At 73.2% G+C, this 54,796-nt stretch carries 53 protein-coding genes and 3 pseudogenes (2 of these 56 only partly in view); 37 read left to right on the top strand and 19 right to left on the bottom strand.

Going from position 1 to position 54,796, the window contains the following annotated elements; genetic code table 11:
- Positions 1–480, top strand: partial view of a DUF1062 domain-containing protein gene (locus tag AGRA3207_RS01375; protein ID WP_231332722.1) — the 3' portion only. Its footprint begins 60 nt before the window's first position; 480 of the gene's 540 nt are visible here — the last part of the coding sequence; its start codon lies off the left edge, out of view; it ends in the stop codon at positions 478–480.
- A 61-nt stretch (positions 481–541) separates the two neighbouring features.
- Here AGRA3207_RS01375 and AGRA3207_RS01370 read toward each other — a convergent pair whose 3' ends face one another.
- Complete coding sequence (locus AGRA3207_RS01370; protein ID WP_231332721.1) at positions 542–1,315, bottom strand: methyltransferase domain-containing protein; 774 nt, start codon at positions 1,313–1,315, stop codon at positions 542–544.
- Between the two features lie 148 nt (positions 1,316–1,463).
- Here AGRA3207_RS01370 and AGRA3207_RS01365 point away from each other — a divergent pair, with 148 nt between their 5' ends.
- The 4 genes from AGRA3207_RS01365 (at position 1,464) to AGRA3207_RS01350 (ending at position 4,730) form a co-directional block, all read left to right on the top strand.
- On the top strand, positions 1,464–2,003 hold the full coding sequence (locus AGRA3207_RS01365; protein ID WP_231332720.1) for a toxin-antitoxin system HicB family antitoxin: 540 nt from the start codon (positions 1,464–1,466) through the stop codon (positions 2,001–2,003).
- A gap of 78 nt (positions 2,004–2,081) precedes the next feature.
- Positions 2,082–2,927 carry a DUF4097 family beta strand repeat-containing protein gene (locus tag AGRA3207_RS01360; protein WP_231332719.1) on the top strand — a complete coding sequence of 282 codons (846 nt, stop codon included), beginning with the start codon at positions 2,082–2,084 and terminating at the stop codon, positions 2,925–2,927.
- Positions 2,928–2,955: 28 nt separating this feature from the next.
- A complete protein-coding gene (locus AGRA3207_RS01355; RefSeq protein ID WP_231332718.1) occupies positions 2,956–3,930 on the top strand; it encodes an ATP-binding cassette domain-containing protein in 975 nt (324 codons plus the stop codon).
- Positions 3,927–4,730: an ABC transporter permease gene (locus AGRA3207_RS01350; RefSeq protein WP_231332717.1), complete on the top strand. Its 804-nt coding sequence runs from the start codon at positions 3,927–3,929 to the stop codon at positions 4,728–4,730. Before AGRA3207_RS01355 ends, AGRA3207_RS01350 begins: the two co-directional genes overlap by 4 nt.
- A gap of 48 nt (positions 4,731–4,778) precedes the next feature.
- Here AGRA3207_RS01350 and AGRA3207_RS01345 read toward each other — a convergent pair whose 3' ends face one another.
- Positions 4,779–5,450 (bottom strand): TetR/AcrR family transcriptional regulator, encoded by a 672-nt coding sequence (locus AGRA3207_RS01345; protein ID WP_231332716.1) that lies wholly within the window; start codon positions 5,448–5,450, stop codon positions 4,779–4,781.
- A 75-nt stretch (positions 5,451–5,525) separates the two neighbouring features.
- On the opposite strand from AGRA3207_RS01345, the gene AGRA3207_RS01340 reads away from it, so the two are divergent.
- Entirely contained in the window at positions 5,526–5,912 is a 387-nt protein-coding gene (locus AGRA3207_RS01340) for a RidA family protein (RefSeq protein WP_231332715.1), read from the top strand.
- 20 nt (positions 5,913–5,932) lie between these two features.
- On the opposite strand, the gene AGRA3207_RS01335 is transcribed toward AGRA3207_RS01340, so the two are convergent.
- Positions 5,933–6,298, bottom strand: a complete 366-nt coding sequence (locus AGRA3207_RS01335; RefSeq protein WP_231332714.1) for a DoxX family protein — start codon at positions 6,296–6,298, stop codon at positions 5,933–5,935.
- A 131-nt stretch (positions 6,299–6,429) separates the two neighbouring features.
- Here AGRA3207_RS01335 and AGRA3207_RS01330 point away from each other — a divergent pair, with 131 nt between their 5' ends.
- Entirely contained in the window at positions 6,430–6,804 is a 375-nt protein-coding gene (locus tag AGRA3207_RS01330) for a winged helix-turn-helix transcriptional regulator (protein WP_273699988.1), read from the top strand.
- Positions 6,805–6,876: 72 nt separating this feature from the next.
- Positions 6,877–10,110: an ATP-binding protein gene (locus AGRA3207_RS01325; protein WP_231332713.1), complete on the top strand. Its 3,234-nt coding sequence runs from the start codon at positions 6,877–6,879 to the stop codon at positions 10,108–10,110.
- Here the strand turns inward: AGRA3207_RS01325 and AGRA3207_RS01320 are convergent.
- From AGRA3207_RS01320 to AGRA3207_RS01310, 3 genes are all read right to left on the bottom strand, one after another.
- Positions 10,098–11,342: a serine hydrolase domain-containing protein gene (locus tag AGRA3207_RS01320; RefSeq protein WP_231332712.1), complete on the bottom strand. Its 1,245-nt coding sequence runs from the start codon at positions 11,340–11,342 to the stop codon at positions 10,098–10,100. The two genes, AGRA3207_RS01325 and AGRA3207_RS01320, sit on opposite strands and share 13 nt — an antisense overlap.
- A 217-nt stretch (positions 11,343–11,559) precedes the next feature.
- On the bottom strand, positions 11,560–12,825 hold the full coding sequence (locus AGRA3207_RS01315) for an MFS transporter (RefSeq protein WP_231332711.1): 1,266 nt from the start codon (positions 12,823–12,825) through the stop codon (positions 11,560–11,562).
- A 52-nt stretch (positions 12,826–12,877) separates the two neighbouring features.
- A complete protein-coding gene (locus AGRA3207_RS01310) occupies positions 12,878–13,660 on the bottom strand; it encodes a nucleoside phosphorylase (protein WP_231332710.1) in 783 nt (260 codons plus the stop codon).
- 124 nt (positions 13,661–13,784) lie between these two features.
- Here AGRA3207_RS01310 and AGRA3207_RS01305 point away from each other — a divergent pair, with 124 nt between their 5' ends.
- The 5 genes from AGRA3207_RS01305 to AGRA3207_RS01285 are packed head-to-tail and all read left to right on the top strand — an operon-like array spanning position 13,785 to position 19,411.
- Positions 13,785–14,531, top strand: a complete 747-nt coding sequence (locus tag AGRA3207_RS01305; RefSeq protein ID WP_231332709.1) for an FCD domain-containing protein — start codon at positions 13,785–13,787, stop codon at positions 14,529–14,531.
- Positions 14,532–14,588: 57 nt separating this feature from the next.
- The gene (locus tag AGRA3207_RS01300) at positions 14,589–15,656 is read left to right on the top strand and encodes an ABC transporter substrate-binding protein (protein ID WP_231332708.1); all 1,068 of its coding nucleotides are present in this window, start codon (positions 14,589–14,591) and stop codon (positions 15,654–15,656) included.
- A 26-nt stretch (positions 15,657–15,682) separates the two neighbouring features.
- On the top strand, positions 15,683–16,543 hold the full coding sequence (locus AGRA3207_RS01295) for an ABC transporter ATP-binding protein (RefSeq protein ID WP_231332707.1): 861 nt from the start codon (positions 15,683–15,685) through the stop codon (positions 16,541–16,543).
- Positions 16,540–18,153 carry an ABC transporter permease gene (locus AGRA3207_RS01290; protein ID WP_231332706.1) on the top strand — a complete coding sequence of 538 codons (1,614 nt, stop codon included), beginning with the start codon at positions 16,540–16,542 and terminating at the stop codon, positions 18,151–18,153. The genes AGRA3207_RS01295 and AGRA3207_RS01290 overlap by 4 nt, the downstream gene beginning before the upstream one ends.
- Before the next feature lie 52 nt (positions 18,154–18,205).
- The gene (locus tag AGRA3207_RS01285; RefSeq protein ID WP_231332705.1) at positions 18,206–19,411 is read left to right on the top strand and encodes an amidohydrolase; all 1,206 of its coding nucleotides are present in this window, start codon (positions 18,206–18,208) and stop codon (positions 19,409–19,411) included.
- A gap of 242 nt (positions 19,412–19,653) precedes the next feature.
- On the opposite strand, the gene AGRA3207_RS01280 is transcribed toward AGRA3207_RS01285, so the two are convergent.
- Positions 19,654–21,027: an LVIVD repeat-containing protein gene (locus AGRA3207_RS01280; protein WP_231332704.1), complete on the bottom strand. Its 1,374-nt coding sequence runs from the start codon at positions 21,025–21,027 to the stop codon at positions 19,654–19,656.
- Positions 21,028–21,268: 241 nt separating this feature from the next.
- Here AGRA3207_RS01280 and AGRA3207_RS01275 point away from each other — a divergent pair, with 241 nt between their 5' ends.
- Both AGRA3207_RS01275 and AGRA3207_RS01270 read left to right on the top strand, forming a co-directional pair.
- On the top strand, positions 21,269–21,904 hold the full coding sequence (locus AGRA3207_RS01275; protein ID WP_231332703.1) for a DUF305 domain-containing protein: 636 nt from the start codon (positions 21,269–21,271) through the stop codon (positions 21,902–21,904).
- A 109-nt stretch (positions 21,905–22,013) separates the two neighbouring features.
- Positions 22,014–22,601, top strand: a complete 588-nt coding sequence (locus tag AGRA3207_RS01270; protein WP_231332702.1) for a TetR/AcrR family transcriptional regulator — start codon at positions 22,014–22,016, stop codon at positions 22,599–22,601.
- Here the strand turns inward: AGRA3207_RS01270 and AGRA3207_RS01265 are convergent.
- The 4 genes from AGRA3207_RS01265 to AGRA3207_RS01250 all read right to left on the bottom strand — a co-directional run bounded on the left by AGRA3207_RS01265 (position 22,584) and on the right by AGRA3207_RS01250 (position 25,288).
- Positions 22,584–23,801 carry an MFS transporter gene (locus tag AGRA3207_RS01265; RefSeq protein ID WP_231332701.1) on the bottom strand — a complete coding sequence of 406 codons (1,218 nt, stop codon included), beginning with the start codon at positions 23,799–23,801 and terminating at the stop codon, positions 22,584–22,586. The genes AGRA3207_RS01270 and AGRA3207_RS01265 overlap by 18 nt on opposite strands.
- Before the next feature lie 177 nt (positions 23,802–23,978).
- Complete coding sequence (locus AGRA3207_RS01260; RefSeq protein ID WP_231332700.1) at positions 23,979–24,551, bottom strand: TIGR03086 family metal-binding protein; 573 nt, start codon at positions 24,549–24,551, stop codon at positions 23,979–23,981.
- Positions 24,538–25,020: an SRPBCC family protein gene (locus tag AGRA3207_RS01255; protein ID WP_231332699.1), complete on the bottom strand. Its 483-nt coding sequence runs from the start codon at positions 25,018–25,020 to the stop codon at positions 24,538–24,540. The genes AGRA3207_RS01260 and AGRA3207_RS01255 overlap by 14 nt, the downstream gene beginning before the upstream one ends.
- The gene (locus AGRA3207_RS01250) at positions 24,953–25,288 is read right to left on the bottom strand and encodes an ArsR/SmtB family transcription factor (RefSeq protein ID WP_338028294.1); all 336 of its coding nucleotides are present in this window, start codon (positions 25,286–25,288) and stop codon (positions 24,953–24,955) included. Before AGRA3207_RS01250 ends, AGRA3207_RS01255 begins: the two co-directional genes overlap by 68 nt.
- A gap of 201 nt (positions 25,289–25,489) precedes the next feature.
- Between AGRA3207_RS01250 and AGRA3207_RS01245 the strand changes: the two genes are divergently transcribed.
- Positions 25,490–25,975, top strand: a complete 486-nt coding sequence (locus AGRA3207_RS01245; protein WP_231332697.1) for an AAA family ATPase — start codon at positions 25,490–25,492, stop codon at positions 25,973–25,975.
- Between the two features lie 39 nt (positions 25,976–26,014).
- On the opposite strand, the gene AGRA3207_RS01240 is transcribed toward AGRA3207_RS01245, so the two are convergent.
- Entirely contained in the window at positions 26,015–26,923 is a 909-nt protein-coding gene (locus AGRA3207_RS01240) for an RNA polymerase sigma-70 factor (protein WP_231332696.1), read from the bottom strand.
- A 202-nt stretch (positions 26,924–27,125) separates the two neighbouring features.
- Here AGRA3207_RS01240 and AGRA3207_RS01235 point away from each other — a divergent pair, with 202 nt between their 5' ends.
- The gene (locus AGRA3207_RS01235; protein WP_231332695.1) at positions 27,126–27,611 is read left to right on the top strand and encodes a carboxymuconolactone decarboxylase family protein; all 486 of its coding nucleotides are present in this window, start codon (positions 27,126–27,128) and stop codon (positions 27,609–27,611) included.
- Positions 27,612–27,670: 59 nt separating this feature from the next.
- On the opposite strand, the pseudogene rpoB reads toward AGRA3207_RS01235, so the two are convergent.
- A pseudogene (gene rpoB, locus AGRA3207_RS01230) lies at positions 27,671–31,146 on the bottom strand (DNA-directed RNA polymerase subunit beta).
- Between the two features lie 353 nt (positions 31,147–31,499).
- Between rpoB and AGRA3207_RS01225 the strand changes: the two are divergent.
- The 6 genes and pseudogenes from AGRA3207_RS01225 (at position 31,500) to AGRA3207_RS40455 (ending at position 37,240) form a co-directional block, all read left to right on the top strand.
- Entirely contained in the window at positions 31,500–32,486 is a 987-nt protein-coding gene (locus tag AGRA3207_RS01225) for an AraC-like ligand-binding domain-containing protein (protein ID WP_231332694.1), read from the top strand.
- 138 nt (positions 32,487–32,624) lie between these two features.
- Complete coding sequence (gene mhpA / locus AGRA3207_RS01220; RefSeq protein ID WP_231332693.1) at positions 32,625–34,226, top strand: bifunctional 3-(3-hydroxy-phenyl)propionate/3-hydroxycinnamic acid hydroxylase MhpA; 1,602 nt, start codon at positions 32,625–32,627, stop codon at positions 34,224–34,226.
- Positions 34,223–35,311 (top strand): alpha/beta hydrolase, encoded by a 1,089-nt coding sequence (locus tag AGRA3207_RS01215; RefSeq protein ID WP_231332692.1) that lies wholly within the window; start codon positions 34,223–34,225, stop codon positions 35,309–35,311. Before mhpA ends, AGRA3207_RS01215 begins: the two co-directional genes overlap by 4 nt.
- Before the next feature lie 6 nt (positions 35,312–35,317).
- Positions 35,318–36,184 (top strand): dioxygenase family protein, encoded by an 867-nt coding sequence (locus AGRA3207_RS01210; protein ID WP_231332691.1) that lies wholly within the window; start codon positions 35,318–35,320, stop codon positions 36,182–36,184.
- Between the two features lie 29 nt (positions 36,185–36,213).
- Positions 36,214–36,588 (top strand): annotated as a pseudogene (locus AGRA3207_RS40170) (iron-containing alcohol dehydrogenase); the annotation flags it as partial.
- Between the two features lie 49 nt (positions 36,589–36,637).
- Entirely contained in the window at positions 36,638–37,240 is a 603-nt protein-coding gene (locus tag AGRA3207_RS40455) for a dehydroquinate synthase/iron-containing alcohol dehydrogenase family protein (RefSeq protein ID WP_338028293.1), read from the top strand.
- A 56-nt stretch (positions 37,241–37,296) separates the two neighbouring features.
- On the opposite strand, the gene AGRA3207_RS01195 is transcribed toward AGRA3207_RS40455, so the two are convergent.
- Positions 37,297–37,893, bottom strand: a complete 597-nt coding sequence (locus tag AGRA3207_RS01195; protein ID WP_231332689.1) for a TetR/AcrR family transcriptional regulator — start codon at positions 37,891–37,893, stop codon at positions 37,297–37,299.
- A gap of 69 nt (positions 37,894–37,962) precedes the next feature.
- Between AGRA3207_RS01195 and AGRA3207_RS01190 the strand changes: the two genes are divergently transcribed.
- Complete coding sequence (locus AGRA3207_RS01190) at positions 37,963–38,454, top strand: FBP domain-containing protein (protein ID WP_231332688.1); 492 nt, start codon at positions 37,963–37,965, stop codon at positions 38,452–38,454.
- On the opposite strand, the gene AGRA3207_RS01185 is transcribed toward AGRA3207_RS01190, so the two are convergent.
- Entirely contained in the window at positions 38,432–39,181 is a 750-nt protein-coding gene (locus tag AGRA3207_RS01185; protein WP_231332687.1) for a TioE family transcriptional regulator, read from the bottom strand. The genes AGRA3207_RS01190 and AGRA3207_RS01185 overlap by 23 nt on opposite strands.
- A gap of 58 nt (positions 39,182–39,239) precedes the next feature.
- On the opposite strand from AGRA3207_RS01185, the gene AGRA3207_RS01180 reads away from it, so the two are divergent.
- A complete protein-coding gene (locus AGRA3207_RS01180; protein ID WP_231332686.1) occupies positions 39,240–40,445 on the top strand; it encodes an erythromycin esterase family protein in 1,206 nt (401 codons plus the stop codon).
- Here the strand turns inward: AGRA3207_RS01180 and AGRA3207_RS01175 are convergent.
- Positions 40,442–41,695: a TetR/AcrR family transcriptional regulator gene (locus tag AGRA3207_RS01175; RefSeq protein WP_231332685.1), complete on the bottom strand. Its 1,254-nt coding sequence runs from the start codon at positions 41,693–41,695 to the stop codon at positions 40,442–40,444. The genes AGRA3207_RS01180 and AGRA3207_RS01175 overlap by 4 nt on opposite strands.
- 120 nt (positions 41,696–41,815) lie before the next feature.
- Here AGRA3207_RS01175 and AGRA3207_RS01170 point away from each other — a divergent pair, with 120 nt between their 5' ends.
- Both AGRA3207_RS01170 and AGRA3207_RS01165 read left to right on the top strand, forming a co-directional pair.
- Positions 41,816–42,955: an FAD-dependent oxidoreductase gene (locus AGRA3207_RS01170; protein WP_231332684.1), complete on the top strand. Its 1,140-nt coding sequence runs from the start codon at positions 41,816–41,818 to the stop codon at positions 42,953–42,955.
- 74 nt (positions 42,956–43,029) lie between these two features.
- Positions 43,030–43,593, top strand: a complete 564-nt coding sequence (locus AGRA3207_RS01165) for an NADPH-dependent FMN reductase (RefSeq protein ID WP_231332683.1) — start codon at positions 43,030–43,032, stop codon at positions 43,591–43,593.
- Between the two features lie 86 nt (positions 43,594–43,679).
- Here AGRA3207_RS01165 and AGRA3207_RS01160 read toward each other — a convergent pair whose 3' ends face one another.
- A complete protein-coding gene (locus AGRA3207_RS01160) occupies positions 43,680–44,201 on the bottom strand; it encodes a DUF4240 domain-containing protein (protein ID WP_231332682.1) in 522 nt (173 codons plus the stop codon).
- Positions 44,202–44,413: 212 nt separating this feature from the next.
- Between AGRA3207_RS01160 and AGRA3207_RS01155 the strand changes: the two genes are divergently transcribed.
- On the top strand, positions 44,414–44,998 hold the full coding sequence (locus AGRA3207_RS01155; RefSeq protein ID WP_231332681.1) for a TetR/AcrR family transcriptional regulator: 585 nt from the start codon (positions 44,414–44,416) through the stop codon (positions 44,996–44,998).
- Positions 44,999–45,007: 9 nt separating this feature from the next.
- Here AGRA3207_RS01155 and AGRA3207_RS01150 read toward each other — a convergent pair whose 3' ends face one another.
- Complete coding sequence (locus tag AGRA3207_RS01150; protein WP_231332680.1) at positions 45,008–45,607, bottom strand: TetR/AcrR family transcriptional regulator; 600 nt, start codon at positions 45,605–45,607, stop codon at positions 45,008–45,010.
- 118 nt (positions 45,608–45,725) lie between these two features.
- Between AGRA3207_RS01150 and AGRA3207_RS01145 the strand changes: the two genes are divergently transcribed.
- The 3 genes and pseudogenes from AGRA3207_RS01145 (at position 45,726) to AGRA3207_RS01135 (ending at position 48,811) form a co-directional block, all read left to right on the top strand.
- Positions 45,726–46,622: a Vgb family protein gene (locus AGRA3207_RS01145; RefSeq protein WP_231332679.1), complete on the top strand. Its 897-nt coding sequence runs from the start codon at positions 45,726–45,728 to the stop codon at positions 46,620–46,622.
- A gap of 292 nt (positions 46,623–46,914) precedes the next feature.
- Positions 46,915–47,703 (top strand): RNA ligase family protein, encoded by a 789-nt coding sequence (locus tag AGRA3207_RS01140; RefSeq protein WP_231332678.1) that lies wholly within the window; start codon positions 46,915–46,917, stop codon positions 47,701–47,703.
- Positions 47,687–48,811, top strand: a pseudogene (locus AGRA3207_RS01135) (AAA family ATPase). Before AGRA3207_RS01140 ends, AGRA3207_RS01135 begins: the two are co-directional and overlap by 17 nt.
- A 62-nt stretch (positions 48,812–48,873) precedes the next feature.
- On the opposite strand, the gene AGRA3207_RS01130 reads toward AGRA3207_RS01135, so the two are convergent.
- Positions 48,874–49,494 carry a hypothetical protein gene (locus AGRA3207_RS01130; RefSeq protein ID WP_231332677.1) on the bottom strand — a complete coding sequence of 207 codons (621 nt, stop codon included), beginning with the start codon at positions 49,492–49,494 and terminating at the stop codon, positions 48,874–48,876.
- Between the two features lie 128 nt (positions 49,495–49,622).
- Between AGRA3207_RS01130 and AGRA3207_RS01125 the strand changes: the two genes are divergently transcribed.
- The 6 genes from AGRA3207_RS01125 to AGRA3207_RS01100 all read left to right on the top strand — a co-directional run.
- The gene (locus AGRA3207_RS01125) at positions 49,623–51,812 is read left to right on the top strand and encodes a sensor histidine kinase (RefSeq protein WP_231332676.1); all 2,190 of its coding nucleotides are present in this window, start codon (positions 49,623–49,625) and stop codon (positions 51,810–51,812) included.
- On the top strand, positions 51,809–52,513 hold the full coding sequence (locus tag AGRA3207_RS01120; protein WP_338028251.1) for a response regulator transcription factor: 705 nt from the start codon (positions 51,809–51,811) through the stop codon (positions 52,511–52,513). Before AGRA3207_RS01125 ends, AGRA3207_RS01120 begins: the two co-directional genes overlap by 4 nt.
- 88 nt (positions 52,514–52,601) lie before the next feature.
- Positions 52,602–53,081, top strand: a complete 480-nt coding sequence (locus AGRA3207_RS01115) for a phage holin family protein (RefSeq protein ID WP_231332675.1) — start codon at positions 52,602–52,604, stop codon at positions 53,079–53,081.
- Complete coding sequence (locus AGRA3207_RS01110; RefSeq protein ID WP_231332674.1) at positions 53,078–53,683, top strand: DUF3618 domain-containing protein; 606 nt, start codon at positions 53,078–53,080, stop codon at positions 53,681–53,683. The genes AGRA3207_RS01115 and AGRA3207_RS01110 overlap by 4 nt, the downstream gene beginning before the upstream one ends.
- Positions 53,684–53,702: 19 nt before the next feature.
- Positions 53,703–54,761 carry a YihY/virulence factor BrkB family protein gene (locus AGRA3207_RS01105; protein ID WP_231332673.1) on the top strand — a complete coding sequence of 353 codons (1,059 nt, stop codon included), beginning with the start codon at positions 53,703–53,705 and terminating at the stop codon, positions 54,759–54,761.
- A 9-nt stretch (positions 54,762–54,770) separates the two neighbouring features.
- A protein-coding gene (locus AGRA3207_RS01100) for a GNAT family N-acetyltransferase (protein WP_231332672.1) crosses the window boundary here: on the top strand, positions 54,771–54,796 show its 5' portion. The gene runs 535 nt beyond the window's last position; only the first 26 of its 561 coding nucleotides appear in the window; it begins with the start codon at positions 54,771–54,773; its stop codon lies off the right edge, out of view.

Here is a 54,796-nt window from a genome sequence, read left to right as displayed (position 1 = left end):
TGCCGCTCGGGGTCGGCGACCGTCGGCGAGGGCAGGTTCCGCGTCAACGCCAACGGCAAACTGCTGGACGTGTGGCTGCTGGTCCGCTGCCTGTCGTGCGATCGGACGGCCAAGCTCACGGTGCACGAGCGGGTGCCGGCCGGGTCCTTCGACCCGGCCGAGCTCCACGGGTACCGCGTCAACGATCCGGATCTGGTGGCGTCCAGGCTGCTGGATCCGCTGCTCGCCCGGCGCAACCGCTTCACGCTGGACTGGACGGGGGCCTGGCGCCTCGACGCCCCGTCGGCCCGGCTCGACGAGGCGTGGCCGGTCAAGGTCGAGGTCGTCTTCGAGGATCCGGTACCGGTGCGCCCCGAGCGGCTCATCGCGTCCGGCCTCGGCCTCAGCAGGAACGAGGTCCGGCGCCGGGTCAAGTGCGACATTCCGCTGCGACGTCGCACCAGCGCCGGGTTCGCCTTCACCGTGATGGCCGCGGGCTAGCGGGGGCCGTGGCGGGCCGCCCGGCCCGCCACGGCCTGGGCGACGACCTCACGGACGAGGGTCACCGGCGCGTCGCCGCGGTCAGGAACATCGGGAGGGCGAAGAACAGGCGTCCGCGTCGGCCGCGGTCGTGCTGCTCGGCGATCCAGGCCCCGGCCTGCGCTTCGCTGATCGCCCCGGCGGAGCGCGCCTTCTCGGCGAGGTCGGTCAGCGCGGGCACCATCGTCGCGTCGGTGAAGACCAGGGTGCGGGTCTCGACGGTGACGTCGGTGAATTCCGCGTCCAAGAGGAGGTTGCGGCTGCGGCGGACGACGCGGGGTGTGGGGACGAGGTCGGCGCGCGCGTGCACGATGGTGCGGGTGAGCGCTGCGTCGTCGGCGTCGATGACGAAGGTGTCCCAGTCCTGTCCGAGCAGGACGATGCGTCCGCCGGGGGCGAGCACCCGCCGCGCCTCGTCGACCGCGCGGGCGGGGTCGTCCAGGACGTGGAACACCTTCTCGGCCCGGTAGCCGCTCAGCGCGCCGTCGGGGAAGGGCAGGTCGTAGGCACCGGCCACGCGGAAGTCCGCGGCGGGCCGGCGCCGGACGGCGACGTCGATCATCCGCTCGTCGGGGTCGATGCCGATCACCCGCGCGCCCCGTTCGGCCATCTCGGCGGCCGCCCGGCCGGGTCCGCATCCGACGTCGGCGACCTTCATGCCGGGTTCGACGCCGAGCAGCTCGTAGGAACGCGCACGCAGTTCCACCGCCCCGGGGATGGAGTCCGCGATGTCGAGCAGACGGATGAGCGCGTCGGTGTCGCCGCTGGTACGGCCCGTCGTCTGATTCGTGTCCATGTCCGGGATCCTGCGGCTTCAAGTGCACTTGAAGTCAAGTGCCCCCTTCCTGCCGATGACGTCCGATGGCGCCACATGACGTCAACTGATGCCAAGTGACGTCACTTTGGCGCTTGACGTGACGTCGTCTTGGCGTCATAGTTGGGGCATGGATCTGATGCCGTACGTGGAGAACCTCCGCCGCGAGCTCGCCGTCGCCGCCGAGGCGGGCGGCCCGGACGCCCGCGCGCTGGCCGAGCGCCTCACCGGCGCGCTGGAGTCGGCCGCCAGGCTGACCCTGCTGGAGGCGTTGTCGGCGGCGGCGGACGAGATCACCCGTGATCTCGCGCCGGGCTCGGTCGACGTGCGGCTGCGCGGCGGCGACCCGGCGTTCGTGGTGACGCCGCCGCAGACGGGGCACACGCTGGGAGGCGTGCCCGCCGGCGGAGCCGAGTCCGCGCCGGAGACCCCGGCGCCCGCCACCGCCCCCCCGTCCGCGGAGGAGGGCGGCACCGCGCGGATGACCCTGCGGTTGCCCGAGCACCTCAAGGCGCGTGTGGAGGAGGCGGCCGGGCGGCAGGGGATCTCCGTCAACGCCTGGCTGGTCCGCGCCGTCTCCGCCGCGTTCGACCCCGGCGCCGGGAGCGGGCCCGCCGACCGGCCGCACCAGTCCCCGAGCGGACGCAGCTACACCGGCTGGGTGCGTTAGCGCAGCCCGGCACCACCGATCTCATCGCCCGGTCCCAAGGCCGGGATTCACCACCGGACCCATGAGGAGGGCTCCGCCATGCCTGCTTACGACTCCCCCGAACCCATCACCGCCGACATCCAGATCTACATCGGCCAGGTCCGCATCTACGCCGGCGACCGCGCCGACACCGTGGTGGAGGTGCGCCCGAGCGACCCGTCCAACGAGGCGAGCGTGCAGGCCGCCGAGCGGACGATCGTCGAGTTCTCCGGCGGGCGGCTGCTGGTCAAGGGGCCCAAGCCCAAGGCCCTCGGATACCTGCTGCCCTGGCGCGGCTCCATCGAGGTGGTCATCGGGTTGCCGGCCGGATCCCGTGTCGAGGCCGACTGCGCGGCGGACGTCATCGCCACCGGGCCGCTCGGTCAGGCCGTCCTGCACAGCTCGAACGGCGACCTGCGCCTGGAGGAGACCGGTTCCCTGGAGGCCAAGGCGTCCATTGGCGACATCTCGGTCGACCGGGTGACCGGGCCCGCCGAGGCGACCGCGGCCACCGGGACGATCCGGATCGGCGGCATCGGCGGTCCCGGCTCGCTGAAGACCTCCACCGGCGCCATCACCCTCGGCGACGTCGCCGGTGACCTGCAGCTGAAGACCGCCACCGGCGACATCACCGTCGACCGTGTGACGGCCGACCTCACCGCCAAGTGCGCGCACGGCCGGATCCGGATCCACGCGGCGGTGAGCGGCGCCCTCCACCTGGAGAACGGCTACGGGAAGGTCGGCGTCGGCATCGCCGAGGGCACGGCCGCGTGGCTCGATCTGCACTCCAAGAACGGCGTGGTGCGCAACGCCCTGACCGCCGCCGAGGGCCCCGAGACCGCCGAGAGGGTCGTCGAGGTGCACGTGCACACCAATTACGGCGACATCGACATCCACCGGTCCTGACCTCCCGAACACCAGCTAGGAGCCCCCCATGAGCGACGCGATCACGGCCGAGGGACTGGTCAAGAGGTACGGCGAGGTGACCGCCCTGGACGGGCTGGGCTTCGCAGTCCCGCAAGGGACGGTGCTGGCCCTGCTCGGCCCGAACGGCGCCGGGAAGACCACGACCGTGCGCGTGCTGACCACGCTGCTGCGCCCGGACGGCGGCCGCGCCACCGTCGCCGGATGCGACGTCGTGCGCGACGCCCGGCGCCTGCGCGGGCACATCGGGCTGTCGGGCCAGTACGCCGCCGTCGACGAGCACCTCACCGGCGCCGAGAACCTGGAGATGGTCGGGCGGCTCTACCACCTGGGCGCCAAGCGCAGCAAGGCCCGCGCCCGCGAGCTGCTCGAACGCTTCGACCTCACCGACGCCGCGGACCGTCCGGTGAAGGGCTACTCCGGCGGCATGCGCCGCCGCATCGACCTCGCCGGCGCGCTGGTCGCCGACCCGCCGGTCCTGTTCCTGGACGAACCCACCACGGGCCTGGACCCCCGCGCACGCGCGGCGCTCTGGGACACCATCTCCGAACTCGTCGCGGGCGGCAGCACACTGCTGCTGACCACCCAGTACATGGAGGAGGCCGACCGCCTCGCCGACCAGATCATGGTGGTCGACCACGGCCGCGCCATCGCCCGCGGCACCGCCGACGAGCTTAAGGACCAGGTCGGCGGCAACCGCATCGAGCTGACCGTGACCGACGCCGCCGAGCTGGAGACCGCACGGCAGGCCCTCGCCTGGGTCGCCGTCGGCGCCATACGGACCGCACCGGAGTCGCTCCGGATCACCGTCCCGGTCACCGACGGTCCCGAGTCGCTCCGCCAGGTCCTCGGCCGGCTGGCCGGCACCGGGGTCCGGGTGCGGGACGCCGGGCTGCGGCGGCCCACCCTCGACGACGTGTACCTCACCCTGACCGGGCACCAGGCGTCCGGCACCGACCCGCACGCCCGGGAGGCCACCCGATGAACGCGCTCACCATGCCCCTCGCCGACGGCTGGACCATCGCCAGGCGCAACACCCTCAAGATCAGGCGGTCACCGGACCTGCTCGGCTCCGCGATCATGTTCCCGATCGTGTTCGTGCTGATGTTCGCCTACGTCTTCGGCAGCGTCATCGAGGTCCCGGGGATGCCGTACCGGGAGTTCCTGCTGCCCGGCATCTTCGTCCAGGCCGTGATCATGGGCGCGCAGATCACCGGGTACACCCTGACCCTGGACCTGCAGAAGGGCATCTTCGACCGGTTCCGCTCGCTGCCGATGGCCCCGTCCGGGGTGCTGATCGGCCAGACCGTCGGCGACCTGCTGATGAACCTCGCCAGCCTGGTCGTCATGGCGGTGATGGGACTGATCGTCGGCTGGCGGGTGCACACCTCGCCCTACGAGGCCGTCCTCGGGTTCGGGTTGCTGCTGCTGTTCGCCTACGCGTTCTCCTGGTTCACGGCGACCGTCGCGTTGGCCCTGCGCACCCCGGAGAGCTTCAACAACATCGCCACCATGGTCTCCTTCCCGCTGATGTTCATCTCCAACGCCTACCTCGACAGTTCCCGGCTGCCCACGCCGCTGCGCGTCGTCGCCGAATGGAACCCCGTCTCCACCTTCACCCAGGCCGCACGTGAACTCTTCGGCAACACCAGCTCCGCGATGAAGACCTCGGACGCGTGGCCCGTCCAGCACGCCGTCCCGGCGTCGCTGCTCTGGATCGCCATCATCCTGGTCGTGTTCGTCCCGTTGGCGACCCGCCTCTACAAGAGGGCGGTCAGCAACTGACCACCGGCACAACGCCAAAGGCGCCCCCGCCGAACCGGAGGGGCGCCTTCAGCGTTCGGGAGAACGGCGCGAAACCGCTGTAGGCGCGCCGTCGCCGGCCGGTTCTGCGGGGAACGACCGCCTCCAGCCCCGCTCCACCGACGCGCGGCACCTGTCCGGCCGATCCCCCTCGCCGACGAACAGCGCGGTCAGCATCGGCACGCCGTGGTCGAGCGTCTCGCAGGGCAGGGGACCGTTGGCGACGAGCGAGACGAGCCCATGGCCGATCACCCAGCTCTGGATCGCCAGTTGCAGCGGGTCGGCGTCCGCGCGCAAACGCCCGGAGTCCGCGCCCCGCCGGACGGCCTGGACCAGGTACTCCAGGGTGGCGTCCGCGGCCTTGAGGTCTTCGAGGTCGAAGGTCGCGTCGAACATGACCCGGTACAGATCGGGATGGTCCAGGGCGTTCCCGACGTAGGCGGCGACGAGGGCGGCCAGGTCCCGGACGGGGTCCGCGGAGACGCTCAGCTCGGCGAACCTCGCGGCGAGGCGGGTGAAGCCCTCCTGCCGCAGCGCCTTCCACATCCCGTCCATGCCGCCGAAGTGGGTGTAGACGGCCATCGTCGAGACTCCGGTGCCCGCCACCAGGGAGCGCAGCGTGATGGGCTCGCGGAGGCGGAGCATGTGCGCGGCCCGCTCGATGAGCAGCGTGCGGACCGCGGGGTCCCTCGTCCTTGCCACGGCACCAGAATACATAGCATAGCAATGCTATGGTCAGTGAATCCGAGGTTTCGGCCTCTACCACGAGGAGTCAGCATGGCCATCACCCTGGTGAACCCGGCAGGACTGCCGCAGGTCGACCTCTACCGGCAGGTCTCGGTCGCCACGGGATCGAGGCTGGCCTTCGTCGCCGGCCAGGTCGCCCACGGCGGCGGAGATTTCGCCGCGCAGGTCGAGCAGTGCTATCTCAACATCGCGACCGCCCTCGCCGAGGTCGGCGGTTCCTTCGAGAACGTGGTGAAGCTGACCGTCTACGTCGTCGACTGGACCCCCGACAAGATGCCCCTGTTCATGGAGGGCCTCGCCCGGGCCGCCGCGACGCTGGGCGTCACCCCCGTCCCGCCGCTGACGGGGGTGGGCGTCGTCGCGCTCGCCGACCCCGGCCACCTTGTCGAGATCGAGGCCACCGCCGTCCTCGACTGAGCCGGGCCGGGACGGCGGCTTCACAGCCAGGTGGTGCCGAGCCAGACCGCGGCCGCGGCGGCGGCCAGGAGGACGATGTTGAGCCCGATCATCCGGGCCTCGCCGCGGCTCAGGTGGACCGTGATGCCGCCGATCTGGATCAGGACGAGCCCGCCCGCCGCCGCGACGGCCAGCCAGGCGGCGATCCCCGTCAGCGGCGGGAGGATCAGGCCGGCCGCGCCGAGGATCTCCAGCACTCCGATCACCCGCACGAGCGGCATGGGGACGGTGTCCACCCAGCCCATCATCGGCCGGAGCCGCTCCTGGCTCTGGACGGCCTTCTTGCCGCCCGCGAACAGGTAGAAGGCGGCCAGGAGCGCCGCGACGACCCAGTAGGAAATCTCCATGGAAGGACACCTCGGAGGCTGGTGACGTGGCTCTGGCCACGATGGTTACGAGTCGTAAGCAGCCCCATGATGCGTCATTATTGGAAGCCTTACAAAAGGCACAAGCATGTGCGTTACTGACAGGGACCGCCATGTCGGAGTACGAGCACACCTGCATGATCCGGGGCGACGGAGGGCGGACGATCCGCGCCATCCTCGACCGCATCTGCAACAAGTGGACGCTGCTGATCGTGGCGACGCTCGATCAGGGCAGCCTGCGCTTCACCGACCTGCACAAGCAGATCCCCGGGATCTCCCAGCGCATGCTCACCCTGACACTCCGGAACCTCGAACGCGACGGCCTGGTCTCCCGGACGGTGTTCGCCGAGGTCCCGCCCAGGGTCGAGTACGAACTGACCCCCACCGGCAAGAGCCTGATCCCCCCGGCCTTGACCCTCGCCGGCTGGGCCATGGAACACGTCCCGCACATCGAGGCCAGCAGAGAGGCGTACCAGAACCGAGCCTGAGGTGGGCGGCCGGTCAGGACCGCCAGGAAGGTGTTTCTCAGGTGCGCGCGGTCATCTGCCAGACTCCTGACCATGGCGGACGCGACCGAGCCGGGCGGCGCCTGTACGGAGGTGCGGATCGGCGTCCTCGGTCCCCTGGCGCTGGACACCGTGACCGGTCCGGCGCGTGCCGGGGGTGCGCGGCTGCGGGCGCTGCTGGCCCGTCTGGCGCTGGACGCCGGGCGCGACGTTGCGACCGCGACCCTGGTCGAGGCGCTGTGGGACGGGGCGGCACCCGACGCCCCGCTGCACGCCCTGCAATCGCTGGTGTCCCGGTTGCGGCGCGTCCTCGGCCACCCGGGGCTCGTCACGTCCGGCCCGGCCGGGTACCGGCTGGCCGTCGCGCCGGACGCGGTCGACGCCGTCCGGTTCGAGCGGCTGGCGCGCGAGGGACGGCGCGCTCACGCGGAGTCGCGTCCCGCCGAGGCCGTCGCCGCTCTGCGTGAGGCCCTGGATCTGTGGCGCGGGCCCGCCCTGGCGGATGTGCGCCAGGCGCCGTTCTCCGCCGCCGAGGCCGAACGGCTTGAGCGGGTCCGCCTGACCGCGCTGGAGGACCGGATCGAGGCGGAACTGGCGCTGGGCGCCGGCCCCGGCCTGGTCGCCGAGCTCGAGTCGCTGACGGCCGCGCACCCGCTGCGCGAACGGCTGCACGCCCAGCTGGTCCGCGCGCTGGCGCTGGACGGACGGGGCGCCGAGGCGCTGGCCGCCTACGAGCGGATCCGCGGCCACTTGGCGGACGAGTTCGGCGCCGATCCCGGGTCGCATCTCCACGAGGCCCACATGACGGTCCTGCGGGGTGAAGCCACCCGGGTCCACCGGTCGCGCGGCAACCTCGACGTCCCGCTCACCAGTTTCGTGGGCCGTGACGGTGACGTCCGACGCGTGGTCGGCCTGCTCGGGCGCTCGCGGCTGGTCACCCTGGTCGGGGCCGGAGGGTCGGGCAAGACACGGCTCGCCGGCACCGTCGGCCGGCGGCTCGCGCCGTCCGGCGGGGTGTGGTTCGTCCCGCTGGCCCCGGTCGGCGCGGACGACGTGCCCCGTGTGGTGCTCGATCTACTGCGGGCGCGGGACGAGGGCGGGCCCGGGCCGGTCGCGCCGGAGGCGGTGCCCGGCCGCCTGGCCGAGGTGATCGCGGACGACGACCTGGTCCTGGTGCTGGACAACTGCGAGCACGTGATCGAGGCCGCCGCGCTGCTCGCCGGGTTCCTGCTCGGCCGGTGCCCGCGGCTGCGGGTGCTGGCCACCAGCCGCGAGCCCCTGCGGATCGACGGCGAGACCCTGCACCCCGTGCCGCCCCTGGAGGTTCCCGGGCCGGACGCGACGGCGGAGCGGGCCCGCGCCTGCGCGGCGGTCCGGTTGTTCCACGACCGGGCGGCGGCGGTGCGGCCGGGTTTCGCCCTGGAAGGCGGCGCGCTGACGGCGGTGGTCGAGATCTGCCGCCGCCTGGACGGCCTGCCGCTGGCGATCGAGCTGGCCGCGGCGCGGCTGCGCAGCCTGCCGGCCGAGGCGGTCGCGGCGCGGCTGGACGACCGGTTCGGGCTGCTCACCGGCGGCAGCCGCACCGCGCTGCCGCGGCACCGGACCCTGGCCGCCGCGGTGGCCTGGAGCTGGGACCTGCTGGACGGCGGGGAGCGGGGGCTGCTGGAACGGCTGTCGGTGGTGCGCGGCGCCTTCGCCGAGGACGCGGCGGAGGCGATCGGGCTGCCGGGCGACGTCCGCCCGGGCGACGTCCGGGAGACGCTGGCGGCGCTGGTCGACAAGTCCCTGCTGCACCCGGCGGAGTCCGCCGACCCGACCGAGCCGCGCTACCGCGTGCTGGAGACGATCCGGGAGTACGGCCTGGAGCGGCTGGCCCGGCGCGGCGAGCTCGCCGACGCCCGCGGGCGGCACGCCGGGTTCTTCCTGCGGCTGGCCGAGGGCGCGGACCCGTGCCTGCGCACGTCCGGCCAGCTGCGCTGCCTGGCGCGCCTGTCCGCGGAACGGGACGACCTGTCGGCCGCGATCCGCTGGGCGGCCGAGAACGGCGACGCGGGTTCGGCGGTCCGGTTCGGTGTCGCGCTCGGCTGGTACTGGTTCCTGCGGGACTTCCCGCCGGAGTCGCTCGACCTGCTCGGGCGGGTGCTCCAGGTCCGCGGGGCGAGCGAGCTGCCGGGGTATCCGCTGGTGGTCGCCGCGCATGCGCTCGCCACCACCGAGGCCGCCGGGCCGCACGAGGCGGAGGCGGCGTTCGGGCGGATGAGGGCGGCGCTGGCCGACGCCGGACCCGGCACGCACCCGATCCTGGAGATGGCCCGCCTGGCGCTCGCCATCAGCCCGGGAGGTGTCCGGGCGGAGGCCGGTCGGCCCGCTCTCCCGGGCGGGCGGGCCGATCCGTGGAGCCGGTCGCTGGCCCTGCTGACGCGCGGCGTCGTGACCATGAACGCCGGGGCCGCCGCCGAGGCCGCGGATCTGCTGTCGCAGGCGCTGGACGGCTTCGAGGAGACCGGCGAGCGGTGGGGTCTGGCGACCACGCTGAGCACCCTGAACTCGGCGCTCTCCCGGTCCGGCGAATCCGAGGGGGCGCCCGCCCTGGCCGAGCGCGCGACCCGGTACTTCCGCGAGCTCGGCATGCCCGAGCACACCATGGAGAACGAGGTGGCGGCGGCGCTGCACCGGGCCCGGACGGGCGACGTGGACGGCGGGCGGCGGCGCCTGGCGGAACTGCTCGACCAGGCCGGGCGGAGCGGCTCGGCGGAGTCGCGCACCCAGATACGCCTGGGCTCGGCGCGGCTGGAGTGGTGGGCAGGGCGGCCCGAAACCGCCCGCGAGCACGCCCTCGCCGGGGTGGCCGGGGCACCTGCCGGCAGGTCGACCACGCCGCTGATGACCGCGTTGCTGCTGGGCGTCCTCGCGCAGGTGGACGCCGCGGGCGGACACCCGGACGAGGCGGCGCACCGCCTCGACCACGAGGCGGTGCGCCTGATGCTGACCTGGAACACGCCGGTCGCGGCGGCGATCGCGGTCGCGGCCAGCGCGATCGAGCTGGGCCGTGACCGGCCGGAACGGGCGGGACGGCTGCTCGGGGCCGCGGACGTGCTGCGCGGCCGGCCCGACCCGGGCGACCCCGATGTGCGGGAGATCACGCGGCGGGTCACGGCCGCGCTCGGCGCCGCCGGACTCGCGGCCGTGCAGGGCGCGGGGGCGGCGATGTCGCGGGCGGAGGCCGAGGGCCTGGTTTCCGCGGCCGTCACCGCGCCCGGGACCGGCCGCGCCGGTCAGCCCGCCTGAGCCGCCGGCACGGGCTTGCCGAACATGGTGCAGGTCACGGCGTTCTGGAGCGCGTGGGCGGCCTCGGCGATCTTCGGGTCGGCCTCGAACTCGGCCCAGAACTCCGTCGCGATGAGGACGGTCGCGGTGCGTCCGCCCGCGCGGTCGGTGAGGGTGGTGGTCAGGTAGCCGGGCACGCCGCCGTCATGGCCCCAGAAGGTGCCGCACGGGCCGGTGCCGGTCTGGATGCCCAGCCCGTAGCCGGGCCCGTCCGGATGCTCCGCGTCCACCGGGACCGTGGTGCGCAGCTGCGCCAGCTGCGCGGCGGGCAGCAGCTTGCCGGACATCAGCGCCGTGTAGAAGCGGGACCAGTCCTGCGTGGTGGACACGACCGCTCCGGCCGCCCCTCCCCATGCGAGGTCGTTGCCGGAGACGTCCACGTGACCGTGGTGGCGTGGCCCGGCGAAGTCCCTGAACCCGGCGGGAACCTCCGCCGGCATGTGGTCGGCGTCGGGCTCGTAGCCACGGGCGTAGGGTCCGCGCCAGGCGGAGCCGACGGGATAGTAGGTGTGGTGGAGGCGGAGCGGCCGCGCGATCCGGTCCCGCACCAGATCGGCCAGGCGTGCCCCGGTGACCTTCTCCAGGACGGCGCCGATGGCGGCGTAGCCGGTGTTGCTGTAGGACCATCTCGTGCCCGGCGCGAACAGCGGATCGTGCTTGACGCCCAGGGCGAGCAGTTCCGCCTGGGTCCAGCGCCGCCGGTCCTTGCCGAGGATCGATGGCCGGATCGCGGGGTCCTCGGTGTAGTCGAACAGGCCGCTGGTGTGGTTCAGCAGCATGCGCAACGTGATCGCCTCGCCGCCGGGCACCTGGCCCGGCAGCCACTTCTCCACCGGATCGCCCAGGGCGAGCCTGCCTTCGGCGGCCAGTTGCAGCACGAGCGTGGCGATCATCGGCTTGGTGTTGGAGCCCATCCGGAACTCGTCCCCCGCCTGGAGCGGGTGGTCCCGTCTGGTCCAGGCGGCCTGCTCGGCGATCTCGACCGGCCGTCCGGCGCCGTCGTCGACCCGCACGATCACGCCGGGCGCACCGGCGTCCACGAGGTTCCGTGCCAGCCGTAGCAGCTGGGCACGCTGCGTCCCGGCCCCCGCCCGCGCCGCCTGCGGCGTGGCCGAGGCGGGTGGCGCGGTGGCCGCGGCCAGGCCGACGGCCAGTGCCGAGGCCGTGAGGCTGCGCAGCAGACGTGACCGCACGGCGCGATCGGACGATGGTTCACGAGGGGACATGGACCCGTGGCCTCCGGGTGCTAGGTGACGCGGACGGCACCCACCTTCCGGCCCCCCGCTCACAGACCGCACACAGCGCGCTGTCAGCCGCCCGTCCCGCCTCGCCCGTCCCGCCTCGCCCGTCCTGTGAAGCCGGACGTGCTGGACCGGGGCCGGCCGCCTCCGCATCGGCCGCCGGCCCCGGTCATCGGCCTGGTCCCTCGCCCCGCTCGCCCACGAAACGCGGCTTGCCGGCGCTGAAGGACAGGACCGCCTGGATGACGCAGATCGCCACGAGGAGCGTCACCGGTGTCGACCAGGACCCGGTGGCGTCCCGGAGGACGCCGACGGCGAACGGGCCGAACGCGGCGAGGAGGTAGCCGACGCTCTGCGCCATCGCCGACAGCGTGGCCGTGTCCGCCGCGGTGCGGGTCCGCATGCTGAACAGCGCCAGGGTGAGCGGGAACACGCCGCCGCCGATGCCGATGAGCGCCGCCCAGAGCCACGGCACCCACTCCGGATGCAGCAGGAGCCCCATCAGGCCGATGATCTGCAGGACGGTCATCCCCGCGCCGAGCACCCCCTGCCGCCGCATGCGCGCCGCCAGGACCGGGACGGCGAAGTACACCGGCACGCCCACCAGCAGCGCGACGGCCAGGAGCGTGCCGGCCTCCCCCGGCGCGAAGCCGGCGTCGATGTAGATGGTCGGCAGCCAGGCCATCACGACGAAGGCGAGCACCGACTGCGTCGCGAAGAGCAGGGTGACCGCCCACGCGACCGGGCTGCGCATCATGGCCGTCACCAGGACGCGCGTCTCGGACGGGGTGGCGGTCCGGCGCATCCGCGGCAGCCAGACCAGCAGGGTGACGGCGGCGAGCACGGACCAGACGGCGAGCCCGCCCCGCCAGCCGCCCGCCACCTCGCCGGCCGGCACGGTCGCGGCGGCGCCGATCGCCGCGCCGGCCGACATCGCGGCGCTGTAGGCGCCGGTGACCTCGCCGATGCGGGCCGGGAACTCGATCTTGACGATCACCGGGATCAGCACGTTGCCCGCCGCGATGCCGGCGCAGGCGACGAACGTCCCGGCGAGGAGCGTGACCTCCCCGCCGGTGACGCGCACCAGCAGCCCGACCAGCAGCAGCACGAGCGCCAGGCCGAGCCCGGCGTTCGCGCCCGCGCGCCGGATGAGCCAGGGCATCGCCAGGGCGACGCCGCCGAAGCACACGACCGGCAGCGTCGCCGCGGTCGCCGCCGTGAGGGTGGACATCCCGAGGTCGGCGCGGGCCTGGTCGAGCACCGCGCCCATGCTCGTCACCGCGACGCGGAGGTTCATGGCGACCAGGACGACGGCGACCAGCACCGCCGTCCGCCGCCGTCCGCGCGGATGTCCCGCCCGGGTGGCCGTGTCGTCCGGACCTGGACGGTCGGACGAGCCCCCGTCGGCCTCCAGGGGAGAGCGGTTGGTCGTCACGTCGCGCGCCCCCGCGTGCCCTGGAGATACCGGGCGTATCCGTCGTCCGCGATCACGCCCCGACGGCCGATGGCGCGGCCGCGCCGGACCGCGTGCCCGTCGCGACGAGCGTGCGCACCGCGTCGACGGCGGTGGCGAAGAGCGGCTCGATGGAGGGCGCGGGGCCGTTGTCGATCGCGTCCTGGCTCCACATCAGCACGACGCTGCCCGTCCGCACCTTCAGCACGGTGCCGACGACGAACACGGCCGCGGACTCCATCTCCGAGCAGACGGCCCCGCCGCGGCGCCAAGTCTCGAAGCGCTCCTTCAGCGTGGCCGCCATCGGCATGCGGTCGGTCTCGGTCTCGCCGTAGTACGAGTCCTTGGTGTGCGCGGTCCCGCACCGGAACGGCACGCCCGCGCGCTCGGCGGCCTCCCGCAGCGCGAGCACCACCTCGATGTCGGCGATCGCCGGGAACTCGACCGGCAGGTACTGCTTGGTGGTGCCCTCGTCGCGGATCGCGGACGTGAGGACGGCCAGCTCGCCGTTGACGACGTCGGGCAGCATCGAGCCCGACGCGCCGACCCGGATCATCGTCTCGACCCCGAGCGCCGCCAGCTCCTCCACGGCCAGGGCCGTCGACGGCGCGCCCACGCCGGTGGAGGTGACGATGACCCTCTCGCCGCCCAGCGTGCCCCGCCAGGTCTCGAACTCGCGGTTGCGCGCCACGAACTCCGGGTCGTCCAGGAGCGCGGCGATCGGGGCGACGTGCTCGGGGCAGTTCGGCAGTAGGGCGTACCGGCCCACGTCCTCGGCGCGAAGGTGCAGGTGGTGGGCCAGGTTCTCGCTGCTCATCGGCTTCCTTCCATCCGTCAATTGCGAACATACAGTGTCATATCCAGTCCACGTTCGTCACTATTGACATACGTGGACAAGACACCTACGGTTCCGGCAATGGCCCTGGTGACGAGGAGGTACCGTGCGGCACACGCCGGCGATGGAGACCGCTCTCCTGGCGTTCATGAGCGTCCACGAGGGCCCGGTGGGGGCGCGGGCAGCGGCCCGCCACCTGCGGGATCGCGGCTTCGATGTCAGCGAGTCGACCGTCAGCCGCCTCCTCACCGGTCTCGACGAGCGCGCCCTCACCCAGTCGCTGGGGAAGAAGGGGCGGATCCTCACCGAGGAGGGCACCCGTGTCGCGGCCAACCAGCAGCTGGACAGCCAGCGGGCGTCGTCGTTCGCCGACGCCCTCAACCTGCGCGACGTCCACGACCTGCTCGACCACCTCGCCAGCCGGCGGGGGATCGAGCGGGAGGCCGCACGGGCCGCCGCGCTGCGGGCGCGCCCCGAGGAACTGACCCGGCTGCGCGCGATGGTCCAGACGGGAGGCGAGGCGCGCTGGCGGGAACGGCTCGCCTTCCACAAGACGATCGGCGACGCCTCGCACAACAAGCAGATCCAGGCGATCACCACGACGCTGTTCGACGAGCGTCTGGATCTCCTGGAACGCCTGCTCATCATGATCGGGATCAAGCAGGATGCACTGATCCGGTGGGACCAGGAGCACCGCGACATCGTCGCCAGCATCTCCGACCGGGACGCGGACGGCGCCGAGCGGCTCATGGTCGTGCATCTGGACGGAATGATCCGTGAGACGGAGCACTTCGCCAACAGCGGGAACGCTCACGTCATCCACACGCTGCTCGCGGAAATCGATCTCGCGTAGAGCGCTAGCCCTTTTTTCACCACAGCGATCACGACGACGACTCTTTCGGGAGCACGAATGAACCACATCTCCACGCCGCCCGGTCTGGGCCGGCGCTCCTTCCTGCGGTACGCCGGCACGGGCGCGGCCGTGGTGGCCGCAGGCTCGGCCGTCCCCCTGCTGACCGGATGCGGCACCAACGAGGCCGGCGGTTCCGGCGGCTCCGGATCCAAGGGCGGCAAGTTCGCGGTGAAGCTCGCGTGGATCCCGAACGCCGAGTACGCGGGCATCTTCGTCGCCGCCGAGGACGGGCTCTACACCAAGCAGGGCCTCACCGTGGACGTCCAGCCGGGCGGCCCGAACTCCGCGGTCGTCCCGCTGGTCACGACGGACCGCGTCAACATCGGCATCGAGGCGATCCCGGAGAACGTCGCCACCGCCGTCGCCCGCGGCGCGAAGCTGAAGATCGTCGGCGCCGGGCTGCAGAAGAGCCCCGAGTCCTGGATCTCCCTCGCCGACCAGCCGGTCAAGAGCCCGAAGGAGATCGAGGGCAAAAAGCTCGGCATCACGCTGGCAGGGAAGAACACCGCACTGGTGTTCATGAAGCGCAACGGCGTCGACGTCAGCAAGGTCAAGCTGGTGCCGATCCAGTTCGACCCCGCGCCGCTCGCCGCCCGTGAGGTGGACGCGATCTGGGGCTTCGCGTCGAACCAGCCCGTGTCGCTGGCGCTGCGCGGGATCAAGACCCACGTCATGCCACTGGCCGACTTCGGCTTCAACCGGATGCAGAGCGTCTTCTTCGCCTCGGAGAAGACGCTGAAGGACGCCGCGGCCCGTGAGAACGCCCGCAAGTTCCTGGCGGCCAGCCGCCAGGGCTGGGAGGCGGCACTGCGCGACCAGCAGCACGGCGCGGACGTGATCATGAAGAAGTACGGCGCCAAGCTCGGCCTGAAGCTCGACGAGCAGGCCAAGTCGCTGGCCGCCATCGCGCCCTTCGTCACCGGGGACGGGAAGGCCTCCGCCGCCGGGTCCAAGGGCCTGTTCTGGATGTCCGACGCGCTGGTCGAGGAGACGATCACGAGCCTCTCCAGCATTGGGATCAAGCTCGACAAGTCGCTGTTCACCAACGAGCTGCTCGGGGGATGAGCCGCGCCATGCCGGAGGAGAGAAGATTGCTGGAAACCGCGACGACGGACGCCGCCCCGGGGGACGCGGGCGCCTCCGAAGGAATCCGCACGAGCGGCCTGAAGAAGGTCTTCGCCGCCAAGGGGTCGTCGGTCGAGGCGCTGCGCGAGTTCACCTTCGCATCCCGCCGCGGCGAGTTCGTCGGCCTGCTGGGCCCGTCCGGGTGCGGCAAGTCGACCGTCCTGCGCGTGCTGGCCGACCTGGAGACCCCCACGGCGGGGGAGGTCACGGTGCACGGCCGCACCCCGCGCGAGCTGCGCGAGGGCAACGGCGTCGGCATCGCCTTCCAGGACGCCGGGCTGCTGCCGTGGCGGAGCGTGGAGGCCAACATCCGCCTTCCGCTGGAGGTGGCCGGCCGCCGCGACCCCGAGGGGGTCGCCGAGCTGATCCGGCTCGTCGGCCTCAAGGGGTTCGAGAAGGCCCGGCCCTCGCAGCTGTCCGGAGGCATGCGCCAGCGGGTGTCGCTGGCGCGGTCACTGGTCACCCACCCCGAGCTGCTGCTGCTCGACGAGCCGTTCGGGGCGCTGGACGACCTGACCCGGCAGCGGCTCAACTTCGAGCTGCAGCGGATCTGGGCCGAGCGGGGCACGACCACGGTGCTGGTCACCCACGGCATCGCCGAGGCCGTGCTGCTCTCGGACACCGTGGTGCTGATGTCACCGCGGCCTGGAACGATCCTGGACGTGGTCGACGTCGACCTGCCCAGGCCGCGCACGCCCGAGATCCTGCAGGACAGCGCCTTCCACGCGCTCTGCGACGAGCTGTCGGAGAAACTGTTCAGCGGGATCGGAAACGGGGGCGGGAACGGGAACGGCGGGAACGGACGCGGGGACGGGGCCGCCCAGTGAGCGCCGTCTCCCTCCCCCGTGCCGCCGCGCACCTGCGGACCGCGGTGCCGCCGCTGCTGACCGTGGTGGTCCTGGGGCTCGCGTGGCAGGTCATGTCGCTCAGCGGGTTCGGGTCGCTCGTGCCGTCGCCGGGTGAGGTCCTCGGGCAGATGCGCGATGACCTGTCCTACTACGGGCCGAACGTGTCGGTCACGATGTCGTCGGCGCTGCAGGGCTACATCTGGGGCAACGGCATCGCGATCGCCCTGGCGCTGTGCACGCTGCCGTTCCCGCGCGTCCAGGCCCTGTTCGAGCGGGTCGCGGTCGGCGCGATCGCGCTGCCGCTCATCGCCGTCGCGCCGCTGCTGGCGATCGCCTTCCGCGGCAACGTCCCGAGCGTGATCCTCGCCGCGCAGGCCGTGGTCTTCACCACGCTGGTCGCCGCGATCCTCGGCCTCAACAGCGTGGACAAGACCTCGGTCGACGTGGTCCGCGCCTCCGGCGGCTCGGAGTGGACGGTGATCCGCAAGGTCCGGCTGCCCGCGGCGATCCCGAGCTTCGTCGCCGGCCTGCAGGTCGCCGCGCCCAGCGCCATCCTCGGCGCGATCATCGGGGAGTACATGGGCGGTGAGCAGGGACTGGGCGTCGCCATGGTCCAGGCGCAGGGCGCCTTCGACATCCCCCGCGCCTGGGGCCTGGCGATCGTGACCTCGCTGCTCGCCGCCGTGGCGTTCCTGGCCCTGCCGCTGATCGTCCGGCTGGCCCTGCCGTGGACGCGCTCGATGGACACCGTCCTCGGCGCGCGGGCGGAGCGGCTCGGGCGGCGCGACCCGCGGCTGGCCGCCCGCATCCGGCGCGCGTCCTTCGCGACGGTGGGGACCGTGGGCGGCGTCGTCCTGTGCTGGTGGCTGCTCACCCTGGTCGTCCCGGGCGGCACCGCGGTGGCCCGCGGCCCGTTCGACGTCGGACCCTACTTCGTGTCCGGCGACACCCAGCTGGTGACCGCGTCCGGTGACGCCGAGGACCCGCTGCCGTACATGTTCTCCTCGCTGCTGCAGACCATCGGCGACGCCGGGCTCGGCTTCTTCGTCGGGCTCGTCCTCGCCGTGGCGATGGCCGTGGTCGCCTACGAGTTCCCGGTGATCGAGCGGGTGCTCATGCCGATCTCGATCGCCCTCCGGTCGATCCCGATCGTCGCCGCGATGCCGCTGCTGGCGCTCATGTTCGGGCGGGGCATCGTCGCCGTGACGGTGCTGATCGCGGTCATGACGTTCTTCCCGATCCTGGTGAACGTCCTGCTCGCGATGAGGGCCGTCCCGCGCAGCGCCACCGACCTGCTCACCGCCGTCGGTGCCCGGCGCAGGCACCGCATCGCCAAGCTGCTCATCCCGTACGCGCTGCCGGCGCTGCTGGCCTCGATCAAGATCGCGCTGCCGCTGTCCATCGGCGCGGCCATGGTCGCGGAGTGGCTCGCCACCGGCTACGGGCTGGGCGCGTCGATGACCGTCGCCGCGACGCTGTCGGACTACAACTTCGTCTGGGGCGGGGTCGCCATCGTGCTGCTGGCCTCGCTCATGGCCTACCGCCTGGCCGGCGCGCTGGAGGACACCGCTCTCAGCCGCCTCGAATGACCGGGGCACGACCTTTCATGACCGAACATCGGGAAGCACGAGAAAGCGAATCATGTCGAGAATCATCCTGTCCAACGTCCGGCTGAACGGCGTCGGGGACCCGCAGGTCATCGTCGTCGCCGACGGAAAGATCGAGTCCGTGGGCGCGCAGGCGCCGGCCGACCTCGGGCCCGCCGACCACGTGGAGGACTGTGGCGGGCAGATCGTCCTGCCGGGCTTCGCCGACGGCCACGCCCACGCCGACAAGAGCCTGTGGGGCGAGCCCTGGATCCGGCGGACGTCCGAGCCGATCACCATGGAGCAGATGTTCGACGACATGCTGCAGCAGTGGGCGGAGACCACCACCCCGGTCACCACCCGGGCCCGCGCCTTCCTCGACAAGTGCGTCGCCTACGGCTCGACGTCCATCCGGACCTTCACCGACGTCGCCCCGGAGATCGGCCTGGACGGCATCCACGGCCTGCTCCAGGTCCGCGAGGAGATGGCCGACCTCACCGACCTGCAGATCGTCGCGTTCCCCCAGCTCGGCATCCTGCGCAAGCCCGGCACCGCCGAGCTGCTGGACCAGGCCCTGCGCGAGGGCGCGGACGCGGTCGGCGGCCTCGACCCCGCCGGCGTCGACGGCGACGCCGCCCGCCAGCTCGACATCGTCTTCGACCTGGCCGAGAAGTACCAGGTGCCCGTGGACTTCCACGCCCACGAGTCCGGCGAGCTGGGCATCTGGCTCATCGAGCGGATCTCCGAGCGCGTCAAGGCACTCGGCATGCAGGGCAAGGTCAGTCTGTGCGACGTGTTCAGCCTCGCCGACCCCACGCCCGCCCAGTTCGACCGCCTGGCGACCCTGCTCGCCGAAGCCGACATCGCCGTCACCGTCGGCGTGCACGGCCTCCTCCCCGTCCCGGACGTCAAGGCCCTGCACGCGCGCGGCGTGCGGATGTGCCTGGGCTCCGACTCCGCCCGCAGCCGCTGGTCGCCCTGGGGCGAAGGCGACATCCTCGCCAGGGCGCAGTTCATGGCCTACAAGTGCTACTGGCGCATGGACGACGACCTGGAGTTCGCCGCGACCCTGGCCACCACGCTGGGCCGTGACGTCCTCGGCGTCCCCCGGTCCGACCTGCGGGCCGGAGACGCCGCCGACCTCGTCGTCCTCCCGGGAGAGACGATCGGCGAGCTCGTCGTGGAACCGCCGCAGCGCACGCTCGTCATGAAGCGCGGGAGGATCGTCGCCCGCGCGGGCGCCCTGGTGACCGGCGCCTGACCGGACTCCGGCGCGGGCGGCCTCGCTCTGCGTCCCCGGCTCCGCCGCGCCGCCCACGGGTGGCGCGGCGGAGCCATGTCAGCCGTCGAGCAGCCGCCACGTGGTGAGGGCGAGCCTGCCGGCCTCGGTGAGGCGGCAGGTCCTTCGGCGGCACCTCCTTCGGCGGCACCGGCGGCGATCCGATGAGCGGTCCCCGGCCCCGCACGTTCGGCTGTGCGGGGCCGGGGACGCGTTCGTCCGGGTCAGTCGTCGAAGTAGTTCGGCTGCGACTGGGCGTTGAGCACGTCGAGCCTGACGCGCTTGGCCTTGTCGGTGATCGGGTCCCGGAGGTCCAGGACGTCCAGACCCCTCTGGATGTCGTTGGAGTAGATGTAGCCGTTGTAGTAGTACGTCGACCACGTTCCGGCGAGGGTGTCCAGGTTGTTCGACCACGGGCCGCGGTCGAACCAGGCGAGCTCCCGGGGGTGCGCCGAGTCGGTGAAGTCCATGACCGAGATGCCGCCCTGGTACCAGGACTGCACCATGATGTCCTTGCCCTTCACCGGGATCAGCGAGCCGTTGTGGGCCACGCAGTTCTCGGTGTCGGTGTTGTGCCGGGGGATCTTGTAGTAGCTGCGGAACTTCAGCTTCCGGTGATCGCCGTGGCCGACGATGTCGTAGATGGCGTTGGCGCCCTTCTCCGGCCCGATCACCGCGTTGCAGGTCGCCGCGGAACCGCCGCCCAGCTCGTCGGTGAAGACGATCTTGTCGGCGTCGTTGCTGAACGTCGCGGAGTGCCAGAACGCGAAGTTCTCGTCGTCGCGGACGCTCGCGATGGTGCGCGGCTTGAGCGGGTCGGAGATGTCGAACAGCACGCCGTCGCCCATGCAGGCCCCGGCCATCAGGTCCTCGTCCGGGTAGGACGTCAGGTCGTGGCAGCCCGAGGTGGCCCTGGTCTGGCCGGGCCACGGGGTGTCCGGCGGGTCGCCGGGGTTGCCGCCGTCGGGGAACAGCACCGGCTCGGCCACCACGCTCGCCGCGGCCGGGTTCCGCAGCGGCACCTTGACGATCGAGATGAGGTCGTGCGGAGGCAGGCAGTCGGGGTAGGTGCCGTCCGGGGAGTAGGACGAGACGTAGATGTAGGCGGTGCCCCGCCTGCCTGGCACGAGGGTGTTGGTGTGGGAGCCGCACTTGGTCTCGACGGCCTTGACGTAGCGCGGGTTGCGGACGTCGGAGATGTCGAAGATCTTGATGCCCTCCCACGCCGACTTCTCCGTGGCGGGCTTGGGCACGGCCTGGCACGAGTCGTCGCTCATCGAGCGGTCCGTCGACAGGAACAGCAGGTCACCGTCGACCGACACGTCGTTCTGGGAGCCGGGGCAGTGCACCACCGTGACGACCTTCGGGGTCGCGGGACGGCTGATGTCGTAGATCGTGAAGCCCTCGTAGTTCCCGCCGAAGGCGTACCGGCCCTTGAAGGCCCAGTCCGAGCCGTACGCGGCGGTTGCGGCGAGCGGTCCCTGCTTGGGGATGTTCGCCAGATGGTGCATGTTCGCGGACATGGTGGGCTCGTCCTGGCCCGGCGCGGCCCCGGCGGAGGCCGCCGGGACGAGGGCGGCCGAGGCGCCCAGTATCATGCCCGCGAGGGTGATCAAGAGGGTCCTGTGTCTGGATCTTCGCCTGGGATCTGGCGCCACCCCTGACTCCTTCGTCTGTACGGCCCCCGTGAACAGGTCCTGACGTTCACGGAGTATGGAGTGTTTTGGGGTTGATGTGTAGGTCTGGGTGCTTATGTAAGCATCTTGAGATCAAAGACCCTTTTAAGACACCCCGCTCTGCGGATACGGTCCGGGTGGCCGGCCAGACGTGGGAGGTTCGATGCGGCACCGGATCGCGGTGGCGGGGGTGGCGGTCGCGATGGCCGCCGGCGGCCTTGCGGGGTGCGGCGGCGATGACGGCCACCGGGCCGCGCCGTCGAGGACGGTGCTGGTCCCGGGCCGTCCGGGCGAGCCGAACAAGACCCGGGTCGAGGGCCCGCGCAAGGCCGCGCCCCCTACCGCCGCCGAGGTCGCGTTCGTGCAGATGATGATCCCGCACCACGCGCAGGCCCTGGAGATGTCCGCGCTGGCCCCGTCCCGGGCGTCCGACAGGCGTGTACGGGCGCTGGCCTCCCGCATCGGCGCCGCGCAGAAGGTCGAGATCGCGGTGATGCGGTCGTGGCTGCAGCAGCACTCCGAGGCGATCCTGAAGGCGCACGGCCGTGATCACCGCGCGCACGCCGGCATGCCGGGGATGGCCACGAAGGAGCAGCTCGGACGGTTGCGCGACGCGCGTGCCGCCGCTTTCGACAAGCTCTACCTGACACTGATGATCACTCACCACCAGGGCGCGCTCACCATGGTCCGGAACGTCCTCGACCGGGGCACCGACGTCGCCGTCCAGGAGATGGCCCGCGACGTCCAGTCCACGCAGACGGCCGAGATCGGGCGCATGAAGGGCCTGCTGGCGGGCTGACGGCGGACCCGGGCGCTGCGATCTGCCATCATGAGGAAACGGGACGCCGTCCCGAATCAGGAGCGCGGGATGATGTCCCCGGCGACGATCCGCGGAGCGGGAGGGCGGCGTGGTGGGCGAGACCGACGGGGGGCGCGCCCCCCGGCCGAAGAGGGCGGACGCGCGGCGCAACGAGGAGGTGCTGCTGGAGGCCGCGGCGGCGGTCTTCGTCGCCTCGGGCGTGGAGGCGCCGATCCGTGACATCGCGGCCGAGGCGGGTGTGGGGACGGCGACGATCTACCGGCACTTCCCGACCCGGGCCGATCTCATCGTCGCCGTCTACCGGCACCAGGTGGAGGCGCTCGCCCAGGCCGGACCGGATCTCCTCGCCTCCGCCGGGACGCCCTACGCCGCGCTCGAACGCTGGATCGACCGGTTCGTCGACTTCGTGGTCACCAAGCACGGGCTCGCGGCCGTGCTGCAGTCCGACGACCCCTCCTTCGGGCCCCTGCACTCCTACTTCCTGGAGCGGCTCGTGCCCGTGTGCGCCAGGCTGCTCGACGCCGCGGCCGAGTCCGGCGAGATCCGTTCCGACGTGGACGCCTACGAGCTCATGCGCGGCGTCGGAGGGCTCTGCATCGGCGCCGGCGGCACACCCGGCTACGACGCGCGGCGGCTGGTCGGGATCCTCATCGCGGGCCTACGCCGATCGTCCTGATCCCCCGGGACCGTCTCCCGGCGCCGCCTTCAACCGCGGACCGGAGGGCAGGAGCAGACCGGCCAGGGGCGGGAGTGCGATCAGGAGGGCGAGGGCGGCGTAACCGCAGGTGAGGGTGGCGGCGGCCGCAACGGAGGCGACGAGCAGCGGACCGCCGGCGTCGCCGAATTCGCGGCCGAGCTCGGCGGCGCCCATGGTCTGGCCCATGCGTCCGGCGGGGGTGCGGGCGGCCAGGGCGGCGAACCCGAGCGGGGTGACGAGGCCGGTCCCGGCACCGATCAGCATCGCCGCCGCCAGGATGCCGGGCAGCCCGGGCAGCGTCGCGGCGGCCAGGCCCGCGGCGGTGGTGAGCAGGCCCGCCAGGATGCCGGTCCGGGTGGTCAGGCGCCCGTCGTCCAGGGCGCGTCCGGCGCGGGGCTGGACGACGGCGGCGCAGGCGGCCAGGACGGAGACCGCGGCCCCGGTGGCGATCGCGCCGAGGCCGGCGGCGCGGCCGGACACCGGCAGGAACCCCACCCCGGCCGACAGCGCCGCCGTCGCCGCCGCCAGCGCGGAGGTCGGCGCGAGGAACGCCGGATCGGCCAGGCGCCGGGCCAGGCCGAGGACGGTCTGCCGGGTCCTCGGCAGCGGCGGCACCGCTGGGACGGCCAGCGCCGCCCACACCGCGACCGCCGCGCCCAGCACCGCGAGGACCGTGAACAGCAGCCGCAGGCCGCCCGCCCACACCAGCAAGCCGCCCAGCAGCGGCCCGAGGGTGTAGCCGATCGACTTGTAGAAGCCGTACCCGCCGAACGCGCGGCCGAGCCTCGCCGACGGGTTCAGCCGGGCCACCAGGGCGGAGGCCGACGGGGAGAACGCCGACGCGGCCGCGCCCTGCCCGAGCCGGGCGGCCCACAGCCAGCCGGGACCGTCCGCCACGGCGTACACCGCGGAGGCGAGCGCGAACGCGACCAGCCCGCCGAGCAGGACCGGGCGCGCCCCGATCCGGTCGGCGATGCCGCCGAAGAGGGGTTTGAGCAGCACCTCCGCGCCGTCGTACAGGGCGAGCAGGCCGCCCAGCACCAGCAGGGAGGTGACGGCGTCGCCGGAGGATCCGAGGCTGGCGGCGATGCCGTGGGCGCCGAACGCGGTCGTGAACCCCGCCGCGTACAGCGGCCACATCCGCCGCGGCGGCGCCGCGTCCTCGGACCGGCCGGTCATCGGCCGTCCCGTCTTCGGGGCATCGCGTGCGGCGCGGCGCACTCCGGCGGCCGCCCGGCTCGACAGGTCAGCTCGGCCGCCCGGACGTCAGACACGGAACCGAACGTAGCAGCCCTCACAAGGGCCTGTGCGGGCGTGATCGCCTACATCGGCTCCCCTACCTCGACACCACCCTGTTCACCGCCCCGACCAGAACGGATCCCTGCCGATGAACCCCATGAGCCTGGTCTGGACGTCCGCGTCGGCGGGGACCTCCACCCGGGCGCCGTACTGGCCGGACGAGCGCAGGACGTCCTCCATCTGCTCCATCGCACCGAGGATCTGAGCGCAGAAGTCGGGGTCCAGCCGATCGTCCTGGCCGGTGGCCCGGGAGAGGTCCCAGGTGTGCATGAACACGTCCGAGGTGTAGAACCGGTCGATCGCGGTGTCCAAGGGCACCCGGCCGATGTGCGGGTTCGTGAGTTCACGATGCGGCGTCTTCGGATCGTCCAGGACCGCTTGAACGCCCTCGCAGTGGACCTGCCAGGCGGTGACCGGGTCCTCGTCCACCGACGGCCCCTGGGGCAGTTCGACGTCCGCGCCGGAGGCGAGGAAGGCGCGGAGCCATTCGGTCAGGTGACGCACGACGTCGCGTGCGGCCCAGTCGTCGACGGGGGACGGCGCGTCCCAGGACCGGGTGCCGCGGACCCGCTCGGTGAACAGCGCCGCGACCTCGCGGTGCCGCTCGGCGGGAAGCTCAGACAGTGCCATCGGCGAGCATCCTTTCCAGCTTCGCGTAACCCTGGTTGACGCCGACCTCCATGCCGCTGCGCAGCCACGCGTCGCGGCTCTCGAAGCTGTCGACGAGCGACTGCGCCCGCAGGCGGGTGCGGCCCTCGCCGAGGTCCTCGAACCACAGCGTCTCCAGCGCGACCCCGTCGGGATCGCCTTCGAACGTGAAGGTCTGCACGATGCGGTCCGGCCGTATCTCGTGGAAGCAGCCGTGGAACGCGTACTCCGTGCCGTCGTGCTCCGCGACGTACCGCCAGCTGCCGCCGGTGGAGGCGTCCCAGCGTTCGATCCGGGTGGACAGGGCGTCGGGCCCCACCCACTGGGCGAACAGCTCGGGGTCGGTGTGCGCGCGCAGCAGCTGCGCGGGCGTCGCCGTGAAGTCACGGGTCATCCGGATGATCGGCAGCTTCGGATCGGCCTCGATGACCGCCTCCGTGATCTTCTCCATGTTCGTCTCCCTCCATTGTCGCCAGGACGGCGTCAAGGCGCCGGTAGCGCTGCTCGACGCGGCTCCGGTGGCGTTCGATCCAGACGTCCAGCAGGTCGAGGGCCTGGACCTCCAGGCGCACCGACCGGGGCTGAGGCCCCGGCGGCCGTGTGACGAGCCCGGCGTCCTCGAGCACCCGCAGATGCTTGTAGACGGCCTGCAGCGACATCCGGTACGGCTCGGCCAGCTGGCTCACGGTCGCGTCCCCCTCCGAGAGCCGAGCCACCATGTCGCGCCGGGTCGGATCCGCGAGGGCGGCGAAGACTCGGGACAGGGCGTCCGTGTCCATTCTTCCCCTGTTTCAACTTGTCGGTTGAAACAACCGTACGCCGCCGCCTCCGACTTTGTCAACCTCAAGGTTGAAAGCGCTGCATAACAAGCCTTCTTGCCCCACTGCGGCGGGCCGGTCGAGCACCCTTACGATGGGCACGTGACGGTGATCTTTGTGACGGGGATGTCCGGCACGGGCAAATCGTCCGCGCTCGGCGAACTGGGGCGGCGGGGCTACCGGACGGTGGACACCGACGTCGGGGGCTGGATCGGCGACCTCCCGCGCGACGATGGCGGCGGCCTGGAACGGCAATGGCGCGAAGACCGGGTCGACGCCCTGCTCACCGAGCACGAGACCTCGGGTGAGCCTCTGTTCATCGCGGGCACGGTCTGGAACCAGCGCGCCTTCTATCCCCGGTTCGACGAGATCGTCCTGCTCAGCGCTCCCCTGGACGTGATGTTCGACCGCATCGCCGGCCGCGGCACCAACCCCTTCGGCAAGACCGGCGAGGAGCGGGCGCGGATCGTGGCCGACACCGCGGAGATCGAGCCGCTGCTCCGGGCGTCGGCCACGGTCGAGATCGACACCCGCGCCCCTCTCAGCGAGGTCGTGCGCCGCCTGGCAGCCCTGGCCGGGTCGCCGTGACCGTCTCCGCGGCGTCGTCCGGGTGTGTCTGCGCGGCGGTCAGCGGCGCAGGGCGGTCACCTGCTCCATGTGCGACAGCTTCTCGGGGTTGCGCACGGCGTACAGGCCGGTGATGAGGCCGCCGTCGATGCGCACGGCGATGACGGTGTCGGTCTCGTCGCCGAGCCGGAGGATCAGTGCCGGGTGGCCGTTGACGTGCGCCGGCCGCAGCGTGATGGCCGTGTTGATCCCGCTCAGCGCGCGGGCGACCTTGCCGGCACCCGCGATGGGCGCGCGCGCGGCGCGGACGACGCCGCCGCCGTCGGTCAGCAGGACGACGTCCGGCGCGAGCATGTCGAGCAGGTTCTGGAGGTCGCCCGTCTCGACCGCCCGCTGGAACGCGTGGAGCGCGTCCCGGGTCTCGGCCGCGGAGACGACCTCGCGCGGCCGCCGCTCGGCGACGTGCGCCCGCGCCCGGTGGGCGATCTGGCGGACGGCCGCCGGGTTCTTGCCGACGGCCTCGGCGATCTCGCCGTACTCCAGGGCGAACACCTCGCGGAGCACGAACACCGCCCGCTCGGTCGGGGTGAGCGTCTCCAGCACCAGCAGCATCGCCATCGACACGCTGTCGGCCAGCTCGACGTCCTCCGCCACGTCGGGGCTGGTCAGCAGCGGTTCGGGGAGCCAGGGCCCGACGTAGGACTCCTTGCGGCGGCCGAGCGTGCGCAGCCGGGTCAGCGCCTGGCGGGTGGTGATCCGGACCAGGTAGGCGCGGTGGTCCCGTACCGTGCCGAGGTCGACGCCCGCCCACCGGAGCCAGGTCTCCTGCAGGACGTCCTCGGCGTCGGCGGCCGAGCCGAGCATCTCGTAGGCGACGGTGAAGAGCAGGTTGCGGTGGGCGACGAACACCTCGGTGGCGGAGTCCATCCGGCCGCCACATGCCTCCTGGCCCGTTGTCCTCTCCGTCATCGCCCGCTCTCCCGCCTGTCCGCCGTCCGGCACATCACGGGCATAGGACGCCGGCCGCGGCGGCGCTGTGACATCGGCGGCCGGTGGCGCACGTCACAGGGCCGCGGTGTCACGGGGAGCCGGGTCGCCGGCATCTCCATGGTCGTCAGGACGCCGCGCGGACGAGCCGCGCGGTCGCCGTCCCGGGAGTGAGGACGACATCATGGAACCTCGGATCGATCTGCCGGCCAACGGGCTCGGCGCCAAGATCGGCAAGCGGATCTACAACGTCGGCGTGGCGATCCGGCAGTCGCCGCTGCCTCAGCCCACGCAGGAGCTGGTGATGCTGCGCGCCAGCCAGATCAACGGCTGCGGCCACTGCGTCGACTTCCACGCCAAGGAGGCGGCGGCCGCCGGTGAGACCGCGGTCCGGCTCGCCCTGGTCGCCGCCTGGCGGGAGTCCACCGTGTTCACCGAGGCCGAGCGGGCCGCGCTGGCGCTCGCCGAGGAGGGGACCCGCCTGGCCGACGCGCACACCGGTGTGTCCGACCGGACCTGGGACGAGGTGCGCCGCCACTACGACGACGACCAGACGGTCGCGCTGGTCTCCCTGGTCGCCTTGGTGAACGCGGCCAACCGGCTCGGGGTGATCGTGCGGAACCCGGGTGGCTCCTACGAGCCGGGCATGTTCGCCGGCATGGCGGGCTGACCGCCGGGCGGCACGGCCCGGGACCATCGGTCCCGGGCCGTGCCGGCGCGTGTTCCGGGTCAGATGTCGTCGATGTTCATCGCCCCTTCGTTGGGGCGCCGGGACAGGTCGATGCCGAGCTCCTCCGCGGCGCGGAAGACGTCCTCGTCGGTGTCGCGCATCTCGATGGACATGCCGTCGCTGGAGAGGACCTCGACGTTGAGGCACAGCGACTGCATCTCCTTGATGAGCACCTTGAAGGACTCGGGAATGCCGGGCTCGGGGATGTTCTCGCCCTTGACGATGGCCTCGTAGACCTTCACGCGGCCAAGGACGTCGTCGGACTTGATGGTCAGCAGCTCCTGCAGGGCGTAGGCGGCGCCGTAGGCCTCCAGCGCCCAGACCTCCATCTCACCGAAGCGCTGGCCGCCGAACTGGGCCTTACCGCCGAGCGGCTGCTGGGTGATCATGGAGTACGGGCCGGTCGAGCGGGCGTGGATCTTGTCGTCGACCAGGTGGTGCAGCTTGAGGATGTAGAGGTAGCCGACCGAGATCGGATAGGGGTAGGGCTCGCCGGACCGGCCGTCGAAGAGCCGGGCCTTGCCGCTGGGCATCACCGTCCGGTCGCCGTCGCGGTTGGCGAGCGTGCTGTCCAGAAGCCCGATGATCTCCTGTTCACTGGCGCCGTCGAAGACCGGGGTGGCGACGTTGGTGCGCGGCGCGACGCGGTCGAAGCCCTTCTCGCGCAGCCGCTCGGCCCACTCCTCCCCCACGCCGCTGATGTCCCAGCCCTGTGCGGCGATCCATCCGAGGTGGGTCTCCAGGACCTGGCCGACGTTCATGCGGCCGGGCACGCCCAGCGGGTTGAGCACGATGTCGACCGGGGTGCCGTCTTCGAGGAAGGGCATGTCCTCCACCGGCAGGACCTTGGAGATGACGCCCTTGTTGCCGTGCCGGCCCGCGAGCTTGTCCCCATCGGTGATCTTGCGCTTTTGCGCCACGTACACCCGGACCAGCTCGTTGACCCCCGGCGGCAGCTCATCACCCTCGTCCCGGGAGAACACCCGCACCCCGATGACCTTGCCCTGCTCACCGTGGGGCACCTTCAGCGAGGTGTCGCGCACCTCCCGCGCCTTCTCACCGAAGATCGCCCGCAGCAGCCGCTCCTCGGGCGTCAGCTCGGTCTCGCCCTTGGGCGTGACCTTGCCCACCAGGATGTCCCCGGGCACCACATCGGCGCCGATCCGGATGATCCCGCGCTCGTCCAGATCGGCCAGCACCTCCTCGGAGACATTGGGGATGTCCCGGGTGATCTCCTCGGGCCCCAGCTTGGTGTCGCGGGCATCGACCTCGTGCTCCTCGATGTGGATCGAGGACAGCACATCGTCTTGCACCAGCCGCTGCGACAGGATGATGGCGTCCTCGTAGTTGTGGCCCTCCCACGGCATGAACGCCACCAGCAGGTTCTTGCCCAGCGCCATCTCACCGTCATCGGTGCACGGCCCGTCGGCGATGACCTGCCCGGCCTCCACCCGCCGGCCCTCGTCCACGATCGGCTTCTGGTTGAAGCAGGTGCCCTGGTTGGACCGCTTGAACTTGGCCACCCGGTAGGTGGTGCGGGTCCCATCGTCGTTCATCACCGTGACGTAGTCGGCCGAGACCTCCTCCACCACCCCGGCCTTCTCGGCGGTGATGACGTCACCGGCATCGGTGGCGGCCCGGTACTCCATCCCGGTGCCCACCAGCGGCGCCTCGCTGCGCAGCAGCGGCACCGACTGCCGCTGCATGTTCGAGCCCATCAGCGCCCGGTTGGCGTCATCGTGCTCCAGGAACGGGATCATCGCGGTGGCGACCGAGGTCATCTGCCGCGCCGAGACGTCCATGTACTGCACGTCCCGCGGCGCGATCAGCTCGACCTCACCGCCCTTCTTGCGGACCAGTACGCGGTCCTCGGCGAACGAGCCGTCCTCATTCGTCAGGGAGTTGGCCTGCGCGATGACGTAGCGGTCCTCCTCGTCGGCGGTGAGGTAGTCGATCTGGTCGGTGACCTTGCCGTCCACCACCTTGCGGTAGGGGGTCTCGATGAAGCCGAACGGGTTGACGCGCCCGAAGGCGGCCAGCGAGCCGATCAGCCCGATGTTGGGGCCTTCGGGCGTCTCGATCGGGCACATCCGGCCGTAGTGCGAGGGGTGGACGTCACGGACCTCCATGCCCGCCCGCTCACGCGACAGCCCGCCCGGCCCCAGCGCCGACAGCCGGCGCTTCTGCGTGAGGCCCGTCAGGGGATTGGTGTGGTCCATGAACTGCGACGACTGGCTGGTGCCGAAGAACTCCTTGATGGAGGCGACGACCGGCCGGATGTTGATCAGGGTCTGCGGCGTGATCGCCTCGACGTCCTGGGTGGTCATCCGCTCCCGGACCACCCGCTCCAAGCGCGCCAGGCCCAGCCGGACCTGGTTCTGGATCAGCTCCCCGACCGTCCGCAGCCGCCGGTTGCCGAAGTGGTCGATGTCATCGACCTCGATCGGCACCGGCACACCCCCGACGGGGTTCTCCTCCTCGCCGGCGTGCAAGCGGACCAGGTATTCGATGGTGGAGACGATGTCGTCCTCGGTCAGGGTGCCCTGGTTCATGTCCAGGTCCAGGCCGAGCTTCTTGTTGATCTTGTAGCGGCCGACCTTGGCGACGTCGTACCGCTTGGGGTTGAAGTACAGGTTCTCCAGCAGCGTCTGCGCCGACTCCCGCGTCGGCGGCTCACCGGGGCGCAGCTTGCGGTAGATGTCCAGCAGCGCGTCGTCCTGGCCGGAGGTGTGGTCCTTCTCCAGCGTGACATTGATCGACTCATACGACCCGAACCGCTCGCGGATGCGCGCCTCGTCCCACCCCAGCGCCTTCAGCAGCACCGTCACCGGCTGCTTGCGCTTGCGGTCGATCCGCACGCCCACGTTGTCGCGCTTGTCGATCTCGAACTCCAGCCACGCCCCCGCGAGGGGATGACCCGGCACCCGTAGATGTCCTTGTCGGAGGTCTTGTCCACGTTGCGTTCGAAATAGACGCCGGGCGAGCGGAGGAGTTGCGACACCACGACGCGTTCGGTGCCGTTGATGACGAAGGTGCCCTTGGGGGTCATGAGCGGGAAGTCGCCCATGAAGACCGTCTGGCTCTTGATCTCACCGGTGGTGTTGTTGATGAACTCCGCCGTGACGAACATCGGGGCGGAGTAGGTCATGTCCTTGTCCTTGCACTCCTCCACGGAGTACTTGGGCGGCTCGAACCGGTGGTCGCGGAACGACAGGGACATGGTCGCGGAGAAGTCCTCGATCGGGCTGATCTCTTCGAAGATCTCCTCCAGCCCCGACTGCGTCGGGACGCTTTTGCTTCCGGCCTTCTGGGCCGCCTCGACCCGGGCCTTCCACCTCTCGTTGCCCAGCAGCCAGTCGAACGACTCGGTCTGTACGGCGAGGAGGTCGGGGACCTCGAGAGCGTCCTGGATACGTGCGAAGGAGACGCGATGGGGACCGGCGGGTACGGCAGAGGGGTTGTGCGAGGCTGCCAACAGGTGTCCTTCCGAGGGCTCGCGGCGGACTGTCTACACGCATGGCGGACGGCATCGCGGCCAAGAAGGAGGAGGGATGCCGAGGGCAGGCGTGAAAGGGCAGCATAGAGCAAAATGCAGACGAATATCCACACTATATATTGACTGTCAACCCTCGATCCCGCATTCAGGATCGCACATGCGGAGGGAGATCGTCAAGCCGGGCGCACCGGGCGAGCCCGGCTCCGGGCGGCCGGGCCCTGCGGTGGCCACCGCGCGGAGCGGCGCCGGTGGTGTGAACCCCCAGGTGGGACGTACCGGCGTGACGCGGTCGAGGCTAGGGTGGAGGGCACGCCCGGTGAAGGGGTGAGGCGATGGGTGCCCTTGAGCGCTTCTCGATCCTGCGTTCCGCCGATCTCGACGAGTTCCGCGCGTGCGTGTCGCGGTATCTCACGCCGCACCGCTCGGTTCCCGCGGGCCGTGGCGGTGACGCGATCCGCACCGACGTGTCCATGGCGGATCTCGGGCCGCTCTCCCTGGTCTATGGGTGGCACCGCAACTGCGAGCTGGACGTCCAGCTGACCGAGGAGGTCGACTACTACGACGTCAACCTCGCGCTCGGCGGCGTCAACCGCATCCGGTACGCCGCGGACGAGGTCCTCGTCGACCGCTCGACGGCGGCGATCATCTCGCCGCGCATGCGCGCGCAGATGCGGCTGAGCGCCGACTACCGGCAGCTGCACGTCCGGATCGAGCGGTATGCCCTGGAGCGTCGGCTGGAGGAGCTGCTCGACCGCCCGGTGCCGGCGCCGATCCGGTTCCGGCCGAGGATGGACTTGCGTGGGCCCGCGGCGGCCTCGTGGTTCCGGGTGGTCCGGCTGCTGGTCCGCGACCTCGACCAGCCCACCGGGCTCACCGCGCATCCGGTGGCCACCGGCCCGTGGGCGGGCATGCTGATGACCGGCCTGCTGCTGGCGCAGCCCCACAACTATTCCGAGCGGCTCGCCGACCGGGGCGTCGGCGAGCACCGGCCCGCGCCGCTGCGCCGGGCGATCGGGTACATCGAGGCGCACCCGGAGGAGGAGCTGCCGGTCGACCGGCTGGCCGGGGTGGCCGGTGTGACGGCCCGGTCCCTGCAGCGGTACTTCCGCGAGTACGTCGGTGTCTCACCCCGCGAGTACGTCCAGCAGACGAGGCTGGCGCGGGCCCACGACGAGCTGCGGTCGGTGCGGCCGGGCTCCGGCGTCACCGTCGCGGACGTGGCGTTCCGGTGGGGGTTCACGCATCTGCCGCGTTTCGCGGCCGCGTATCACGAGCGCTACGGCCGGCTGCCGTCGGCGACCCTGCGCGCCGGGTCGTGAGCCGCCGCGCCGCTCCCCCTCGGCGACCTGCCGTCGCCGGACGGATCGGGCTGTCGCCACGCGGATAGGCTCCGCGGCCCGTCGAACCTACCGTCGACCCATCGTGCGGGAGGCACGGTTCGAAGGGGAGGCTCGACCATGGATGTCGACTGTGATGTGGCGATCGTGGGCTACGGACCGACCGGGCTGGTGCTGGCGTCGGCCCTGGGCAAGGCGGGTCACCGTGTGATCGTGTTCGAGCGCTGGCCGGGACTGTACGGTCTTCCGCGGCTGACGCACATCGACGGCGAGACCGCCCGGATCATCCAGGCGGTCGGCGACATCGACCACGCGCTGCGCGACGCCGCGCCGATCCCCGACTACCGCTACCTCAACGGTGCCGGTGAGCTGCTGGTCACGCTGGACTGGAGCGGCGATTCCTGCGGTTACGCGAGCCACATCTCGATGTACCAGCCCGACATCGAGGAAGCCATCGACATGCGGGTGCGGGCCACCGGGAACGTCGAGGTCAACCAGGGCTGGGCCGTGGTCAACGTGCGCCAGGACGATGGCGGTGTCGCGGTGACCGCGCGCCCGTGGACCCAGTCGCGCACCGGGCAGTGGTCGCACGGCGGTGAGGAGCGCACCGTCACGGCGCGGTACCTGGTCGGGGCGGACGGGGCGAACAGCTTCGTGCGCGCCGCCCTGGGCATCGGGTCCATCGACCACGGTGTCGACGACCGGTGGCTGAACATCGACACCGAGCGGCTGCGTCCCCTTCCGCGGCGGTTCGACCGGCTCACCCAGTACTGCGATCCGGCCCGCGGTCACATGCACATGCCGATCGGGCGCAGCCGCCAGCGGTTCGAGCTGGCCGTGCTGCCCGGCGAGGACCAGGAGGTGTTCGAGACGCCGGAGTACGCCTGGGCCTGGCTGCGGGAGCGGCACGGGCTCGGGCCCGAGGACGTGAGGATCCTCCGTCAGGTGGTCTACGTCTTCCAGGGCCGCATCGCCACGTCCTGGCGGGAGGGCCGGACGTTCCTGGCCGGTGACGCCGCGCACACGACCCCGCCGTACATGGGGCAGGGCGCGTGCTCGGGCATGCGCGACGGGATCACCCTGGCGTGGAAGCTGGACCTGGTGCTGCGCGGCCTCGCGGGCGAGGCGCTGCTGGACACCTATGAGACCGAGCGGCGGCCGCACGCCACCGCCATCACCGAGATCTCCATCGCCCTGGGCAGGGTCGCCAACACCCACGACCCCGTGGCGGCCGCGGCCAGGGACGAGGCGTTCCGCACCGGCGACGTCCCGCCGCCGCCGCCGTTCCCGACCCTCGCCGGCGGTGTCGTCCACACCCGCGCCGACGGCTCCCCGGCCCCGCCCGCCGGGACGCTGGCGCCGCAGGGCGTGGTGGGCAGGGGCGCAGTGCGGGGGCGGTGCGACGACGTCATCGGCGGCGGGTTCAGCCTGATCAGCCGCGCGGACGTCCGCCGCGTCCTCACCGCCGACCAGCTGGCTTTCCTGGACGCCCTCGGCGTCCGCAGGGCGTGTCTCGCGGACGTCTCACCGGACCACGTGACGGACATCGACGGCACCTACTCGGCCTTCCTCGACCGGCACGGGGCGGACGCGTTCATCGGGAGACCCGACTTCCACCTGTACTGGGCGGGAGGGCTGGGCGACCTCCCGGCGGCCGTGGACGGGCTGCGCTCGCGGCTGTCGTGGGCGGCCGACCCGGCTCCGGCGGAGGCGGGGGCATGACACTCTCCGACGACACCGTGAAGCCCGCGCCGCCGGACGTGTTGTGGCGGGCCATGCCGCCGACGCGGATGCTCGACTGCGGCGTGCTGCACGCCGACGTGCTCGCCCTGCGCCGGGCGACGGACGCGGGGGTCCCCTGGGACGACGCCGCGGAGGGCCTCGCGGACGCGCGGCTGGCGACCGCGGACGCGGCGCGGGCGGCCGGCCACGTCGTCACCGCCGCCGAGTCCTACCGGGCGGCCGCCGCCGACCTGCTGTTCGCGCAGATGGCCCACAACTTCGACACGCCACGCAAGATCGGGCTGTACACGCGGTTCACCGGCGCGATCGCCGCCGCGGGCGTCCTCGGCACCCCGGCGTGGGAACGGGTGGAGCTGCCGTTCGCCGGCGGGCGCCTGTTCGGATGGCTCGTCCGGCCCGCCGTCCCGGCGGCGGGCACGGTGATCGTGTTCGGCGGGCAGAGCGGATGGGGCGCGGCCTACCGGCGCCAGGCGGACGCGCTGGCGGCGCGCGGGCTGGCGGCGCTGCTCGCGGAGGGCCCGGGCCAGGGCGAGACCCGGTGGACCGGCGGGATCCTCATCGACGCCGATGTCCGCGCCGCGTACAGCACGTTCGTGAGCCACGTCCGCGGCCGTCCGGAACTCGGCCCGGTTGTGGGCCTGTGGGGCAACAGCCTCGGCGGGCTCTACGCCGCCACCACCGCCGCGTCCGACCCCCGGGTGTCGGCGGTGTGCGTCAACGGAGCGCCCGCGCGTCCCCGGCTGCTGGACTTCCGCGCCTTCACCGAGCAGGCGGCCGCGATGCTCGGCACCACCGACCCCGGCGCGCTCCGGCGCAACTTCGACCGGATCGCGCTCGCCCCCGGCGACCGGATCGCGTGCCCGCTGCTGGTGCTGCACGGCGGGCGGGATCCGATCGTCGCCCTCGGCGACCAGCAGCCCTTCCTGGACGCGGCCGCCGGCGACGCCGTGCTCCGCACCTGGGACGACGGCGAGCACACCATCTACAACCACGCCGACGAGCGCACCGCCTTCGTCGCGGACTGGTTCGCCGACCGCTTCGCCCGGACCCCTCCCAAGGAGTGAGCGTCAGTGGACTTCACTGAGAGCACGGCCCTCGACGCCGTCCTGGACAGCTTCGAGGACGCCGCCGACCCCCGCGTCAGGGAGATCCTGCGCGCGGTCGCGGGCCATCTGCACGCGCTGGTCCGGGACGTGCGGCCGACACTGCGCGAGTGGGAGCAGGCGATCGGGTTCCTCACCGCGGTCGGGCAGAAGTGCGACGACACCCGGCAGGAGTTCGTCCTGCTGTCGGACGTGCTGGGGATCTCGATGCTCGTCGAGACCATGAACGCCGACCCGGCGGGGACCGAGAGCACCGTGCTGGGCCCGTTCCACATGGTGCAGTCCCCCGCGCGTGAGCTCGGGGACTCCATCGACCTGCTCGGCACCGGCACCCCGTGCGTGGTGTCCGGCACGGTCACCGCCACCACCGGCGAGCCGATCGCCGGAGCCGAGGTCGACGTGTGGCAGTGCGACGAGCACGGCTTCTACGACGTGCAGCGGCCCGGCGTCCAGCCGCCCGGCAACGGCCGCGGCCTGTTCCGCACCGATGAGCGGGGCCGTTTCTGGTTCCGCACGGTGGTGCCCAGCCACTACCCCATCCCGACCGACGGCCCGGTCGGGCGGCTGCTCGCCGCGGCGGGACGTCACCCGTACCGGCCCGCGCATGTGCACCTCATCGCCGGCGCGAGCGGATACCGGCCGGTGACCACGCACATCTTCGTGGCCAGCGGCCCCTACCTCGACAGCGACGCCGTCTTCGCGGTCAGGAGGAACCTGATCGTGGACTTCGACGGTTCCGACGACGCCGACGAGGCGGCCCGTCTGGGCGTCACGGTGCCGTTCCGTCACGCGCGCTTCGACCTGCGCCTCGCCGACGCGGCGGCGACCCCGTGACCGGCGGGTTCACCTACGAGGCGCTGCCGATGCGCGTGGCGTTCGGCGCCGGCGCGGTGCGCCGCCTCGGGGAGGAGGTCCGCCGTCTCGGCGTCCGCCGGGCGGTGGTCCTCACCACGCCGGGGCAGGCGGCCCTCGCCGGGCGGGCCCGGGACCTGCTGGGCGACCTCGCGGCCGGATCGTTCTGCCGGGCCCGCAGGCACGTCCCGTCCGAGACGGTGGACGGGGCGGCCCGGTTCGCGGCCGACGCCGGGGCGGACGGTCTCGTCGCGGTCGGCGGGGGTTCCGCCATCGGGCTGGCCAAGGCGCTCGCTCTGCGGCACGGCCTGCCCGTGGTGGCCGTGCCCACGACGTACTCGGGATCGGAGATGACCCCGATCTGGGGGATCACCGACGACGCGCGCAAGCGGACCGGCCGCGACCGGGCCGTGCTGCCCAAGGCCGTCGTCTACGATCCCGGGCTCACCCGCGGCCTGCCCGCCCGCGTGTCCGCGACCAGCGGCCTCAACGCGATCGCCCACGCCGTCGAGGCGCTGTACGCGGCCGACGCCTCGCCGGCCGTCTCGGCCCTGGCCGAGCGGGGGATCCGCGACCTCGCCCGGGCGCTCCCGGAGATCATGGCCGATCCCGGGGGACGTCGCGGCCCGGGGCACCGCGCTGCAGGGCGCGTGGCTGTGCGGGGCGTGCGCGGGGGCGGCCACCATGGGGCTGCACCACAGGATCTGCCACGTCCTCGGCGGCAGGCTGGACCTGCCCCACGCGGAGACGCACGCGGTCATGCTGCCGCACGTCGCCGCGTTCACCCTCGCCTCGGCGCCCGAGGCGTGCGAGGCACTGCGGCGTGCCCTCACCACCGACTCCCCTGCCACCGCGCTCGCCGCGCTCGCCGACCGGCTCGGCGCGCCCCGGACGCTCGGAGAGCTCGGCGTCTCCGGGGCGGACCTGCCCGGCGTCGTCGACGACGTCCTGGCCCGCCCGTGCGCCGGTCCCCGTCCCGTCGACCGAGAGTCGCTGCGGGCACTCCTGGAGGACGCGCTCGGCGGAAGGGGCGGCTGAACCGGCGCCCTTGCGGCCGCCCCGGCCCGCGGTTCCCGCTTGCGGGCCGTCCGGCGTCAGGGGTCCGGCGTCGCGGCGGGCGGCTCCTGGGCCTGACGGCTTCTGAGGGCGGAGTCGATCGTGTCCAGCGCCCAGGTCCAGGAGGCTCCGGTCTCTCGGGGGGTGTGACGGAACGCGCCCGCCATCTCCAGGCTCACGAACCCGTGGAACACACTGCCCAGGAGGCGCACCGCGTCGGTCTGGTCGGGCTCTGGAAGGTCGTAGCCGCGCAGGATCGCGCGCGTCATCTCCGCGTGCCTGGGCCCCGCGCCGGCGGCCGCGGTCTCCGGGTCGAGCTCGTACCTGGCCGCCGCGTACCGGCCGGGGTGCTCCCGGGCGTAGGCGCGGTAGGTGTCGGCGAAGGCCACCAGCGCGTCCCTGCCCGCGCGCCCGGCCAGGGCGTCCGCCGCCCTGTCGGCCATCTCCTCCAGCGCCAGCAGCGCCACCCGCACCTTCAGCTCCCGCGCGTTCTCGATGTGCGCGTACAGGCTCGGGTCCTTGACGCCGAGCCGGCGCGCGACCGCCGAGACGGTGAGGCCGTCGAAGCCGATCTCGTCGGCGAGTTCCGCCGCGGTCCGGGCGATGCGGTCCGCGGTGATCCCGGCACGTGCCACGGCGACCCCCAGGTGCTTAGTCGAATAAGGCGTTTGCCTAATTATATTAGGCGACTTAGGCTCGGGGGCATGAGGGCAATCACCGAGAGGGAGATACGCCGGTCGTTCGTCAACTGCTCCAAGGGCGAGGCCGGGCGCCTGGGCGTCCCCCGGGACCTGCAGGAACGGCCCTGGGACGACCTCGACTTCCTCGGCTGGAGGGATCCCGGCGCCCCGGTCCGCGCGTACCTGGTCGCCGAACGCGACGGCGGCCTCCTCGGCATCGCGTTGCGGGCGGTCACCGGCTCGGCGCGCGGCTTCACCGCGCGCAGCATGTGCTCGCTGTGCCTGACGACGCACGCCGGGGGCGGGGTGTCGCTGATGACCGCGCGCCGCACCGGTGAGGCCGGGCGCCAGGGCAACACGGTCGGGCAGTACTTCTGCACCGATCTCGCGTGCTCCCTCTTCCTGCGAGGGAAGAAGCAGGCGTCCCCGGGCCTCGACGAGACGCTGTCGCTGGAGGAGAAGGTCGCCCGCGCCCGTCTCAACCTGGCCGCGTTCATCGCCAGGGTGACGACCTGACCGCGGGTCCGGGACGTGCGCGCTCGCGCAGGTAGGTCTCCAGTTCCGCGGCTCCGGCCAGCATCGCCCGCCCGCGGGCGCCCAGCCGGCCGCGCCAGTCGCGCATGGCGGCCTCCAGCGGCGCCGGCCCGCCCGCAGCCCGCACCTGGGCGATCAGCGGGGCGATCTGGTCCAGCAGGTGGCCGCCCCGCCTGAGCTGGTGGGCCAGCCGCGCGTCCCGCACGTCGGCGTCGTCGTAGACGCGGTAGCCCGTCCGGGGGTCGCGGCGCGGGCGCACCAGCCCGGCGCGCTCCCATTTGCGCAGTGTCGCGGGCCGGATCCCGAGCTCGGCCGCCAGCGGCCCGATGAAGCTCACGCCGGGCCCGGGCGCGGTGATCGGCTCCAGGTCGCGGAGGGCGTCCTCCACGGCCTGGAGCGTCCGCCGGTCGCCGAGGAGCCGGGCGTGGCTCTCGTCGATGAGACGCAGCGCGTCCTCGTCCGCGCCGGTGTTCACCGCCCGCATGATCGCCGCCGCGGTCCGGTGGCCGTGACCGGGCACCAGGGCCAGGAACGTGCTCAGAGCCCGCGCGTGCAGCGGCGTGTAGGTGCGGTAGCCGTGGGGCGTGCGCCCGGCGGCCGGAAGGATGCCGGCCTCCTCGTAGTTCCTGATCGCCTGCGTGGACAGGCCGTGCCGGCGGGCCAGATCGACTGGCCTGAGCCGTTCGGCGTTTTGAAGGTTTCGTCCCATGGTCCTGCTGATATGGCGGTCGAGTTTCAACCGAAAGTTCAACGATACCGTTGAGGGCATGGTCATTGGCATCACGGACATCACCGCCCATGCCGCCGACGCCGACGCCGTCATGGGGCTGCTCCCGGGCCGGCCGCGGCTGCTCGCCCTGGGCGAGCCCACCCACGGCGAGGGCAGCCTGCTGGACCTGCGCAACGACCTCTTCCGGCAGCTCGCCGAGCACGAGGGGTACCGGTGGATCGCGATCGAGAGCGACTGCATGATGGGCCAGGTCGTGGACGACTACGTCGTCTCGGGGACGGGCGCCCTCGATGAGGTCGTGGAGCGCGGTTTCAGCCACGGGTGGGGCGCGTTTCCGGCCAACCGCGAGCTCGTGCGGTGGATGCGCGCCCACAACGAGGGCCGTCCGGCGTCCGAGCGGCTTCGCTTCGCCGGTTTCGACGGCCCGCTGGAGATCACGCACGCCGCGAGCCCCCGGCAGGCCCTCACCGCGCTGCACGGCTACCTCGCGGCGCATGTGGACGCGGACCTGCTCCCCTGCTCCGCCGAGACGCTCGACCGCCTGATCGGCGCCGACGGCCGGTGGACCGATCCCGCCGCGATGAGGGACCCGTCCCGGTCCGCGGGACGATCGGCTCAGGCCGGGGAGCTGGGGCTGCTCGCCGGAGACCTGGCGGCCCTCCTTGACGCGCAGACGCCGCACCTGATCGCGGCGTCCTCGCGGGACGCCTGGCACCGCGCGCGGCTGTGGGGGCGCACCGCCACCGGCCTGCTCCGCTACCACCACTGGATGGCCGATACGTCACCAGGCCGCATGGCACGGCTGGTGGGCCAGCGGGACGTGATGATGGCCGCCAACCTCCTCGCCGTCGCCGAGCGGGGGCCGGTGCTGGTGAACGGGCACAACGGTCATCTCCAGCGGGACGAGAGCACGATGCGGATGGGCGGCCTGCCGGTCGCATGGTGGAGCGCGGGCGCGATCGTGAGCGCCCACCTGGACGAGGGGTATGCCTTCCTGGCCACGGCCCTCGGCACGATCCGGCACCGGGGCGTGGGCGACCCGCCATCCGACACCGTCGAAGGGCTGCTGTACGCGCTTCCCGGAGACCACTGCGTCGTCGACGCCCGCCGGCTGTCGGCCGCTTTCGCCGACGCGCGGCCCGCTCCCCGCACGTCCCCCTACTACGGCTACGCCCCGCTCGACCCGGCCCATCTTCCCGGGCATGACGGGATCGTGTTCGTCAGGGATGCCCAGCGGGGCTAGTGATCCTCGGCGGGCTCGTCCGGGCGTGGCGGGGTGGTGAGCGCGGCCGGCCATCCGCGTTCGAGGAGGCCGGTGACGACGTCCAGGGTGCGGCGGGCGTCGGCGTCGGCGGTGGTGGCGAGGTCGGGGATCAGCAAGAGGTAGCGGGTCAGGAGGCGGGCGGTGAGGTCGTCGCCGGGCAACCCGGCCTCACGTGCGATGGCGGCGGCGAGGGCGTCCTGGGTCGCGGTCCAGGAGCGCAGGGCGTAGTCGCTCAGTTCGGGGGTGGCGCGGACCAGGTCCAGGGCGCGCTGCCCGTCCGGGGTGGGGTCGGTCACGAAGGGGCCGCGTCCGGTCATGTGGCCGTGGACGGCGCGCACGACGGTCTGCCCGGGGGTGCGGTGGTGGACGGCGCGGACCAGCGCGGCGATGTGGTCGGCCCGGTCGCCGGGGAAGACCAGGCTGGCCTTGCCGTCGGGGAAGTAGGTGAACAGGGTCGCGATCGAGGTGTCGGCGGCGTCGGCGATCTCGCGGACCCCGACGTCGTCGTAGCCGCGTGCGGCGAACAGCTCCAGCGCGGCCCGGGTGATGGCCCGGCGGGTCTGGGCCTTCTTGCGTTCGCGCAGCCCCGGGGGGCGGGACGGTGACGGCTGGGCGGCCGGCGCCCGTGGCCGGTCGTGCGGCCGGTCGCGCAGTTCGGGGGCGGGCCAGCCTCCGGCGATGAGGGCGAAGGCGGCGTCGAGTTCGGCGCGGGGGTCGTGGGGGTTCCAGGGCCGGGCGCGGTCGAGGGCGAACCGGGCGACGGCCCGGGCGGCGATGCCGGCGCCGGGGGCGTCGGGCCCCGCCCGGCGGATCGCCTCGGCCAGGTCCGCTTCGTGCCGCAGCCACATGCGGCGGGCGTGGTCGCCGAGTGCCGGGGTGCGCGCGACCAGGTCGGTGAACGCGGCGGCACGCGGGTCGCCGGCCTCGCGGCGGGTGTGGCGCAGCAGCCAGTCCCGCAGGGCCCGCAGGACGGGTGTGCCCTCCGGGCGGTCCTGGACGGCGGAGACGATGCCGGCCCGGACGTCGTCCTCCTGGCCGAAGACCAGGGACTCCTTGGTCGGGAAGTGCTTGAACAGCCCGCTGGTCGACATGTCGGCGGCTTCGGCGACGTCCTTGATCGTGACCTGGTCGAAGCCGCGTTCCAGGAACAGCGCCAGCGCGGCGTCGGCGATCGCCTGCCTGGTGCGGGCCTTCTTGCGCTCGCGGCGTCCCGTCGTGACCTCGGTCATGCCCCCATCCTACCGGGGCGCGTAACCACTCCCTAAGTAAAGCTGTTATGGTTTTTGAGTGACATCACTACTGTACCCGTTCCTGCTCCGTTCCCGGAGGCGGTCTTCTTGGAGGAGCCGATGAGCACCCACCACCCCATCGCGATCATCGGGGCCGGCCTCGGCGGTCTCACGGCCGCGCGGGTCCTGCACGTCCATGGCGTCCGGGCCGCCGTGTTCGAGCTCGAACCGGACCGGGGCAGCCGCACGCAGGGCGGCATGCTCGACATCCACGAGGTGAACGGGCAGAAGGCCCTGCACGCCGCCGGCCTCCACGACGGCTTCCGCGCGATCGTCCACAAGGGCGGTGAGGCCATGCGCGTGATGACCAAGGACGGCACGCTGGTCTGGGAGGAGGAGGACGACGGCACCGGCGATCGTCCCGAGGTGGACCGCGGGGACCTGCGCGACCTGCTGCTGGACTCCTTGCCCGGCGGCACGGTCCGCTGGGGCCGGAGGGTCACCGGGGCCCGTCCGCTGGACGGCGGCCGCCACGAGGTGGCCTTCGCCGACGGGTCCACCGTCACCACCGACCTGCTGATCGGCGCCGACGGTGCCTGGTCGCGGATCCGGCCGCTGGTCTCGGCCGCAGCGCCGTCCTATACGGGCGTCTGCTTCGTCGAGTTCGACCTGCGGGACGCCGACACCCGCCACCCCCGCGGAGCCGGGCTCATCGGCGTCGGCTTCTTCATCGCCCTGGACGGCGAGCGCGGCTTCCTCGCCCACCGTGAACCCGACGGCAGCCTGCACGTCTACACCGCGCTGCGGGCCGCCGAGGACCTGCTGGACGGCATCGACTTCGGCGACACCGACGCCGCCAAGGGCGCCGTGATGGCCCACTTCGCCGACTGGGATCCGGTGTTCCGGGCGCTGATCGCCGAGGCCGACGGCGCCCTGGTGCCGCGCCGCATCCACGCGCTGCCCGTCGGCCACCGCTGGGACCGGGTGCCCGGGGTGACGCTGCTGGGCGATGCCGCGCACCTGATGTCGCCGTTCGCCGGTGAGGGCGCCAACCACGCGATGCTGGACGGCGCCGAGCTCGGCCTGGCCGTCGCCGCTCATCCCGGCGACGTCGAGGCCGCTCTGACCGCCTACGAGGAGGCGCTGTTCCCGCGCAGCGAGGACTCGGCCATCGGGTCGGCGGCATCGCTGGAGCTGATGTTCGGCCCAGACCCCATCGCCCGCGTGGTCGACATGTTCTCCGGCCACGAGCAGCACTGACGTTCCCGCCGCCGGGAGCCCGGGCGGCTGGAGACGGCCGTCGACGCCCCCTTCGCCGCAAAGGAGACACGCACATGATCAAGATCGCTGTGGTGCTGGTCAGCACCCGGCCCGGCCGCCGCGGCGAGGCCGTCGCCGACTGGGTCCTCAAGCAGGCCGCCCAACGCGACGATGCCGGTTTCGCGCTGGTCGACCTCGCCGAGATCGGCCTGCCGGACCTGGACGAGCCCATGCCTCCGGCCAGCGGCCGCTACACCCGCGAGCACACCCGGTCGTGGGCCGCGACGGTCGCCGGGTACGACGGGTTCGTCTTCGTCACCCCCGAGTACAACCACTCCGCCCCCGGCACCCTGAAGAACGCCCTGGACCGGGTCTACGCCGAGTGGAACAACAAGGCGGCGGCGTTCGTGTCCTACGGCGTCGACGGGGGTGTCCGCGCCGTCGAGGCGTTGCGTCCGGTCCTGGGCGCCCTGCAGATCGCCGACGTCTCCGCGCAGGTCGCCTTGAGCATGCACACCGATTTCGTCGGCTTCACCGACTTCTCCCCCGGTGACCACCAGGCCGTCGCGCTCGCCAGGACCCTCGACCAGCTCGTCTCCTGGTCCACCGCTCTGGCCACGCTGCGCACCACGCCCTGACAGCGCACGCCGCCCCCGTCACGCCGATCACGACGCGCCCGCGGGGCGGTGGGCGGTGCCCGGCGGGCCGGATGGAGGGCGTCCGGTCAGGCGGAGGCCGGCCATCCCTCGGGGTTGGAGCACGATTCCCGGCTGATGCCCGAGCCGGTGTCGGGGTAGTCGCCGAAGCGCTCATTGTGCAGGCGGGCGAAGAAGTAGCACATGCGCTCGCATTCGGCGTCCAGCACCGCCATGTGCGGGTCGCGGGTCACGGCGGTGTAGAACTCCTCGCCCAGCGCGACGATGAAGCCGCGCGCATAGAGGAAGCCGTCATCGGAGCCGTCGGTCACGGCGTGGACGTCGGCGCGGTCGATGTCGTGCAGCAGCCGCTCGACCACGCGGTCCATGCGTGTCAGCTCCTCGGCCGGCAGGTCCCGGCCGGCGGCGGCCAGATTCTCCAGGAAGCCGCTCAGTGCCCCCTCGACAACCGACAGGGGCGGCTTCCCCCACAGCTCCTCACCGGCTGTCGGCGTGCGGTGCGCGAGGTCACGCCGTGCGCGGGCGACCTCGGCACCCAGGGGCTCCCATGCCGTCTCCAGCATCGCCCACAGGCGGGCCTCGTCGTCCATCGCTGCTCCTCCCTCGCACGGCCCGATGCCGTGGCCGGGCCCCTCTTCCGGCACCGTGCACTCAACCAGGCGCCACCGACATCCCCCGGCGGCGGGCGGGCCCGCGCCGCCACGCCGGGGGCGAGGGGCGCAACGCGGGTATCGGCTCCAAGGGGGCGGGGTCCGGCGGGTAGGGTTCGCGGGCAGCCGTTGGACGATCCGCGGGAGGCCGGGTGGCGAGGCCGCGCACGACCAGTGACGAGGCGGTCCTCGCGGCGGCGGCGCGTGCGCTCGGGCGGGTCGGGCCGGTCCGCCTGACGCTCGGCGCGGTCGCGGAGGAGGCCGGGCTCGCCCCGGCCACGCTCGTCCAGCGGTTCGGGTCCAAGCGCGGGCTGCTGCTGGCGCTCGCCGGGCGCGGCGCGCGGGACGCGCGGCTGCCGTTCGAGCGTGCCCGGCACGAGGGCGGGCCGCCGCTGGTGGTCCTGCACGCGGCGCTGGCGTCGATGACCGCGGGGGTGCGCGGGGCCGAGGAGATGGCCAACAACCTGGGCTTCCTGCAACTGGACGTGACGGACCCGGAGTTCCGCGCCCACGCCGCGTCGCATGCGCGGGCGGTGGAGGAGGAGGTCGCCGCGTTGCTGCGGGAGGCCGTCGCGGCGGGTGAGCTCGGCGCCGGCGCGGACGCGGCGCGGCTGGCGCGCTCGGTCCAGGTCGCCTACAACGGAGCGCTGATCTTGTGGGCGGTGCGGGCCGAGGGGGATCTCGTGGACGCACTGCGCGCCGATGTCGAGGCCGTCCTCGCACCCCACCGTGCCTGAGGAGGGCGGTCAGAGCGCTCCGGCGCGGGCCGCCGCCCAGGCGGCCGCGGCGGCGCGGTCGGCGGCGGGCCCGTCGAGCGGCTCGCCGCTGACGAACAGCCGGTAGTACAGGGGCGCGACCGCGATCCGGACGACCTCGGCCGCGTCGGTCCCGGCGGGCGCCTCGCCGCGCTCGATCGCGCGTTCCACGACCACCGCGGCCTGCTCGTGCCGCCGGGCGAGGAAGGCGCGCAGTGCCGCGGCGGCGTCCGGGCTGTGCGCCGCGGCCTCGACGAACGCACGGGTGAGGGGCCCCTGGGCGGGGTCGGTGAGGCCGCCGAGGACGAGGCGGGTGATCGCGCGCAGGTCCCCGGCGAGCGTGCCGGTGTCGGGCACCGGCCAGGGCTCGCCGGCCGCCAGGTCGAGGGCGTCGGCGATGAGGCCCCCGGGGCCGCCCCAGCGGCGGTAGACGGTCGTGCGGTGCACGCCGGAGCGGGCGGCGACGCCCTCGACGGTGAGCCCGCGGTGCCCGTGTTCGGCCAGCTCGGCGAGCGTGGCGTGCCGTACGGCGTCGCGGACGCGGGCGGTGCGCCCGCCGGGCCGGACGGTCCCGGGGCCCGTGGCGGTCACCGGCGGGTCCGGTGGCGTCGAGGTGGTCGCACGCGACGATCGTAACGCGACCGGTGTTGCGTTAGTCTCGCCGTCGCGCGGATAGGAGCACCTGGAGCGGGACGAGGGGGGACGATCCATGCCGCAGGGTTCACATGCCACGATCAAGGAGTTCAGGGTGGCGGGCGCGGAGGCCGGCCCGTACGGGATCACTGCGGGGCCCGACGGGGCGCTGTGGTTCACGCTGGTCCACGAGCGGCGGATCGGGCGGATGACGCCGGACGGCGGCCTCACCCTGCTGCCCCGTGCGCCCCTCGGCGACGGGCCGCTGATCATCACGGCGGGCCCGGACGGCGCGCTGTGGTTCACCGAGTTCCAGGGGCACCGGATCGGGCGGATGACCGTCGGCGGAGAGGTGGCGGAGTTCGCGGCGCCGGAGGGCTGCGGCCCGGCCGGGATCGCCGCGGGCCCCGATGGGAACCTGTGGTTCGCGCAGATGAACACCGGGCGCATCGGCCGGATCGGTGTCGGCGGCGAGGTCGGCGACTTCGCACTGCCCGGCCCCGCCGGGGCGCCGTCGATGATCACGGCGGGGCCCGACGGGGCGCTGTGGTTCACGCTCAACGGGGCGAACGCGGTCGGCCGGATCACCCCGGGCGGGGAGGCCGCCGTCCACGCGCTGCCCACCGAGGGCGCCGCGCCGGTCGGGATCACCACCGGCCCGGACGGGGCGCTGTGGTTCACCGAGATCGGCGCTGGCCAGATCGGGCGGATCACCACCGAGGGCAAGGTCACCGAGTTCCCGCTGCCCGATCCGGCCGCCCGGCCACACGCGATCGTCACGGGACCGGACGAGGCGCTGTGGTTCACCGAGTGGGGCACCGCGCATGTCGGGCGCATCACGCCGGAGGGCCGCATCGACGAGCACATCCTCCCGACGCGGGACTGCGAGCCGCACGGCATCGCCGTCGGCCCGGACGGCGCGTTGTGGGTGGCGCTGGAGACGGGCGCGCTGGCCAGGGTGGCGATCGGCTGAGCCCGCCGACAGGGTCCGGCCCGCGGCGGAGCATCCGGGTGCAGCGTGGACGCATGAAATCGACGACGCAGACAACTCCCCCTTCCCCGCCGGACCGCGTACCCGGCGGTGCACCCCTCCCAGTGCCGCGGCGCGGCCTCGGCCGCCCTGTGCGCCGGGATGTTCCTGGTCCTGCCGGACGTGACGATCGTCATGTCGCACTGCCGGGCAATGGCCGACGGCGGTGGCCCTGCTCGTCCCGGCGCGGGAAAACCGGTTGGCATGATCGCGGGGGTTCACTACAACGGACGGCATGCTCCGCAAGTACCCCCGGACCCGGCACATCGCCGGCTCCCGGCTGCAGCCGGGCGACCACGACCTGGCGGCGGTGCCGTTCGCGGCCGTCGCCGGGCGCCACCTGGTGGTGGAGGAGAAGCTGGACGGCGCCAACTGCGGCATCAGCTTCTCCGCCGAGGGCGCGCTGCGGCTGCAGAGCAGGGGCCACTACCTGACCGGCGGCCCGCGCGAGCGGCAGTTCGGGCCGCTCAAGGCGTGGGCGGCGTCGGTGCAGCACGTCCTGCGGGAACGGCTGGGCGACCGGTACGTGATGTACGGCGAGTGGCTGTATGCCAAGCACACCGTCTTCTACGACGCGCTCCCCCACTACTTCTGCGAGTTCGACGTCCTCGACCGGGCGGACGGGACGTTCCTGTCCACCGCGCGGCGCCGTGAGCTCCTGGACGGCACGCCCGTGGTCTCGGTGCCCGTCCTGCACGAGGGGCCCCTGCGCGAGGTGGAGGAGCTGACCGCGCTGGTGGGGCCGTCCACCTGCCGCACGCCCGGGTGGCGGGACGCGCTGCGGGAGGCCGCCGCGGCGGGCGGCGCCGATCCGGTCCGGGCCGCCGAGGAGAGCGACGCCTCCGACGAGATGGAGGGCCTCTACATCAAGGTGGAGCGGGACGGGGAGACCGTCGACCGCTTCAAGCGGGTCCGGCCGGGTTTCCTGACGGCGATCCTGGACGCCGGGACGCACTGGCAGGAGCGTCCGCTCATCGCCAACGGCCTCGCCGACCCGGAGGTGCTGTATGCGGGTGTTCGCTGACCTGTGCCCCGCGCCGCCGGGGTGGGAGGTGCCGTGGGCGGAGGTCCGCGAGGCGTTCGGGTGGGTCCGGGCGCTCGCGGGCGTGCCGCAGGACCCGGTCCACCATGGCGAGGGCGATGTCGAGGTCCACACCCGGATGGCGTGCGAGGCCCTGGCCTCGCTGCCGGGCTGGCGGGCCCGGCCGCCGGAGGAGCGCGTCCGGCTCTTCACGGCCGTCCTGATGCACGACATCGCCAAGCCGCACTGCACCCGGACCGGCGGCGACGGGCGGATCACCGCGCGCGGCCACTCGCGGGGCGGCGACCTGATGGTGCGGCGGATCCTGTGGGGGCTGGACGCGCCGGTCGCCTGGCGCGAGCACGTCGCGGCGCTGGTCCGCCACCACCAGGTGCCGTTCTGGGCGCTGGAGCGGCCCGACCTGCAGTAGATCGCGTTCCGCGCCAGCCTGCTGGCCCGCAACGACGACCTGGTGCTGCTGGCGACGGCCGACATCCTCGGGCGGGTCTGCTCCGACACCGAGGAGGTGCTGGAGAACATCGCGCTGTACCGCGAGTACTGCGCCGGGCAGCGGTGCCTGGACGCGCCGCGCGCGTTCCCCTCCGACCACGCCCGGTTCTGGTATTTCCGCAAGCCCGGCCGGGATCCCGACTACGCCGCCTACGACGACACGCACGTCACGGTGACCGTCCTGTCGGGGCTGCCGGGGGCGGGCAAGGACCACTGGATCGCCGCGAACCGCCCGGACGTGCCGGTGGTGAGCCTGGACCGCCTGCGTGCCGCGATGGGCGTCGCGCCGTCGGGCGACCAGCGCGCGGTGGCCGCCGCCGCGCACGAGCTGGCCCGGGAGCATCTGCGCGCCGACAGGCCGTTCGTGTGGAACGCCACGAACGTGTCGCGGCAGCTGCGCGAGCAGTGCACCGGCCTGATCGCCGCCTACCGGGGACGGGTCGAGGTCGTGGCGCTGGAGGCGCCGCCCCGGGTGCTGCGCGACCGCAACCGCGCGCGGGCGGCGCCCGTCCCGGACGCGGTCGTCGACCGCCTGGTGCGGCGCTGGGAGACGCCCGACCCGACCGAGGCCCACCGCGTCGACTGGCTCGCCACCGCCTGACCGTCCCCGGCCGGGCGCGGTCGGCGGCGGGCATCGTCGGGGCGGGCGCGGCCGGGACGTGGTCAGGGCGTGGTGAGGTGCTGCGGCGACACCGCGAGCCGCACGCCGAGGAGGCCGTAGGTGAGGGCCAGCCACGCGGCGCCGGCGATGGTCCCGCCGGTGTCGCCGAGCAGCGCCTGGGCGGGCAGCGCGGCGACGAGCCACAGCCCGCAGAGCAGGAACTGCCAGCGCAGGGATCCGCGGTAGCGGCCGGTCTTGGCGACCGCGGCGCCGAGGACGAGCATGCCCAGCATCGACAGCGGCCAGCACAGGTCGAACGGGATCGTCCAGGCCGGGGGGTCCTCGCGGTAGACGAGCGCGATCGGGCACCACGCCATCGCCGGGACGAGCAGGGCCATCTCCGCCAGGGGGATCGCGCGGCCCTTGCGCTCCCCCGTGCCGCGGGTGGCGTGGACCAGCGCCACCATGGGCAGGACGCCCAGCAGGAACAGCAGGCTGCCGACGATCTCCACCGTCACGATCTCGTCCTTGGCGTGGCCGGCGGCCACCGCGAGGCCGGCGACCCAGGCGAGGGTGCCGGCGGCGAGGGCCGCGCCGGTCAGCCGCGTCCGCGTCCGGAGCGGGTCGTCGGCGGCGGGCGGCCCGCCGGGGTGGACCGTGCTGGGGCGGATGTGCATCGTCATCGGTTCTCTCCCGAGGTCGTGGCGGCGCGGGGCGCGCCGCCGACGACCGCCACGGTCCCTTCCCGGTGTCCCGGGCGGCCAGGGATCGGGGGTGCCCGGCGTGCCCGGTTCGTGCCCTGTTTCCGGTGGTGACCGATGTCCCGGCGCTGCGGGACCCCGGTCACGGGCAGGCGGGACGGCGCGCGCGCGATGCTGGCAGGGTGGACAGCGCCCTTCCGGCGCCTCGGGCCGAGCGGTTCCTGAGGCCGCTCGCCTTCGTGCTGACCGCGCTGTGCCTGGCGGCGACGGCCGCCACCCTGTGGCTGGACGTGCTGGCCGGCGGACGGCGGCCGCCGTTGCCGCTGGACTATCCGCACTGGGGGTCGGCGCTGTCGGGGCTGCCGCTGGCGCTGGCCGGCGGCGCGCTGGCGACCCGGCTGCCGCGCCATCCGCTGACGTGGCTGATGCTGGCGGGCGGCACGGTCGCGGTGGCGGACGGCGCGGGCGCCGCGTACGCGTCGCTGTCGGTGCTGGCGCACGGCGGGGACCTGCCCGGGACGGCGGCGGCGGTGTTCGTCGGCGCCCGCTTCGGCCCGATGATCAACATGATCGTCCCGCTGACGCTGATGTTCTTCCCCGACGGCCGGCTGCCGTCGCGCCGGTGGCGGTGGCCCGCGGGCCTGGCCGTCACCGGGCAGGCGCTCGGCGCGATCGGGCTGCTGACGGTGCCGTGGCGGGTGTTCTCCGAGGGCGAGCCGTCGGCGCCCGGGCTGCGCGGCGTGCCGCTGGACCCGCTGACGCCGCCGCTGCCGGAGGGTTTCTGGCCGCTGACCTCCGGGGTGTTCTGGGCGACGTTCCTCGGCTCGTTCACGCTGGCGGTGGCGGCGTTCGCGGTGCGGTTCCGCCGTTCGGACCCGGTGCGGCGCGCCCAGCTGCGCTGGATGCTGCTGGCGCTGCTGGCCAACGTCGTGCTCATCGCGGGGACGACGCTGCTGGCGCGGCTGGTCCCGGAGGCGGTGTACTGGTGGGCCGGTGACATCTCGCTGGTGCTGATGCACGCGGCGGTCGCGGCGGCGGTGCTGGTGGCAGTGGCGCGGTACCGGCTCTACGACGTGGACCTGCTGCTCGGCTGGACGCTGCTGTACGCGGCGCTGGCCACGGCGGTCGTCGGCGTGGACGTCGCGGTGTTCGTCACCGCGGGCAGCGTCATCGACGAGCCGCTCGCCGCGGTCACCGGCGCGGGCGTGGTGGCCGTCCTGTACGCGCCGCTGCGGCTGCGGCTGCAGCGGTGGGTGAACCGGGTGCTGACCGGCCGCGGCGAGCCCTACGACGTGGTGTCGGCGCTGGCGCGGCGGCTGGAGGAGTCGGTCGGCCCGGACGAGCTGCTGCTGGAGGTGGCGCGGGTGATGGCCGTGTCGTTCCGGTCCCCGTACGTGCGGGTGGAGCTGGACCGCGCCGACGGCCGCACGGTCGTCGTCGAGCACGGCGAGCCGCGCGGTGACGTGGTGGTGCTGCCGTTCGGGTACCGGGGCGCGGCGATCGGGCGGCTGGCGCTGGTCCCGCGGGCGGGGGCGCGGCTGTCGGACGCCGACCAGCGGCTGCTGGCCGACGTGGTGCGGCAGGCGGCCGCGGCGGCGCGCGCGACCGCGCTGACCGAGGAGCTGCAGCGCAGCCGCGAGCAGCTGGTCACCGGCATCGCCGAGGAGCGCCGCCGGCTGCGCCGCGATCTGCACGACGGGCTCGGGCCGGCGCTGGCGGCCGCCGCGCTGAAGATCGAGGTGGCGCGCAACCTGGCGCCGCGCGACGGGGACGCCGCCGACGAGGCGCTGTGCTCGGTGCGCGGGGACCTGTCGGCGGTGCTGACCGACGTGCGGCGGCTGGTGCACGACCTGCGGCCGCCGTCGCTGGACCAGTTCGGGCTGGTGGGCGCGGTGGAGCAGCTCGCCGAGCGGTTCCAGGGCCGGTCGCTGCGGGTGACGATGCGCTGCGCGGGCGAGCTGGCGGCGCTGCCCGCGGCCGCCGAGGAGGCCGCGTACCGGATCGTCGGGGAGGCGCTGGCGAACGTGTCCCGGCACGCGGGCGCGGCGCGCTGCGAGGTCCGCCTGTCCGCCGGGGAGGACGTGCTGGAGGTCGAGGTCGCCGACGACGGGCGGGGTGTGCCGCCGGGTGCGCTGGTCGGCGTGGGGCTGGTGGGGATGCGCGAGCGGGCCGAGGAGCTCGGGGGGCACTGCGCGGTGTCGGCCCGGCCGGGGGGCGGCACCCGCGTCCGCGCCGTCCTGCCCTACGGGCCGCGCCCGGACGCGGCCGAGCCGCTCACCTTCGCCGGGAGCAACCCGTGACCGGCCCCGACGGCGCCGGGGACGGCCGGGACGGCGGCCCGGGGGGCGGTGCGGCGCCGCGGGTGCTGCTGGCCGACGACCACCCGATCTACCGGGACGGCCTGCGGATGATGCTGGACTCGACCGGCGCGGTGGAGGTCGTCGGCGCCGCGCCCGACGGCGTGGCGGCGGTCGAGCTGGCCGGTCGGCTGCGTCCCGACGTGGTGGTGATGGACCTGCGGATGCCCCGGCTGGACGGCGTCGGCGCCACCCGCCGGATCCTGGCCGCGCTGCCGGCGACGGCGGTGCTGGTCCTGACGATGCACGAGGACGACGAGAGCGTGTTCGCCTCGATGCTCGCCGGGGCCCGCGGCTACCTGCTCAAGGGCGCCGGGCAGGAGGAGATCCTGCGGGCGGTGTCGGCCGTCGCCGGCGGCGACGTGATCTTCGGGCCGGCGCTCGCGGGGCGGATCACCGAGTACTTCGCGCGGATCGCGGGGGCGCCGTCCGCCGCGCCCGTCCCCTTCCCCCAGCTGACCGGCCGGGAGCGGGAGGTGCTGGAGCTGATCGCGCTGGGCCTCGGCAACGCGCAGATCGCCGGGCGGCTCGGGCTGTCGCCCAAGACCGTCCGCAACAACGCCTCCACGGTGTTCGCGAAGCTGCAGGTCGCCGGGCGCGCGGAGGCGATCGCCCGGGCGCGCGACGCCGGTCTCGGCGGCTGAGCGGGACGCGGCGCCCACGTTTAGCCCCCGAGCAGGGGGAACGGCTTCACGCAGGCTTCGTGACGAGCATGTGGAGGGGGCCTGAGGTATGAGCACCGTGCGGCCGACAGACGAAGGCACGACGGGCGCCGGGACGGCGGGCGCGTCCAGGCAGGACGCCGGCGCGCAGATCCCGGGCCAGCGGGACCAGGCCGGCGCCGGGGAGCTGGTCAAGCAGGCGACACAGCAGGCCTCGGAGCTGATGCGCGCCGAGCTGCGGCTGGCCGTCGCCGAGCTCAAGGACAAGGGACGGCACGCCGGGACCGGCGCGGGCCTGTTCGGCGGCGCCGGGCTCGTCGCCCTGTACGGGGTGGGCGTGCTGCTCGCGGCGGCGGTCGCGGCGCTCGCGCTGGTGCTGCCGGTCTGGGCGTCCGCGCTGATCATCGGCGCGGTGCTGCTGGCGGTGGCCGGGGTGCTGGCGATGCTGGGCCGCAAGCAGACCTCGCAGGCGACGCCGCCCAAGCCGGAGATGGCGATGGACGAGGCACGCCAGACGGTCAGCGAGATCAAGGAGAGGGCGCACCGATGACCACCCAGGACAGGCACGGCGCCGACTCGGAGACCGAGGAGCTGAGGCAGGAGGTGGACCGGGCCCGCCAGGACCTCGGCGAGACCGTGGAGGCGCTCGCCGCCAAGGCGGACGTGAAGGCGGTGGCGAGGGAGAAGGCGGCCCAGGCCAGGACACGGGCCAGGGAGGCCGCCTCGTCGGCCCGGGACGCCGCGGCGTCCCCGCAGGGGAAGGCCACGGCGCGCAAGGGCGGCGCGGTGGTCGCGTCGGCGGGGTTGCTCGCGCTGGCGGTGGCGCTGGTGCGCCGCCGGCGCGCGGCGGCGCACCGGCACGGCGCGGGGTCCGGCCCGGACCGCGCGGCCGCGCTCCGCCGCCTGTCCAGGCCCGCGGGCGCGTCCAAGGCGGGTCGCGGGCCGAAGCCAGGTCGCGTGTCCAAGGTCGGCCGCGCGTCCAAGCCAGGTCCCGTGTCCAAGGCCGGCCGCGTGGTCGTCCTCGGCCGCGCGGCGAAGCGGGGCCGGAGGTCCAAGGCCGGCCGGGTGGCCGGTTTCGGCCGGGCCGCCAAGGCGAAGGCGCGTGGCCGCGGCCTCCGGTCGAGGCCGCCGCGGATCCGCCGCCCTTTCTGACCCCCTGGAAGGACGCTCCATGAGTACCCCTGCCGCGCCGACCGACCTGCCGCCCCTGTCGTGGGGGCAGGCCGCCAAACGCGCCGCCGTCGAGTTCAAGCGCGACAATCTCTCGGACTGGGCCGCGGCGCTCACCTACTACTCCGTGCTGTCGATCTTCCCGGCGATGCTGGTGGTGGTGTCGCTGGTCGGGCTCGGCGGCACCTCGGTGTCGCAGGATCTGATCGACAACCTGGGCGGCCTGGCGCCCGGGGCGGTGAAGGACGTGCTCGTCGGCGCCCTCACCCAGCTGCAGGGCAACCGGGGCGGCGCGGGCGTGGTCGCGCTGGCCGGCCTCGCCGCCGCGGTGTGGTCGGCGTCGGGGTACGTGGGCGCGTTCATGCGCGCGTCCAACGTCGTCTATGACATCCCCGAGGGCCGCCCGATCTGGAAGACCCTGCCGATCCGTGTCGGCGTCACGCTGGTGACGCTGGTGCTGCTGTCGGCGTCGGCGATCGCGGTGGTGGTGTCGGGGCCGCTGGCCCGCAAGGCCGGTGACCTGCTCGGCCTCGGCTCGGCGGCGGTCACCGCGTGGAACATCGCCAAGTGGCCGGTCCTACTGATCATCGTCAGCTTCCTGTTCGCGTTGCTGTACTGGGCCTCCCCCAACGCCAAGCGCGGGTTCCGCTGGGTCACGCCGGGCGGGGTCCTGGCGATCGTGCTGTGGCTGGTGGCGTCGGCGGTGTTCGCGCTGTACGTGGCGGGTTTCGCCTCCTACAACAAGACCTACGGCAGCCTCGCCGGGGTGATCGTGTTCCTGGTGTGGCTGTGGATCACCAATCTGGCGATCCTGCTGGGCGCGGAGATGAACGCCGAGCTGGAGCGCAGCCGCGCCATCGCCGCGGGCCGCGCGGGCGGCGAGCCGTATGTGGAGTTCCGCGACACCCGCGCCTTCGACGAGCAGGAGCGCCGCGAGGCCGGTCTGGACGACGAGACGGGAAGGGACGGCGGGGCGGCCGGGCGACAGGAGAAGGAAATTCCGGTGACGGGCCGGTCTCCGGGAAATCACGGGTCGCCCAATAGGGAACCTCGTGAATAGGATCACCATGTGCTGCGTCCCACGTATCCCATTGA

Source organism: Actinomadura graeca (genome assembly GCF_019175365.1).
In the GTDB taxonomy this organism is placed as follows: Bacteria; Actinomycetota; Actinomycetes; order Streptosporangiales; family Streptosporangiaceae; genus Spirillospora; species Spirillospora graeca.
The sequence above is the reverse complement of the archived record's forward strand: the minus strand, read 5'-3'. Positions and strand labels throughout refer to the sequence as shown.

Bases quoted from the DNA above. Each gene is read 5' to 3' on its own strand.
- AGRA3207_RS01370 (WP_231332721.1), bottom strand. From the start codon at position 1,315: ATGGACACGAATCAGACGACGGGCCGTACCAGCGGCGACACCGACGCG.
- AGRA3207_RS01365 (WP_231332720.1), top strand. From the start codon at position 1,464: ATGGATCTGATGCCGTACGTGGAGAACCTCCGCCGCGAGCTCGCCGTC.
- AGRA3207_RS01360 (WP_231332719.1), top strand. From the start codon at position 2,082: ATGCCTGCTTACGACTCCCCCGAACCCATCACCGCCGACATCCAGATC.
- AGRA3207_RS01355 (WP_231332718.1), top strand. From the start codon at position 2,956: ATGAGCGACGCGATCACGGCCGAGGGACTGGTCAAGAGGTACGGCGAG.
- AGRA3207_RS01350 (WP_231332717.1), top strand. From the start codon at position 3,927: ATGAACGCGCTCACCATGCCCCTCGCCGACGGCTGGACCATCGCCAGG.
- AGRA3207_RS01340 (WP_231332715.1), top strand. From the start codon at position 5,526: ATGGCCATCACCCTGGTGAACCCGGCAGGACTGCCGCAGGTCGACCTC.
- AGRA3207_RS01335 (WP_231332714.1), bottom strand. From the start codon at position 6,298: ATGGAGATTTCCTACTGGGTCGTCGCGGCGCTCCTGGCCGCCTTCTAC.
- AGRA3207_RS01330 (WP_273699988.1), top strand. From the start codon at position 6,430: ATGTCGGAGTACGAGCACACCTGCATGATCCGGGGCGACGGAGGGCGG.
- AGRA3207_RS01325 (WP_231332713.1), top strand. From the start codon at position 6,877: ATGGCGGACGCGACCGAGCCGGGCGGCGCCTGTACGGAGGTGCGGATC.
- AGRA3207_RS01310 (WP_231332710.1), bottom strand. From the start codon at position 13,660: ATGAGCAGCGAGAACCTGGCCCACCACCTGCACCTTCGCGCCGAGGAC.
- AGRA3207_RS01300 (WP_231332708.1), top strand. From the start codon at position 14,589: ATGAACCACATCTCCACGCCGCCCGGTCTGGGCCGGCGCTCCTTCCTG.
- AGRA3207_RS01285 (WP_231332705.1), top strand. From the start codon at position 18,206: ATGTCGAGAATCATCCTGTCCAACGTCCGGCTGAACGGCGTCGGGGAC.
- AGRA3207_RS01280 (WP_231332704.1), bottom strand. From the start codon at position 21,027: ATGATACTGGGCGCCTCGGCCGCCCTCGTCCCGGCGGCCTCCGCCGGG.
- AGRA3207_RS01275 (WP_231332703.1), top strand. From the start codon at position 21,269: ATGCGGCACCGGATCGCGGTGGCGGGGGTGGCGGTCGCGATGGCCGCC.
- AGRA3207_RS01265 (WP_231332701.1), bottom strand. From the start codon at position 23,801: ATGACCGGCCGGTCCGAGGACGCGGCGCCGCCGCGGCGGATGTGGCCG.
- AGRA3207_RS01260 (WP_231332700.1), bottom strand. From the start codon at position 24,551: ATGGCACTGTCTGAGCTTCCCGCCGAGCGGCACCGCGAGGTCGCGGCG.
- AGRA3207_RS01255 (WP_231332699.1), bottom strand. From the start codon at position 25,020: ATGGAGAAGATCACGGAGGCGGTCATCGAGGCCGATCCGAAGCTGCCG.
- AGRA3207_RS01250 (WP_338028294.1), bottom strand. From the start codon at position 25,288: ATGGTGGCTCGGCTCTCGGAGGGGGACGCGACCGTGAGCCAGCTGGCC.
- AGRA3207_RS01240 (WP_231332696.1), bottom strand. From the start codon at position 26,923: ATGACGGAGAGGACAACGGGCCAGGAGGCATGTGGCGGCCGGATGGAC.
- AGRA3207_RS01235 (WP_231332695.1), top strand. From the start codon at position 27,126: ATGGAACCTCGGATCGATCTGCCGGCCAACGGGCTCGGCGCCAAGATC.
- AGRA3207_RS01225 (WP_231332694.1), top strand. From the start codon at position 31,500: ATGGGTGCCCTTGAGCGCTTCTCGATCCTGCGTTCCGCCGATCTCGAC.
- mhpA (WP_231332693.1), top strand. From the start codon at position 32,625: ATGGATGTCGACTGTGATGTGGCGATCGTGGGCTACGGACCGACCGGG.
- AGRA3207_RS01215 (WP_231332692.1), top strand. From the start codon at position 34,223: ATGACACTCTCCGACGACACCGTGAAGCCCGCGCCGCCGGACGTGTTG.
- AGRA3207_RS01190 (WP_231332688.1), top strand. From the start codon at position 37,963: ATGAGGGCAATCACCGAGAGGGAGATACGCCGGTCGTTCGTCAACTGC.
- AGRA3207_RS01185 (WP_231332687.1), bottom strand. From the start codon at position 39,181: ATGGGACGAAACCTTCAAAACGCCGAACGGCTCAGGCCAGTCGATCTG.
- AGRA3207_RS01180 (WP_231332686.1), top strand. From the start codon at position 39,240: ATGGTCATTGGCATCACGGACATCACCGCCCATGCCGCCGACGCCGAC.
- AGRA3207_RS01175 (WP_231332685.1), bottom strand. From the start codon at position 41,695: ATGACCGAGGTCACGACGGGACGCCGCGAGCGCAAGAAGGCCCGCACC.
- AGRA3207_RS01170 (WP_231332684.1), top strand. From the start codon at position 41,816: ATGAGCACCCACCACCCCATCGCGATCATCGGGGCCGGCCTCGGCGGT.
- AGRA3207_RS01165 (WP_231332683.1), top strand. From the start codon at position 43,030: ATGATCAAGATCGCTGTGGTGCTGGTCAGCACCCGGCCCGGCCGCCGC.
- AGRA3207_RS01160 (WP_231332682.1), bottom strand. From the start codon at position 44,201: ATGGACGACGAGGCCCGCCTGTGGGCGATGCTGGAGACGGCATGGGAG.
- AGRA3207_RS01145 (WP_231332679.1), top strand. From the start codon at position 45,726: ATGCCGCAGGGTTCACATGCCACGATCAAGGAGTTCAGGGTGGCGGGC.
- AGRA3207_RS01140 (WP_231332678.1), top strand. From the start codon at position 46,915: ATGCTCCGCAAGTACCCCCGGACCCGGCACATCGCCGGCTCCCGGCTG.
- AGRA3207_RS01130 (WP_231332677.1), bottom strand. From the start codon at position 49,494: ATGACGATGCACATCCGCCCCAGCACGGTCCACCCCGGCGGGCCGCCC.
- AGRA3207_RS01115 (WP_231332675.1), top strand. From the start codon at position 52,602: ATGAGCACCGTGCGGCCGACAGACGAAGGCACGACGGGCGCCGGGACG.
- AGRA3207_RS01110 (WP_231332674.1), top strand. From the start codon at position 53,078: ATGACCACCCAGGACAGGCACGGCGCCGACTCGGAGACCGAGGAGCTG.
- AGRA3207_RS01105 (WP_231332673.1), top strand. From the start codon at position 53,703: ATGAGTACCCCTGCCGCGCCGACCGACCTGCCGCCCCTGTCGTGGGGG.